The organism is Streptomyces sp. NPDC046876 (assembly GCF_040645035.1).
Classification (GTDB): Bacteria; Actinomycetota; Actinomycetes; order Streptomycetales; family Streptomycetaceae; genus Streptomyces.
This window is the reverse complement of the sequence record NZ_JBEYXK010000005.1, coordinates 1-50,791: the sequence shown is the minus strand read 5'-3', so window position 1 is coordinate 50,791 and position 50,791 is coordinate 1. Positions and strand designations below refer to the sequence as shown.

Annotated in this window: 41 protein-coding genes, 1 tRNA gene and 1 riboswitch; of the genes, 26 read left to right on the top strand and 16 right to left on the bottom strand. The window is 73.2% G+C overall.

Annotated elements, in window-relative coordinates; genetic code table 11:
• The coding region (locus ABZ924_RS04930) for an SUKH-4 family immunity protein (RefSeq protein WP_361904176.1) at positions 1 to 1,188 on the top strand (1,188 nt) is incomplete at its 5' end.
• 164 nt (positions 1,189 to 1,352) lie between these two features.
• Complete coding sequence (locus ABZ924_RS04925; protein ID WP_361904173.1) at positions 1,353 to 2,207, top strand: cellulose-binding protein; 855 nt, start codon at positions 1,353 to 1,355, stop codon at positions 2,205 to 2,207.
• Between the two features lie 149 nt (positions 2,208 to 2,356).
• Here ABZ924_RS04925 and ABZ924_RS04920 read toward each other — a convergent pair whose 3' ends face one another.
• Entirely contained in the window at positions 2,357 to 3,208 is an 852-nt protein-coding gene (locus ABZ924_RS04920; protein WP_361904170.1) for an alpha/beta hydrolase, read from the bottom strand.
• Positions 3,209 to 3,289: 81 nt separating this feature from the next.
• On the opposite strand from ABZ924_RS04920, the gene ABZ924_RS04915 reads away from it, so the two are divergent.
• Positions 3,290 to 3,826, top strand: coding sequence for an ABATE domain-containing protein (locus tag ABZ924_RS04915; protein ID WP_361904168.1), 537 nt, complete (start codon positions 3,290 to 3,292; stop codon positions 3,824 to 3,826).
• Positions 3,827 to 4,045: 219 nt separating this feature from the next.
• On the opposite strand, the gene ABZ924_RS04910 is transcribed toward ABZ924_RS04915, so the two are convergent.
• Both ABZ924_RS04910 and ABZ924_RS04905 read right to left on the bottom strand, forming a co-directional pair.
• Entirely contained in the window at positions 4,046 to 4,897 is an 852-nt protein-coding gene (locus tag ABZ924_RS04910; protein ID WP_361904165.1) for a hypothetical protein, read from the bottom strand.
• A gap of 123 nt (positions 4,898 to 5,020) precedes the next feature.
• Positions 5,021 to 6,802, bottom strand: coding sequence for an MDR family MFS transporter (locus ABZ924_RS04905; RefSeq protein ID WP_361904163.1), 1,782 nt, complete (start codon positions 6,800 to 6,802; stop codon positions 5,021 to 5,023).
• A gap of 257 nt (positions 6,803 to 7,059) precedes the next feature.
• Here ABZ924_RS04905 and ABZ924_RS04900 point away from each other — a divergent pair, with 257 nt between their 5' ends.
• The 3 genes from ABZ924_RS04900 to mfd all read left to right on the top strand — a co-directional run bounded on the left by ABZ924_RS04900 (position 7,060) and on the right by mfd (position 14,212).
• Complete coding sequence (locus ABZ924_RS04900) at positions 7,060 to 7,845, top strand: ABC transporter ATP-binding protein (RefSeq protein ID WP_361904160.1); 786 nt, start codon at positions 7,060 to 7,062, stop codon at positions 7,843 to 7,845.
• Between the two features lie 56 nt (positions 7,846 to 7,901).
• Entirely contained in the window at positions 7,902 to 10,427 is a 2,526-nt protein-coding gene (locus tag ABZ924_RS04895; RefSeq protein ID WP_361904529.1) for an FtsX-like permease family protein, read from the top strand.
• Positions 10,428 to 10,681: 254 nt separating this feature from the next.
• The gene (gene mfd, locus ABZ924_RS04890) at positions 10,682 to 14,212 is read left to right on the top strand and encodes a transcription-repair coupling factor (RefSeq protein WP_361904157.1); all 3,531 of its coding nucleotides are present in this window, start codon (positions 10,682 to 10,684) and stop codon (positions 14,210 to 14,212) included.
• 85 nt (positions 14,213 to 14,297) lie between these two features.
• Here the strand turns inward: mfd and ABZ924_RS04885 are convergent, their stop codons facing one another.
• The gene (locus tag ABZ924_RS04885) at positions 14,298 to 15,077 is read right to left on the bottom strand and encodes a hypothetical protein (protein WP_361904154.1); all 780 of its coding nucleotides are present in this window, start codon (positions 15,075 to 15,077) and stop codon (positions 14,298 to 14,300) included.
• A 254-nt stretch (positions 15,078 to 15,331) separates the two neighbouring features.
• On the opposite strand from ABZ924_RS04885, the gene ABZ924_RS04880 reads away from it, so the two are divergent.
• Together ABZ924_RS04880 and ABZ924_RS04875 are read left to right on the top strand one after the other, a co-directional pair.
• Positions 15,332 to 15,901 carry a hypothetical protein gene (locus ABZ924_RS04880; RefSeq protein ID WP_361904151.1) on the top strand — a complete coding sequence of 190 codons (570 nt, stop codon included), beginning with the start codon at positions 15,332 to 15,334 and terminating at the stop codon, positions 15,899 to 15,901.
• On the top strand, positions 15,898 to 17,406 hold the full coding sequence (locus ABZ924_RS04875) for a serine/threonine-protein kinase (RefSeq protein ID WP_361904149.1): 1,509 nt from the start codon (positions 15,898 to 15,900) through the stop codon (positions 17,404 to 17,406). The genes ABZ924_RS04880 and ABZ924_RS04875 overlap by 4 nt, the downstream gene beginning before the upstream one ends.
• Here the strand turns inward: ABZ924_RS04875 and ABZ924_RS04870 are convergent.
• A complete protein-coding gene (locus tag ABZ924_RS04870) occupies positions 17,295 to 19,889 on the bottom strand; it encodes a YfhO family protein (protein WP_361904146.1) in 2,595 nt (864 codons plus the stop codon). The two genes, ABZ924_RS04875 and ABZ924_RS04870, sit on opposite strands and share 112 nt — an antisense overlap.
• Positions 19,890 to 20,066: 177 nt before the next feature.
• Here ABZ924_RS04870 and ABZ924_RS04865 point away from each other — a divergent pair, with 177 nt between their 5' ends.
• Both ABZ924_RS04865 and ABZ924_RS04860 read left to right on the top strand, forming a co-directional pair.
• Positions 20,067 to 20,690 (top strand): SurA N-terminal domain-containing protein, encoded by a 624-nt coding sequence (locus tag ABZ924_RS04865; RefSeq protein ID WP_361904143.1) that lies wholly within the window; start codon positions 20,067 to 20,069, stop codon positions 20,688 to 20,690.
• Positions 20,691 to 20,718: 28 nt separating this feature from the next.
• A complete protein-coding gene (locus tag ABZ924_RS04860) occupies positions 20,719 to 21,726 on the top strand; it encodes a nucleoside triphosphate pyrophosphohydrolase (protein WP_361904140.1) in 1,008 nt (335 codons plus the stop codon).
• Between the two features lie 68 nt (positions 21,727 to 21,794).
• Here ABZ924_RS04860 and ABZ924_RS04855 read toward each other — a convergent pair whose 3' ends face one another.
• Entirely contained in the window at positions 21,795 to 23,021 is a 1,227-nt protein-coding gene (locus tag ABZ924_RS04855; protein WP_361904138.1) for a globin domain-containing protein, read from the bottom strand.
• A gap of 202 nt (positions 23,022 to 23,223) precedes the next feature.
• Between ABZ924_RS04855 and ABZ924_RS04850 the strand changes: the two genes are divergently transcribed.
• The 7 genes from ABZ924_RS04850 (at position 23,224) to ABZ924_RS04820 (ending at position 30,517) form a co-directional block, all read left to right on the top strand.
• A complete protein-coding gene (locus tag ABZ924_RS04850) occupies positions 23,224 to 24,441 on the top strand; it encodes a cytochrome P450 (RefSeq protein WP_361904526.1) in 1,218 nt (405 codons plus the stop codon).
• Positions 24,442 to 24,543: 102 nt separating this feature from the next.
• Positions 24,544 to 25,563 carry a transglycosylase family protein gene (locus tag ABZ924_RS04845; RefSeq protein ID WP_361904136.1) on the top strand — a complete coding sequence of 340 codons (1,020 nt, stop codon included), beginning with the start codon at positions 24,544 to 24,546 and terminating at the stop codon, positions 25,561 to 25,563.
• A 276-nt stretch (positions 25,564 to 25,839) separates the two neighbouring features.
• Positions 25,840 to 26,007, top strand: a riboswitch (cyclic di-AMP (ydaO/yuaA leader).
• A 2-nt stretch (positions 26,008 to 26,009) separates the two neighbouring features.
• Complete coding sequence (locus ABZ924_RS04840; protein WP_361904134.1) at positions 26,010 to 26,723, top strand: transglycosylase family protein; 714 nt, start codon at positions 26,010 to 26,012, stop codon at positions 26,721 to 26,723.
• 368 nt (positions 26,724 to 27,091) lie between these two features.
• The gene (gene eno, locus ABZ924_RS04835; protein ID WP_361904132.1) at positions 27,092 to 28,378 is read left to right on the top strand and encodes a phosphopyruvate hydratase; all 1,287 of its coding nucleotides are present in this window, start codon (positions 27,092 to 27,094) and stop codon (positions 28,376 to 28,378) included.
• Between the two features lie 91 nt (positions 28,379 to 28,469).
• Positions 28,470 to 28,958 (top strand): septum formation initiator family protein, encoded by a 489-nt coding sequence (locus ABZ924_RS04830; protein ID WP_361904130.1) that lies wholly within the window; start codon positions 28,470 to 28,472, stop codon positions 28,956 to 28,958.
• A 57-nt stretch (positions 28,959 to 29,015) separates the two neighbouring features.
• Positions 29,016 to 29,579, top strand: coding sequence for a DUF501 domain-containing protein (locus tag ABZ924_RS04825; protein ID WP_361904128.1), 564 nt, complete (start codon positions 29,016 to 29,018; stop codon positions 29,577 to 29,579).
• Positions 29,576 to 30,517, top strand: a complete 942-nt coding sequence (locus ABZ924_RS04820; RefSeq protein ID WP_361904126.1) for a Ppx/GppA phosphatase family protein — start codon at positions 29,576 to 29,578, stop codon at positions 30,515 to 30,517. The genes ABZ924_RS04825 and ABZ924_RS04820 overlap by 4 nt, the downstream gene beginning before the upstream one ends.
• Before the next feature lie 51 nt (positions 30,518 to 30,568).
• On the opposite strand, the gene ABZ924_RS04815 is transcribed toward ABZ924_RS04820, so the two are convergent.
• Both ABZ924_RS04815 and ABZ924_RS04810 read right to left on the bottom strand, forming a co-directional pair.
• Positions 30,569 to 30,838, bottom strand: a complete 270-nt coding sequence (locus tag ABZ924_RS04815; RefSeq protein ID WP_361904124.1) for a type II toxin-antitoxin system RelE/ParE family toxin — start codon at positions 30,836 to 30,838, stop codon at positions 30,569 to 30,571.
• Entirely contained in the window at positions 30,835 to 31,107 is a 273-nt protein-coding gene (locus ABZ924_RS04810) for a type II toxin-antitoxin system Phd/YefM family antitoxin (RefSeq protein ID WP_361904120.1), read from the bottom strand. The genes ABZ924_RS04815 and ABZ924_RS04810 overlap by 4 nt, the downstream gene beginning before the upstream one ends.
• 451 nt (positions 31,108 to 31,558) lie before the next feature.
• On the opposite strand from ABZ924_RS04810, the gene ABZ924_RS04805 reads away from it, so the two are divergent.
• The gene (locus ABZ924_RS04805) at positions 31,559 to 32,944 is read left to right on the top strand and encodes an NAD(P)/FAD-dependent oxidoreductase (RefSeq protein WP_361904118.1); all 1,386 of its coding nucleotides are present in this window, start codon (positions 31,559 to 31,561) and stop codon (positions 32,942 to 32,944) included.
• 195 nt (positions 32,945 to 33,139) lie between these two features.
• Positions 33,140 to 34,558: a cyclopropane-fatty-acyl-phospholipid synthase family protein gene (locus ABZ924_RS04800; RefSeq protein ID WP_361904115.1), complete on the top strand. Its 1,419-nt coding sequence runs from the start codon at positions 33,140 to 33,142 to the stop codon at positions 34,556 to 34,558.
• 92 nt (positions 34,559 to 34,650) lie between these two features.
• Here the strand turns inward: ABZ924_RS04800 and ABZ924_RS04795 are convergent, their stop codons facing one another.
• On the bottom strand, positions 34,651 to 37,203 hold the full coding sequence (locus tag ABZ924_RS04795) for an FtsX-like permease family protein (protein WP_361904112.1): 2,553 nt from the start codon (positions 37,201 to 37,203) through the stop codon (positions 34,651 to 34,653).
• A gap of 86 nt (positions 37,204 to 37,289) precedes the next feature.
• Positions 37,290 to 38,054 carry an ABC transporter ATP-binding protein gene (locus ABZ924_RS04790; RefSeq protein WP_361904523.1) on the bottom strand — a complete coding sequence of 255 codons (765 nt, stop codon included), beginning with the start codon at positions 38,052 to 38,054 and terminating at the stop codon, positions 37,290 to 37,292.
• A gap of 453 nt (positions 38,055 to 38,507) precedes the next feature.
• On the opposite strand from ABZ924_RS04790, the gene ABZ924_RS04785 reads away from it, so the two are divergent.
• The 3 genes from ABZ924_RS04785 (at position 38,508) to ABZ924_RS04775 (ending at position 40,230) form a co-directional block, all read left to right on the top strand.
• Positions 38,508 to 38,589: transfer RNA gene (locus tag ABZ924_RS04785), tRNA-Leu, on the top strand.
• Positions 38,590 to 38,774: 185 nt separating this feature from the next.
• Positions 38,775 to 39,233: a MarR family winged helix-turn-helix transcriptional regulator gene (locus ABZ924_RS04780; RefSeq protein WP_361904109.1), complete on the top strand. Its 459-nt coding sequence runs from the start codon at positions 38,775 to 38,777 to the stop codon at positions 39,231 to 39,233.
• Between the two features lie 148 nt (positions 39,234 to 39,381).
• Positions 39,382 to 40,230 carry a Bax inhibitor-1/YccA family protein gene (locus ABZ924_RS04775; RefSeq protein ID WP_361904106.1) on the top strand — a complete coding sequence of 283 codons (849 nt, stop codon included), beginning with the start codon at positions 39,382 to 39,384 and terminating at the stop codon, positions 40,228 to 40,230.
• A gap of 149 nt (positions 40,231 to 40,379) precedes the next feature.
• Here ABZ924_RS04775 and ABZ924_RS04770 read toward each other — a convergent pair whose 3' ends face one another.
• Positions 40,380 to 40,610, bottom strand: a complete 231-nt coding sequence (locus tag ABZ924_RS04770; RefSeq protein ID WP_361904103.1) for a DUF4287 domain-containing protein — start codon at positions 40,608 to 40,610, stop codon at positions 40,380 to 40,382.
• A 101-nt stretch (positions 40,611 to 40,711) separates the two neighbouring features.
• On the opposite strand from ABZ924_RS04770, the gene ABZ924_RS04765 reads away from it, so the two are divergent.
• Positions 40,712 to 41,089: a hypothetical protein gene (locus ABZ924_RS04765; protein WP_361904100.1), complete on the top strand. Its 378-nt coding sequence runs from the start codon at positions 40,712 to 40,714 to the stop codon at positions 41,087 to 41,089.
• Here the strand turns inward: ABZ924_RS04765 and ABZ924_RS04760 are convergent.
• The 3 genes from ABZ924_RS04760 to ABZ924_RS04750 all read right to left on the bottom strand — a co-directional run bounded on the left by ABZ924_RS04760 (position 41,073) and on the right by ABZ924_RS04750 (position 45,415).
• Positions 41,073 to 41,912: a hypothetical protein gene (locus ABZ924_RS04760; protein WP_361904520.1), complete on the bottom strand. Its 840-nt coding sequence runs from the start codon at positions 41,910 to 41,912 to the stop codon at positions 41,073 to 41,075. The genes ABZ924_RS04765 and ABZ924_RS04760 overlap by 17 nt on opposite strands.
• 318 nt (positions 41,913 to 42,230) lie before the next feature.
• Positions 42,231 to 43,451 carry an acetyl-CoA C-acetyltransferase gene (locus ABZ924_RS04755; protein WP_361904097.1) on the bottom strand — a complete coding sequence of 407 codons (1,221 nt, stop codon included), beginning with the start codon at positions 43,449 to 43,451 and terminating at the stop codon, positions 42,231 to 42,233.
• A gap of 935 nt (positions 43,452 to 44,386) precedes the next feature.
• Positions 44,387 to 45,415, bottom strand: coding sequence for an SGNH/GDSL hydrolase family protein (locus ABZ924_RS04750; RefSeq protein WP_361904094.1), 1,029 nt, complete (start codon positions 45,413 to 45,415; stop codon positions 44,387 to 44,389).
• A 125-nt stretch (positions 45,416 to 45,540) separates the two neighbouring features.
• On the opposite strand from ABZ924_RS04750, the gene ABZ924_RS04745 reads away from it, so the two are divergent.
• Positions 45,541 to 46,926, top strand: a complete 1,386-nt coding sequence (locus tag ABZ924_RS04745; RefSeq protein WP_361904517.1) for a cystathionine beta-synthase — start codon at positions 45,541 to 45,543, stop codon at positions 46,924 to 46,926.
• Between the two features lie 319 nt (positions 46,927 to 47,245).
• On the opposite strand, the gene ABZ924_RS04740 is transcribed toward ABZ924_RS04745, so the two are convergent.
• The gene (locus tag ABZ924_RS04740; RefSeq protein ID WP_361904091.1) at positions 47,246 to 47,620 is read right to left on the bottom strand and encodes a hypothetical protein; all 375 of its coding nucleotides are present in this window, start codon (positions 47,618 to 47,620) and stop codon (positions 47,246 to 47,248) included.
• Between the two features lie 147 nt (positions 47,621 to 47,767).
• Between ABZ924_RS04740 and ABZ924_RS04735 the strand changes: the two genes are divergently transcribed.
• A complete protein-coding gene (locus ABZ924_RS04735; RefSeq protein ID WP_361904088.1) occupies positions 47,768 to 48,613 on the top strand; it encodes a MurR/RpiR family transcriptional regulator in 846 nt (281 codons plus the stop codon).
• A 15-nt stretch (positions 48,614 to 48,628) separates the two neighbouring features.
• On the opposite strand, the gene ABZ924_RS04730 is transcribed toward ABZ924_RS04735, so the two are convergent.
• The gene (locus ABZ924_RS04730; RefSeq protein WP_361904085.1) at positions 48,629 to 49,780 is read right to left on the bottom strand and encodes an FAD-dependent oxidoreductase; all 1,152 of its coding nucleotides are present in this window, start codon (positions 49,778 to 49,780) and stop codon (positions 48,629 to 48,631) included.
• A 114-nt stretch (positions 49,781 to 49,894) separates the two neighbouring features.
• Here ABZ924_RS04730 and ABZ924_RS04725 point away from each other — a divergent pair, with 114 nt between their 5' ends.
• The gene (locus ABZ924_RS04725) at positions 49,895 to 50,437 is read left to right on the top strand and encodes a TetR family transcriptional regulator (RefSeq protein ID WP_361904082.1); all 543 of its coding nucleotides are present in this window, start codon (positions 49,895 to 49,897) and stop codon (positions 50,435 to 50,437) included.
• The last annotated feature ends 354 nt before the right edge of the window (positions 50,438 to 50,791 follow it).

The window sequence follows — 50,791 nt, the reverse complement described above, 5'->3', positions numbered from 1 at the left end:
ACGGGTCAGCCTCCGGCTCCTCCCGGTCCGCCCGGTGCTCCGGGTGCGGGTCAGCCGCCCGCGCCTCCCGGCCCGCCCGGGGGCCCCGGCACGCCGCCGCACGGGCTGGACCACGCCGCGACGATGCTGGCCGGTCCCGCCGTGGTCGGCGCCGCCCCCGCGCCTCCCGGCCCGCCGCCCGGCGGCCCGCAGCCCGCGGCGCCCGCCGGTGTGCCCACCGTCGGGCCCGGCTACCAGGCCGTCCTGCGCTACCGCGGCCACGACGGCTCCGAGCAGCAGATCATCCGCCGCTCGGCGCCCGGCACCCCGCACCCGGAGTGGCAGATCCTGCACGAGCTGCGCGCCATGAACGTGCCGCCGCAGCAGGTCCTGGAGCTGCACACCGAGCTGGAGTCCTGCGAGCTGCCCGGCGGCTACTGCGCCCGGATGATCCGGGAGACCTGGCCGCAGGTCCGGATCACCAGCGTGGCCCCGTACGGCAAGGACCACGCGGGCCGTCAGGCGGGCATGCAGCACCTGCTCACCCACCAGGGCGAGCTGCACCAGGTGGCGGATGCGCCGCCGCGCCCCGCCCCCGTACGGGCGCCGCTGCCGCAGGTTCCGCTGCAGCCGGCGATCCCGCTGGACGCGATCGGTGCGGAGCTGGCCGGGGCCTTCGGGCCGCAGGGCGTGTTCCGCTTCGACCAGCGGGCGGTCTCCCGGCAGGGCGTGCCGGAGATCGTGGCGCAGACGCTGGTGTGGGCGGGCCTGCCCGCGGACTTCGGGCCGTTCTTCTGGGCGCAGGCCGTGCCGGGCCAGCCCGTGCCGACGCTGGCCGAGCTGGCCGCGCAGCGGCAGGTGCAGCCGGCGTCCGACGCGGGCTCGTACCTCGTCATCGGCAGCGACTTCGGCAAGGCGCTGTGCGTGCAGTACGGGACGGCGCACATCGTGGCCGTGCCGGTGGAGGGCGGTCCCGGCGGGGCGCCCGTGCCGCCGCAGTTCGTGAACTCCAGCCTGCCGCAGTTCGCGCGGTCGATCGCGATGCTGGGTCACATGTGGCGGCTGCGCCAGCATTTGACGCCGGAGCAGGCGGGCCGGTGGACCGTCGATTTCCAGGCGAATCTGGCCGGTCTCGACAGTGCCGCGCTGGCCTCGCCGGAGAGCTGGTGGTCGGTGCTGTTGGAGCAGATGTGGGACGGACTGCTCTGATCGGATGATCGGATCATGGCCGGGTCGGGGCCCTCGCGGGGGGTCGCGGCCCGGCCATTGCCGCTTCTGACCGCACATCACGCATCCTTGACAGGAATCCCCGCGAGAGAGGCGCTCCCAGGATGGCTGCACGCATGTCACCTCACGGACAGGGTTTCGCGATCGTGCGAGGTCGCGCCTACCGGGTGGAAGAGGTCGACCGGTACCTCGCCCGGCTCTCCGGCAGCCGCGACGAGGCCTGGGAGCGGGTCGCGCGGCTGACCGTCCTGGCCAAGCAGATGGAGGCCGAGGCCGCCCGGCTCCGCGAGGTGGTGGCCTCGCTGGCCCCGCAGCAGTACGAGGAGCTCAGCGAGCGCGCCCGGCGGATCCTGCTGCTCGCCCAGGAGGAGGCCGAGGCGCTGCGCGGCGAGGCCCGGGCCGATGCGGCCGACGCCGTCGCCGCCGCCGAGGCGCACGCCGAGCGGGTCGCCGAACTCGCCCGGCAGGACGCGGAGGCCGTGCGCGAGCAGACCGAGGTCCGCGCCCGGCAGGGGCTGCTGCGGGCGGAGCGCGAGGCGGACGGGCTGCGGGCCGAGGCGCGCGCCGACGCCGACGGGTGGCGGGCCGAGGGTCAGGAAGCGCTCGCCGAGGCGCGGCGGCGGACGCGGGCGCTGCTGGCGGAGCACGAGCAGGACCGGGTGGAGCGGTGGGACGCCGCGGGGCGGGAGCTCGCGCAGCGCACCGCCGACCTGGAGGCGCGCCTCGCCGAGCAGGAGCGGCTCGCCGAGAGCCGTCTCGCGGAGGCGCGCCGCGGGTTCGCGGAGGCGGAGGAGGCCGCGCGGCACGGGCAGGAGGACGCGGAGGCGCAGGCCGCGGAGCTGCTGGCGCAGGCGCGGGTGCGGGAGGAGAGGGTGCGGCGGGAGACCGAGCGGGTGCTGCGGGAGCACGAGGCCGCGCAGGAGGAGATGCGGGCCCACATGGCCCACGTCCGCTCCAGCCTGGCCGCCCTGACGGGCCGCCCCGCTCCCGCGGAGGGGTAGCGGGGCCCTCGGCTCCGGCCGGGCTCCTTCCCCTGCGGCGCCATTGCGGGGGCGCTGCCCCGGGCTCCCGCGCCTCAAACGCCGGCGGGGCTGGGGGTGACCGACGGAAAGTGTCGGCCAGGGGTCCCTTCGTGCAGGGGGAGGCGGGCTCAGGGGAGCTTGGTCAGGAGGAACTTGGAGATCAGCGGGGCGATGGCCGGGAGGTGGGTTTCGAGGGCGAAGTGGCCTGCACCCTCGAAGACGTGGACCTCGGCGTCGGGGGCGTCGCGCCGGTACGCCTCGGCCCCGGCCGGGGTGAAGAAGGGGTCGCCGGCGCCCCAGACGACCAGGACGGGGACGCCGGAGGCGCGGAGCCAGGCCTGCCAGGCCGGGTAGTGGGCGAAGTTGGAGGCGTAGTCGAAGGCCAGGTCGGCCTGCGCGTCGGCGCGCCCCGGCAGGCCCAGGTAGTGCACGTCGAGCGTCCGGTTGGCGGGGTCGATCAGGGAGGGGTCCGCGACGCCCGTCTCGTACTGGAAGCGGGTGCCGGCTTCGGTGAAGAGGCCGCGGACCCTTTCCTCCGCGCCGGGCTCGCTGCGCCTCAGGCCGGCGAACTCGCGGGCGGCGTCGGAGAGGCCCTCCTCGTAGGCGTTGCCGTTCTGGACGATGAGGCCCGTGACGCGGTCGGGCCGGCGGGCGGCGAGCCGCAGCCCGATCGGGGCGCCGAAGTCGAAGACGTAGAGCGCGTACCGGTCCAGTCCGAGGGCGTCGGTGAAGCCCTCCAGGACGTCCGCGAGCCGGTCGAAGGAGTACGTGAACCCGGCCGGGGCCTGCGTGCGGCCGAAGCCGGGGTGGTCGGGGGCGATCAGGCGGTAGGGGGTGTCGCCGAGCGCGTCCATCAGGCGGGTGAACTGGTGGGAGGAGGTCGGGAAGCCGTGCAGGAGGAGCAGGACCGGCCCGTCGGCCGGGCCGCTCTCCCGGTAGGCGACCGAGACCCCGCCGACGTCGATGGTGAGGTGCTTCATCACATGCCTCCAGTCCCGTTGTTTCCATTAGTGTCGCCCGGCGTTCCTAACGGGTCAAGGGTCTGGAGTAGCATTAGAGATATGACAGTGACGTTTCCGCTTACCGGCGAGCCGCTGGCCCTGGACCTGCTCAACACCCGGCCGGCCGACGGGGATCTGATCGCGGATCCCGCGGGGCTCGCGGCCTGGCTGGAGCTGCAGGCCGGGCGGCTGGAGCCGGTGGCTGTGGGGGCGGCCGAGGTCGCGGCCGTGCGGGCCGTACGGGAGGCGGCCGGGGCCGCGCTCGCGGCCGTACGGGTCGGGGCGCGGCCCCCGGCGGATGCGCTGCGCGCGCTGAACCAGGCCGCGGCGGGCGCCCCCGCCCACCGCGAGCTCGACTCCGCGCTGACGGTGGCCGTCCGGCGGACGGGCGCCCCGGCCCGGCGGCTCGCCGCGCAGCTGGCCGAGGCCGCGATGGACCTGCTGGCGGACCCCCGGGTCGGGGAGGTCCGGGAGTGCGAGGGTGCGGACTGCGTCCTGCTGTTCCTCCCCGCCAACCCCCGCCGCCGCTGGTGCGTGGCCTCGGCCTGCGGCAACCGCGCCCGCGTGGCCCGCTACTACGCCCGCCACAAGTCCTGACCCGGCCCGCCTTCTGTCCTCTCCGGTCGGGCTCGGGAGGCAGGCCAGGCCCCGGCGTTTCCGCTCGGGCGGTGGAGGGATGCCCCCCCGGCACCGGCCCCCGCCGAAGCCCCCGGCCACCTCCAGCCCCGCCGGCGTTCGAGGCGCGGGGGCTCGGGGGCTCGGGGGCGGAGCCCCCGCAGCGGCGCCGCAGGTGAAGAGCCCCGGCCGGAGCCTCCGTCAGGCGGAGCCGGCCGGCTGGACCGGGGCCGCGCCCGGAGTCGGGGTGTAGTGGAACGGGTCGCTGCGCAGGCCGCGGGCGGTGACGACCACCGTGAAGGCGTCGGGCACCCCCGCCGGCAGGGCCGCGGTCAGGGCCCCCGACGCCGGATCCGACTGCGTCGGGACGGCGACGGCGTCGACCTCGACCCGCGCATCCGGCCCGAACCCCCCACCCCGCACGGTGGCGGCGCCGTCGGCCACGGTCACGCCGGTGACCACCGGATTGGCCCGGGTGGCCATCTTGTTCACCAGGTACGCGCCGGCCGGCGCCCCCGTCAGCGCCCAGATCTCCTCCGGCAGCCGCGGCAGCCCGCCGCCCACGTCCGAGAGGAAGAACAGCACCACGTACAGCATGGTGACCGCGCTCAGCGCGACGTACTGGAGGTCGACGAGGTCGGTGCGCCCGCTGTCGTTCGCGATGAGCTCCCGCAGCGGCCGCTGCCCGGAGCCGGTCGGCGGGGCGGCCGGCTTGGCGAGGCTGCCGTGCTCGAGCCGGATCCCGACCACCGCCTTGGCGGCGATCAGGGCGACGTACGGGCCGCCGAGCAGCGGCAGGTACACGGTGGTGAGGGAGGACAGCGGTCCGGGGTCGGCGGTGAAGTACCGGGTGCCGCCGCCCGCGGTGAGCCCGTAGAGCAGGATCGTGGTCAGGAGCCACACCAGGATCACGGTCCAGGCCAGCGCGAGCGTGGTGGAGGTGGACAGGCGGCCGTCGCGGCCGGTGACCAGGCCCGGTCGGCGGCGCAGCCGTGCGCCGATCGGTCCGGCCATGGCGGCCAGCAGGGCCAGTGCTAAGAGTGCGGAAGCCATCTCGTCCCCCCGGAGCGGTTCCTGATCCCGATGCGGATCCGGACCCAAGAGGTGTACTCCGCTGGCGGGGGCCATGACAAGCTGCCGCCCCCGCGGACCCGCCCCCGGCGACCCGCCCCCGGCCTACCCCTCCCGCTGCTCGGGCAGGACGGGGAACCGCCGCGGCGCCACCACCAGCAGCACCAGGAGTGCCACGACCGCCGCGGCCCCGGCGCACAGGAAGATGTGGTCGACGGCGGCGGCCACGGCCTCCCGCAGCCGGTCGGCGGCGGCCTGCGGCAGCAGCCCGGGCCGGTCGAGGGCCTCGGAGACCTCGTCGAGGCCGGCCGGCAGCCCGGGCACGGGGGAGTGTTCCAGCCGGGCGGCGACGGTGGCGTTGGCGACGGCTCCCAGCAGGGCTGCGCCCAGGCTCTGCCCGACCTGCCGGCAGAACAGCACCGAGGCGGTGGTCGTACCCCGCTCCGCCCAGCCCACGGTGGACTGCACCCCGACGATCAGCGGCAGCTGGAACAGGCCGAGGGCCGCGCCGAGCAGCAGCATGACCAGCGTCGGCTGCCAGGCCCGGCCGGGGTACGGCAGGAAGGCGAAGGAGAACAGGACCAGGGCGGCGAGGCCGATGCCGAGGACGGCGCAGTCGCGGAAGCCGATGCGCCGGTAGACGTGCTGGCTCAGGGCGGCGGAGACCGGCCAGCTCAGCGTCATCGCGGACATGACGAGCCCGGCGCTGACGGGGCCGAGCCCGAGCACCGACTGCGCGTACGTCGGCACGAACACCATCGGGGCGACCATGAGCAGCCCGAGCGCGCCAAGGGCGAGGTTGACGGCGGCGATGGTGCGCCGGCGCCACACCCAGCCGGGCAGGATCGGCTCCGCAGCGCGGCGTTCGATGCGGACGACGGCGGCGGCGAGGGCGGCCCCGGCGGCGAACAGCCCGAGGGAGGGCGCGGACAGCCAGGGCCAGGCGACGCCGCCTTGGACGAGGGCGAAGAGCAGGACGCCGCCGCAGGCGAAGATGGCGAGGGCGCCCGTCCAGTCGACGGGCCCGAGGCGGCCGGGGGAGCGCACGGGCTCGACGAGGTGGCGGCCGACGAGCCAGAGGGCGAGGGCGGCGGGCGGCAGGTTGACGAGGAAGATCCAGCGCCAGTCGGCGTAGGCGGCGAGCAGTCCGCCGAGGGCGGGGCCGGCGACGGCGGAGGCGGCCCAGACGGAGGACATCCGGGCCTGGATCCTGGGGCGGTCCTTCAGCGGGTAGAGGTCGGCGGCCAGGGTCTGGACGGTGCTCTGCAGGGCGCCGCCGCCGAGGCCCTGGACGATCCGGAAGGCGATCAGTGCGGCCATGTTCCAGGCGACGGTGCACAGGAGCGAGCCGGCGAGGAAGAGGGCGATGCCGAAGAGGAGGACGGGCTTGCGGCCGAGGGTGTCGGACAGCTTGCCGTAGACGGGGAGGGTGACGGTGACGGCGAGGAGGTAGCCGGCAAAGAGCCAGGAGAAGACGGAGAAGCCGCCGAGGTCGCCGACGATCTGCGGGACGGCGGTGGAGACGATGGATCCGTCGAGGGCGACGAGTGCCATGCTCAGCATGAGCGCGGCGACCACTGCGGTACGGGGCCGACCGCCCCCGGCGGCGCCCTGCGCCCCGGCGGTGCCGCGGGCCGGCCGGGCCCCGCCGCGCCCCGCCCCGCCGTCGCGGCCTGCGGATCCGTCCGCCCGGCCCGCGGCACCCTCGGCCCCGCTCGCCCCGCTCGCCCCGCTCGCCCCGCCGTCGCGGCCCGCGGCGTCCTCCGCCGCGCCCGCCGCGCCGTCCGCCCGGCCGGGATTGGCGGAAACCCTGCTCGCGGGTGTGCCGGCGCCGCCGTCGGCGGCGGTGTCCCCGGAGTGGTCGTCGGTGCTCTCCTCCGTACCCACCAAGATCCTTTCACCGTGCACGCATCTCCGCGGAACACCTTCTCACCACGGCCTATCCGGCGGTACCCCCATCTCATATCCCCCAAAGGGTGGAGAACCCCTAGGGGTTGCTCCTCACAAGGGCCCAGGGTCCATTCGTCCCGGCGGAGGAGGAGAGCGGCCCGGAGTTGTCCTTAACTGGTTCCTACGTACGGGGGAGGGGTTGGCCCCCGGAGGACACCACTTACGGCACCACGCACACGAACGAGGGGAAGCACGTGACAACGGCTATGACCGAAACCAGGCACGGGGGTACTGGAGGCGCAGCCGTCGCGGCCCGGGCACGTCAGGTCGTCAAGGCCTACGGCTCCGGCGAGACGCGCGTGGTGGCCCTCGACCACGTGGACGTGGACATCATGCGGGGCCAGTTCACCGCGATCATGGGGCCCTCGGGCTCCGGCAAGTCCACGCTGATGCACTGCCTGGCCGGCCTGGACACGGTGACCGGCGGCACGATCCACCTGGAGGACACCGAGATCACGGGGCTGAAGGACAAGAAGCTCACCCAGCTGCGCCGCGACCGGATCGGCTTCATCTTCCAGGCGTTCAACCTGCTGCCCACGCTGAACGCCCTGGAGAACATCACGCTCCCGATGGACATAGCCGGGCGCAAGGCCGACCCGGAGTGGCTGAACCGGGTCGTGGAGACCGTCGGCCTCGCCGGCCGCCTCAAGCACCGGCCGACCCAGCTCTCCGGCGGCCAGCAGCAGCGCGTGGCCGTGGCCCGCGCCCTCGCGGCCCGCCCGCAGATCATCTTCGGCGACGAGCCGACCGGAAACCTGGACTCCCGCGCGGGCGCCGAGGTCCTCGGCTTCCTGCGCCGCTCGGTCGACGAGCTGGGCCAGACCATCGTGATGGTCACGCACGACCCGGTGGCGGCCTCGTACGCGGACCGCGTGATCTTCCTGGCCGACGGCCGGATCGTCGACGAGATGCGCGCGCCCAGTGCCGATCAGGTGCTGGACCGGATGAAGGACTTCGACGCGCGCGGGCGGACCTCGTGAGCGCCAACACCGTACTGAAGACCTCGCGGCGCAACTTCGTTGCGCACAAGGGGCGGATGGTCCTCTCCGCCATCGCCGTCATGCTGTCGGTGGCCTTCGTCTGCGGCACCCTCGTGTTCACGGACACGATGAACACGACGTTCGACAAGCTGTTCGCCGTCACCGGCTCCGACGTCACGGTCAGCCCCAAGCAGGCCGGGGAGGACGGGGAGAACCCCGACCGCGGCCGGCCCGAGGTGCTCCAGGCCTCGGTCGTCGAGCAGGTCAAGAACGCCCGGGGCGTCAAGTCCGCCGAGGGCGGCGTCGTCTCCCTGTCCGTCACGGTGGTCAACGCCAAGAACGAGAACATGGGCTCGAGCACGGGCGCCCCGACGATCGCGGGCAACTGGAACGACAACGAGCTCAAGTCGATGAAGATCACCTCGGGTGCGGCCCCGCACGGCCCGGCCGAGATCATGGTCGACGCCGACACCGCCGCCAAGCACCACCTGAAGCTGGGCGACGAGCTGCGCACGATCGCCGCCACCGGCGACATCCGCGCGAAGATCAGCGGTATCGCCACCTTCACCGTCACCAACCCCGGCGCGGCGATCGTCTACTTCGACACGCCCACCGCGCAGGAGAAGCTGCTCGGCGGCCCGAACCTGTTCACGCACGTCAGCGTCACCGCCCAGGACGGCGTCAGCAACGACCAGCTGAAGCAGAACATCGCCACCGCGGTCGGCGCGGACACCTACAAGCTGCAGACCGCCAAGGAGTCCGCGGACTCCAACCGCAAGGACGTCGGCTCCTTCCTGAAGGTCATGAAGTGGGTGATGCTCGGCTTCGCCGGGATCGCCTTCCTGGTCGGCATCTTCCTCATCTTCAACACGTTCTCCATGCTGGTCGCCCAGCGCACCCGCGAGATCGGCCTGATGCGCGCCATCGGCGCCGACCGCGGCCAGATCCTGAACTCCGTGATCGTCGAGGCCCTGCTGCTGGGCGCCGTCGGCTCGGTCCTCGGCATCGGTGCGGGCATCGGCCTGGCCGTCGGGCTGATGGAGCTCATGGGCCAGATGGGCATGCACCTGTCCACCGATGACCTGACCGTCGTGTGGACCACGCCCGTCGTCGGCCTCGTCCTCGGCATCGCCGTCACCCTCGTCTCCGCGTACGTACCGGCGCGCCGGGCCGGCAAGGTCTCCCCGATGGCCGCCCTGCGCGAGTCCGGCACCCCGGGCGACAAGAAGGCCGGCCGGGTCCGGGCCGTCATCGGCCTGGTCCTCACCGCGATCGGCGGCGCCGCGCTGTTCCTGGCCGCGGGCGCCGACCAGGCCGGACCGGGCGCGGGCCTGCTGGGCCTGGGCGTGCTGTTCACCCTCATCGGCTTCGTGGTGATCGGCCCGCTGCTCGCCGCCGTCGTGGTCCGGGTGCTCTCCGGCGTGGTGCTGCGGCCCTTCGGGTCCGTCGGCCGCCTCGCCGAGCGCAACGCGCTGCGCAACCCGCGCCGTACCGGCGCCACAGCCGCCGCGCTGATGATCGGCCTCGCGCTGGTCGCCTGCCTGTCGGTGGTCGGCTCCTCGATGGTGGCCTCCGCCACCGACGAGCTCGACAAGTCGGTCGGCGCGGACTACATCGTCCAGTCCCAGACCGGCCAGCCGATCGTGCCGCAGGCCGAGCAGGCGATGCGCGCCTCCAAGGGCCTGGACCACGTCACCGCCTACCGCATCCTGGGTGCGAAGGTCACCGCCCCCGACGGCTCGGTCAAGGAAGGGCGGATCAGCGCCACCGACCCGGGCTACGTCCAGGACGTGCGGCGCAAGACCACCGCCGGCGACTACGCGGCGGCGTACGGCAGCGGCGCCATGTCGGTCGGCTCCGACTACGCCAAGGAGCACAACGTCAAGGTCGGCGACGAGCTGACGGTCGCCTTCACCGAGGGCAAGCCGGCGAAGCTGAAGGTCGCCGCCATCACCTCCGACGAGGGCGGCATCGACAAGGGCGCCATGTACGTGGCGGTCAAGACGGCCGAGCAGTACGTGCCCGCCGACCGGATGTCGCAGCCGATCATGCTGCTGGGCAAGGCCGCGAACGGGCAGTCCGAGGCCGCGTACACCGCGCTGAAGTCGGCGCTGGCCGAGTACCCGCAGTACCAGGTGCGCAACCAGACCGACTACAAGAAGGCCCTCAAGGACCAGGTCGGCCAGCTGCTGAACATGGTCTACGGCCTCCTCGGCCTCGCGATCATCGTGGCGGTCCTGGGCGTCGTGAACACCCTGGCCCTCTCGGTGGTCGAGCGGACCCGCGAGATCGGCCTGATGCGCGCCATCGGCCTCTCCCGACGCCAGCTGCGCCGCATGATCCGCCTGGAGTCGGTGGTCATCGCCCTCTTCGGCGCCCTCCTCGGCCTCGGCCTGGGCATGGGCTGGGGGGCCACCGCCCACCAGCTGCTCGCCCTGCAGGGGATGAAGGTGCTGGAGATCCCGTGGTCCACGATCGTCTCGGTCTTCATCGGATCGGCCTTCGTGGGTCTGTTCGCCGCACTGGTCCCGGCCTTCCGGGCGGGGCGGATGAACGTACTGAACGCGATCGCGAGCGAGTAGGGGCCACTGGCCCCGGCGGTCGCGACGGGGGAGCGCAGGCCCCGGCAGCCCTCACGGGCGGCCGGGGCCTGCGCCGCGTCGTCGTACACGTCCTGCCGGGGCCTGCCGGGGCCCGCAGTGCCGCGGCGCGCGCGTTGCGCTGCGGCCCGTACGGGAGGTGGCGGGCGCGGGTGCGGGCGTAGGGTGGGAACCCCCGGCCCGCACGCGTGTCGGGCCCTTCGCGTTGCCCCCTCACCGGACGGAAAGCCTCCTTCATGAGCCTGCACGGACTGCTCGACGCCGTCACCCGGGACCCCGCCCTCGCCGAGGCGGTCACCGCGGCCGGGGACGGCAACCGCATGCACGTGGACCTCGTCGGCCCGCCCGCCGCCCGCCCCTTCGCGATCGCCGCGCTGGCCGCCCGTACCGGCCGGACCGTCCTCGCGGTCACCGCGACCGGGCGGGAGGCCGAGGACCTGGCGGCCGCGCTGAGGTCGTTCCTGCCGCCGGACGAGGTGGCGGAGTTCCCCTCCTGGGAGACGCTGCCGCACGAGCGGCTCTCGCCGCGCAGCGACACCGTGGGCCGCCGCCTGGCCGTACTGCGCCGGCTCGTCCACCCGAGCAAGGACGACCCGGCCGCAGGCCCGGTCTCCGTCGTGGTCGCGCCGATCCGCTCCGTGCTCCAGCCGCAGGTCAAGGGGCTCGCCGACCTGGTGCCCGTGAGCTTGCGCCAGGGCGGCAGCGCCGACCTCGGCGAGGTCGTCGAGGCCCTCTCGGCCGCCGCCTACGCCCGGGTGGAGCTGGTGGAGAAGCGCGGGGAGTTCGCCGTGCGCGGCGGCATCCTCGACGTGTTCCCGCCGACCGAGGAGCACCCGCTGCGCATCGAGTTCTGGGGCGACGAGGTCGAGGAGATCCGCTACTTCAAGGTCGCCGACCAGCGCTCCCTGGAGGTCGCCGAGCACGGCCTGTGGGCGCCGCCCTGCCGCGAGCTGCTGCTGACGCCCGAGGTCCGCGAGCGGGCCGCCGCCCTGGCCGAGGTCCACCCCGAGCTCGGCGAACTCCTCGGGAAGATCGCCGAGGGGATCGCGGTGGAGGGCATGGAGTCCCTCGCCCCGGTCCTGGTCGACGACATGGAACTGCTGATCGACGTCCTGCCGGCCCGGTCCATGGCCGTGGTGTGCGACCCGGAGCGCGTCCGCACCCGGGCCGCCGACCTGGTGGCCACCAGCCAGGAGTTCCTGATGGCCTCCTGGGCCGCCACCGCGGGCGGCGGCGAGGCCCCCATCGACGTCGGCGCGGCCTCCCTGCGCGGTATCGCCGACGTCCGCGACCGGGCGCGCGAGCTCGGCATGATGTGGTGGTCGGTGTCCCCGTTCGCCGCCGACGAGGAGGTGGGCGCGGACACGCTGAAGCTCGGCATGCACGCCCCGGAGGCCTACCGCGGCGACACCGCCCGCGCGCTGGCCGACACCAAGGGCTGGCTCGCCGACGGCTGGCGCACCGTCTACCTCACCGAGGGCCACGGCCCGGCCGCCCGCACCGTCGAGGTGCTCGGCGGCGAGGGCATCGCCGCCCGCCTGGAGGCCGACCTCGCCACCCTGGAGCCCCACGTCGTCCACGTGGCCTGCGGCTCCCTCGGCAACGGCTTCGTCGACCCGGCCCTGCGCATCGCCGTCCTGACCGAGACCGACCTGACCGGCCAGCGCACCGCCACCAAGGACCTGGGCCGGATGCCGACCCGGCGCCGCAAGTCCATCGACCCCCTCACCCTGGAGGTCGGCGACTACATCGTCCACGAGCAGCACGGCGTCGGCCGCTACATCGAGATGGTGCAGCGCACCGTGCAGGGCGCGACCCGCGAGTACCTCCTCGTCGAGTACGCCCCCGCCAAGCGCGGCCAGCCCGGCGACCGGCTCTACATCCCCACCGACCAGCTGGAGCAGGTCACCAAGTACGTGGGCGGCGAGGCCCCGACGCTGCACCGGCTCGGCGGCGCCGACTGGACCAAGACCAAGGCCCGCGCCAAGAAGGCGGTGAAGGAGATCGCCGCCGACCTGATCAAGCTGTACAGCGCGCGCATGGCGGCGCCCGGCCACTCCTTCGGCCCGGACACGCCCTGGCAGCGCGAACTGGAGGACGCCTTCCCGTACGCGGAGACGCCCGACCAGCTCACCACGATCGCCGAGGTCAAGGAGGACATGGAGAAGACCGTCCCCATGGACCGCCTGATCTGCGGCGATGTTGGATACGGTAAGACTGAAATCGCTGTGAGAGCGGCGTTTAAAGCGGTGCAGGACGGCAAGCAGGTGGCCGTCCTGGTCCCCACCACCCTCCTCGTGCAGCAGCACTTCGGGACCTTCTCCGAGCGCTACAGCCAGTTCCCGGTGAACGTGAAGGCGCTGTCGCGCTTCCAGAGCGACACCGAGGCCAAGGCCACCCTGGAGGGGCTGAGGGAGGGCGCGGTCGACGTGGTCATCGGCACGCACCGGCTCTTCTCGCAGGAGACCAAGTTCAAGGACCTGGGCCTGGTCATCGTCGACGAGGAGCAGCGGTTCGGCGTCGAGCACAAGGAGCAGCTGAAGAAGCTGCGGGCCAACGTCGACGTGCTGACCATGTCCGCGACCCCGATCCCGCGCACCCTGGAGATGGCGGTGACCGGCATCCGCGAGATGTCGACCATCACCACCCCGCCGGAGGAGCGCCATCCGGTGCTCACCTTCGTCGGCCCGTACGAGGAGAAGCAGATCGGCGCTGCCATCCGGCGCGAGCTGCTGCGCGAGGGCCAGTGCTTCTACATCCACAACCGGGTCGAGTCCATCGACCGGGCGGCTGCGCGGCTGCGTGAGATCGTGCCCGAGGCGCGGATCGCGACGGCCCACGGCCAGATGTCGGAACAGGCCCTGGAGCAGGTGGTCGTGGACTTCTGGGAGAAGAAGTTCGACGTCCTGGTCTCCACCACGATCGTGGAGTCCGGCATCGACATCTCCAACGCCAACACCCTCATCGTGGAGCGCGGCGACAACTTCGGCCTCTCCCAGCTGCACCAGCTGCGCGGCCGCGTCGGGCGCGGCCGCGAGCGCGGGTACGCGTACTTCCTGTACCCGCCGGAGAAGCCGCTGACCGAGACCGCCCACGAGCGCCTGGCCACCATCGCCCAGCACACCGAGATGGGCGCCGGCATGTACGTGGCGATGAAGGACCTGGAGATCCGCGGCGCGGGCAACCTGCTCGGCGGCGAGCAGTCCGGGCACATCGCGGGCGTCGGCTTCGACCTGTACATCCGGATGGTCGGCGAGGCGGTGGCGGACTACCGGGCGGCCGTCGAAGGCGGGGTGGAGGAGGAGCCGCCGCTGGAGGTGAAGATCGAGCTGCCGGTCGACGCGCACGTCCCGCACGACTACGCGCCCGGCGAGCGGCTGCGCCTGCAGGCGTACCGGTCGATCGCGTCGGCGAACTCCGAGGAGGACGTCAAGGCCGTACGAGAGGAGCTCACCGACCGCTACGGCAAGCTGCCGGAGCCGGTGGAGAACCTGCTGCTGGTGGCGGGCCTGCGGATGCTGGCGCGCGCGTGCGGGGTCGGCGACATCACCCTGCAGGGGCCGAACGTCCGCTTCGGGCCCGTGGAGTTGCGCGAGTCGCAGGAGCTGCGCCTGAAGCGCCTGTACCCGGGTTCGGTGCTCAAGCCGGCCACCTCCCAGGTGCTGATCCCGCGGCCGAAGACGGCCCGGGTGGGCGGCAAGCCGCTGGTCGGCCGGGAACTGCTGGCCTGGACCGGCGAGTTCCTGACCACGATCCTCGGCTCTTGAGTTCGTGAGCTCGTGAGTTCGTGAGCTCGTGAACGTGTGAACGCCCGGCCGGGACCGTTCCAGCGGATCCCGGCCGGGGTGCCGGTCAGAGCGGCGTCGCCAGCTCCGGGGGCTTCGGGAGCCTGTTGAAGGGCTCAGGGCGACCCGCGGTGTACAGGACCCAGTCGTCGGTCTGCTGCCGCCGCTGGAGGCTGGGGCCGGCCCCGGTCAGGAGCACGTGGTCGGTGATCCTGGAGCCGTTCGCGTCGGTGGAGGTGAAGACGGCCACCGGCCGGCCGTCGGACCAGGTGTCCGGCTCCCGCCGGATGTCGGTGCGGTCCATGGAGTACGCCTTCGCCGGGGCGCCGCCCGCCGTGCACAGCCCGATCAGGCGAGCGGTCGACGGCTCGTCGTCGGGCAGGGTGACCCACCGGTCCGCCGCCCGGGCCACCGCCTGCTTCGCGGCGTCGGCGGGCCGGTCCTTGAAGTGGTCCTCCAGGAAGCCCTTGTCGCCCTTGACCAGCAGGACCCCGTTCCTGTGCAGGTAGATCTCCGCCGCGCCGGCCAGGACGGTCGTGACGCTGCCCGAGCAGGTTCCGTCGCTGCCGACGGTCACGGAGGCCTGGAACTTCCGCTCGCCGACCGTCGCGAACACCAAGGCCTCCTTGGTGCCGGCCCGTTCGATCTGCTCGTACGCGCGGCGCAGGACCGCCCCGGGGTCCTGACCCGCGAGCGGGTCGGCGGTCGCGGCGGGGGACGGCGTGGCGGACGCCGAGCGGGAGGCCGGTGCGGATGCCGTCCTTCCGGACAACGGCGCGCAGGCCGCGGTGGAGAGGAGGACCGCGCCGGCGAGTGCGGCAGCGGCGGTGGACGTGGTGGTGCGCATGCGAAAGGCCCCCGGGAACTGGTGTTCCCGGGAGCCTAGCGGCCGGTGCGCAGGGGCGCGCACGGGATTGCGGGCGCTGGTGGGACGCGCCTGTGTGCCGAGGGGGCAACGGTTGCGCGTATCCCCTCGATGGCGGCCGGAAACGCTGTATACCCTCAGACCCTGAACTTCTTCGACACGGTCCGTCAGGAGCAGCGATGCACGGCCCCGGCCTTCCGCCGCAGCATGGCCCCCAGCCCAGTTCCGGGGGTGTGGTGGCACTGCGCGTGCTGTTCGCCCTGCTGCCCGTCCTGAGCTGCGGCTTCCTGGGGTGGGCCACGATGCTGCGGCTCGCGGTCGTCACCCGCAAGTCCGCCGACTGGATCCTGCTGGGGGTCAACTTCGCGCTGACCGTCGGCTGGATCGCGCTGATCGGCGCCGACCCGACCCCGAACACCGACGGCTGGCAGGGCAACACCGGCGCCTTCGGCACCATCCTGACCGGCGTGGCGACCTGCGTGTACTTCCTGGTGGCCGATATCCGCCACTACGAGCGGAAGGCCGCGGTCCGGACCGCGGGCTGGTACCCGGGGCAGCCCGCCCCGTACGTGCCGCCGCAGGCGCAGGTCGCCGGCCCGGCGTACGGCTACCCGCAGCCGCAGGTCCAGCCGCAGCCCCAGCCGCAGACGCCCGCCCCGGGCCCGGTCACCCCGCCGCGGATCGGCCAGGTCCGCGCCGAGCTCGACGAACTGAGCGAGCTGCTGCGCCAGCAGACCCCGCCCCAGAACCCGAGCCCGAACCAGAACCCGAACCAGAACCCCAACGGTGAGGGCACGGGCCGGTGACCGACGACGGCCGGATCATCGGCGAGCGCTACCGGCTGGCCTCGCTGCTGGGCCAGGGCGGCATGGGCCAGGTGTGGACCGCGTACGACCAGCGCCTGGACCGCCGGGTCGCCGTCAAGCTGCTGCGCCCCGACAAGGTGGCCGGCCCCGGCTCCGTCGCCGACGAGCTGCGCCGCCGCTTCGTGCGCGAGTGCCGGGTCACCGCACAGGTGGACCACCCGGGCCTGGTCACCGTGCACGACGCGGGCAGCGACGGCGACGAGCTGTTCCTCGTCATGGGCTACGTCGAGGGCACCAACCTCGCCGACCACCTCGCCGCCCACGACCCCTACCCGTGGCCGTGGGCCGTCTCGGTGGTGGCGCAGCTGTGCGGGGTGCTGTCGGCCGTGCACGCGGTGCCGATCGTGCACCGCGACCTCAAGCCGCGGAACGTGATGGTCCGCCCCGACGGCACCGTCCTGGTCCTCGACCTCGGCGTCGCCTCGGTGATGGACACCGACACCACCCGCCTCACCAGCACCGGTTCCCCGATCGGCAGCCCCGCGTACATGGCGCCCGAGCAGGCCATGGGCGGCGCGGTGGGCCCGTACACCGACCTGTACGCGCTCGGCGTGCTGCTGTACGAACTGCTCTCCGGCAACGTGCCCTTCGCCGGGTCCACCGCGCTCGGCGTGCTCCACCGCCACCTGTACGAGCCGCCGGTGCCCGTGCGCCGGGTCCGCCCGGAGATCCCGCACCAGCTCGAGGCGACCCTGCTCCACCTGCTGGCCAAGGACCCGCAGGACCGGCCCTCCTCCGCCCAGCAGGTGTACGAGGCCCTCGTCCCGCTGCTGCCCAAGCAGGGCTCGGGCACCCCGGCGGCCTCCCTCGACCCCACCCGCCCGTTCCTGCGGCCGCACGCGCCCTGGCCGGACCGGGCCGCCGCCATCCCGCCGCAGCCGACCGCGCCGCCGTCCCGGCCGGACATCCCGGCCGCCGTGGACGAGGCCCGCAAGCTCCTCGACCAGGGCCGCCTGACCCAGGCCGTGGACATCCTCGGCGGCATCCTGCCCGCCGCGGCCGCCCAGCACGGCGAGCACTCCACCATCGTCCGCAGCCTGCGCAAGCAGTACGCCGCCACGCTCATGGACGACGGCCAGTACCGCCGCGCCCTGCCCGAACTGCACCGCCTCGCCGAGGAGTTCCCGGCCGGCGACCCGCAGTCCCTGCGGTTCCGCTACGACGCGGCGCAGTGCCTGGAGCAGCTCGGCGAGCCGGCCGCGGCCCTGGCCGAGTACCGGGCGCTGCTGCCGCTCTTCGAGAACCACTACGCGAACCCGGACCCGGGCCTGCCGCTGGAGGTCCGCCGCCGGATCGCGCAGCTGCTGCTCTCCCTCGGCGACCGGCCGGCGGCTCACGACACGCTGGCGCGCCTGCTCTTCGACGCCGAGCGCATCCACGGCCCCGGCCACCCGTTCTCCGCGGAGGTGCGCCGCACCCTCCAGTGGCTCAGCCGCGTCCACTGACGCCGCAGCCCCAGTACCGCCACCACCAGCAGCGCGCCCGCCGCGGCCGCCGCGCCCGGCCGCAGGCCCGGCGGGCGGAACGTGCAGGCCACGGTGCGGGTGCCCGGGGTCACCGGGGTGGCGACCAGGCCCAGGTAGGCCGTGGCGGGGCGGCCGTTGCAGCTCCAGCCGGCGATCGCGGGCGCGGCGAGGACCGCGGTGCCCGAGCTGCCCGGCGGGAGGACGGCGCTGACCGACGCGCTCCCGACCCGCACCGAGGCCGGGTCCGGTGCCGCCGCGCGCAGGGCCGCCACCGCCGCGTCGAGGCGGCCGCGGTCGAGGCAGGACAGTGCCCAGTGGGGCGGCGCGGGGGCGTCGAGGACCAGGGCGGAGGAGACGCCGCGGGAGGGGCCGAGCGGCTGGAGGGCGGCCCGGTTGCGCGGGGCGTTGCCGTTCAGCCGGAAGGCGGGCCCGTCGGCGAGGCGGGCGGTCGCGTTGTACTCGGGGGCCCACAGGAAGGCCTCCGTGCCGGCGCGGCAGACCCCGGGCGCGACGGGGTCCTCGTAGACCCGCGCGCCGAGCAGGAGTTCCTGGTTGGCGAAGGGCGGGCCGTCGCCGTAGGAGGGGGCGGGACCTGAGATGCCTGCGGGGCCCGCGGGGCTCGCGGGGCGGAGGGTGAGCAAGGGCAGGGGGCGGCTGCGGGCGACGGTGCCGTCCGGCTGCAGGCGGGCGCCGACCGCGAAGAGGGCGTCGGTGACCGGGTTGTCGATGCTCTGCACGTTGCGGCCGCGCGAGGTCCAGCCGGCGCCGAGGGCGACCATCGTCCGCGTGTACACGTCCGGGGTGTGGCTGCTGTAGTACGCGCCGCCCTCCCCGCCCAGCAGCAGCGGATCGTTGCCCGACAGGGCCGGGCGGCTCGGGTCGGTGCGGTACGCCGGCCAGCCCTCGGCCCCCGCCAGGGCGGCGGCCCGCGCGGTGTGGGCGGGCCCCCAGGACGGGTAGTCGTCCAGGCCGCCCAGCTTGCCGCGGTGGCCGAAGGCCGTGGTCGCCGCCGCCTGCCCGGCCAGGACCACGGCCAGCAGGGCCGCCGCCGGGAACGCGAGCCGGCGCCGGGCCGCCCTCCGGCCCAGCGCCCACCAGGCCGCGCCGGCCAGGGCGAGCCCGCCGCCGAACAGTACGAACCCCCAGGAGGTGGCCAGCGGGCTGCCGCTCGCCGCGAGGCCCGCCGCGCCCAGCAGGGCCGCGCTCGCCACGAGGGCCCGCGGGCCGGGCACACCGTGGGCGAGGGCGGCCCACGCCGCGATGACGGCCACGCCCGCCAGGACGAAGGTCTGCCGGTACGGGCTGCCGTTCGGGGTCGCGAAGAGGTGCCAGGCCAGATGGGCCGGCGTCCACTGGAAGGACAGCAGCACGGCCGCGGTCAGCCCGCTCCACGCCAGCCGGGTGCGCAGCGGCACGGCCCGGTGGAACGGCAGCGCGGCCACCAGCAGCAGGGTCCCGGTCCCGACGAACAGCGCCGGGGAGGAGAAGGAGTACGTGCCGGGCAGCATCCGCGCGAACACGTCCGCCCAGGGCGCCGGCCGGAACTCCCGGGTCCACCCCGGGTAGGCCTGCCGGGAGCTGAGGAAGAGCGGCACCAGCACCGGCGCGGACACGGCGATGCCCAGCAGCACCGCCCCGGCCGCCCGGGCAGCCGCGCCCACCCGCTGCCGTACCGGCCGCCGCTGGAGCAGCAGCCGTACCAGCAGCACCAGCGCCGCCCCCAGGGTGGCCATGTACGCGGTGTAGAAGTTCGCCGTCCAGCACACCGCCGCCACCAGGACGGCGGCGGTGAACCGGCGCCCGCGCAGCGCCCATTCGCCGGTCAGGCACAGCAGCGGGAAGGCGATCAGCCCGTCCAGCCACATCGGGTTGTACGAGGCCTCGATCACCGACCAGCCGCACAGCGCGTACGAGGCCCCCAGCAGCCCCGCCGCCCACCACCGCCCGCGGGCCTGCGTGCGCAGCAGCCAGGCCATCGCCGCCGCGGCGGCGGCGGTCTTGAGCACGGTGACCACGTACACCGCGAGGTCGATGTCCTGACGCGGGAACAGGGCGACGAGCGGGGCGAACGGGCTGGTCAGGTAGGTGCCGAGGTCGGGCAGGAAGCTGGTGCCGTAGCCGGACTGCCAGTTGAGCAGCAGCCCGCCGCGGGCCCGCCCGTGCAGCAGGTCCCACAGGTGGGCGTGGAAGGGGACGAACTGGTTGCCGAGGTCGTTGACGCTGCGGTGCCGGTGGCCGTACGGGAAGACGCGGGCGGCCGCGTCCCCGGCGCAGACGGCCGCGGCCGTGACCAGGGCGGCGAGGAGAGAGCCCGCCAGGCTCGCGCGGCGCGGGGAACGGCGCCGCAGGCCGCCCGTGACACGGCGCGGCGGACGGGGCGCGGCGGGCCGCGGCGACGGGGCAGATGGGGTGCGCGCCGGGAGGGGCGGCAGCGCGGCCGGCGACGGGTGCGGTGTCGACATGGTGGGCCGACCTTGGCAGCACCGGTGGACCGGGCGGTGGCCGCCGGGTGAACACGCACCCCAACACCCCGGGAATCGTTGGTCGAACCGGTGGCCCGTACCACCCTGACTGCATACCATCGATCACCGCACGGCCTTTGTGCACCGACGCACAATCTCCCGGCCCTGGAGGCTCCTTTGCACCGTCGCACAGCGCTCTCCGTCTCCGCCGCCCTGCTCGTGGCGGCCCCCCTGCTGTCCGCCTGCTCGGGCCAGGCCCGCCCGGGCACCGCGGCCGTCGTCGGCGGCGAGCGGATCACCACCTCCGCCCTCCAGGCCCAGGTGGGCGACGTCCGCACCGCGCAGAACCGCACCGGGCAGTCCGCCCAGCTCATCCAGGCGTCGCCCGGCCTGGAGCGGGTCAAGCTCAACAAGATGATCCAGACCGCCGTGCTGGAGCGCGCCGCCAAGGACGCGGGCGTGGTCGTCAGCCCGCGCGAGGTCGAGGAGTTCCGCAAGGCCCAGCTGGAGAAGGCCGGCGGCCCCGACAAGCTGGAGGCCGCCGCTCTGGAGCAGGCCCACCTCGCCCCCGGCCAGCTGGAGGCCGACGCCCGCTTCAAGCTGCTGCGTGACAAGCTCTTCGAGCACTACGGCAGCCAGGACAAGGCCCTGGAGAAGCTCGCGGCCGCGGCGAAGGCCCTGCACATCCAGGTCAACCCGCGCTACGGGGCCTGGGACGCGCAGCAGATCGTCCTCGGGGACCAGCAGACGCCGTGGATCACCCAGCGGACCCGGTCCGAGCAGGCACCCGCCGGAGCCTGAGGCGCGCCGCCGGAGGTAGGTTCGGAGGGTGAACGCCCACGCCGCCGAACCCGCCCGCCCCTCCGGCCCCGTCTCCGACCCCGCCGTCGGCCGGATCGTCCTGCTCACCGCCAGCCACCGGGTCGCCCCCGGCCTGCTGTCCTGGCCGGCCTGGCAGACCCTGCACGCCGCGGACCGGGTGCTGTGCGCCGCCCCCGGCCACCCGCAGCTGCCGTACCTGCGGGAGGCGGGCGTCGAGGTGGCCCTCGAGGCCCCGGACGCGCACGCCCTCGTCGACGCCTGCGCGGGCGGGCGCACCGTCGTGGTCATCCCGGCCGGCGAGGGCGACCAGCGGCTCACCGACGGCCTGGCCCGGCTCGCCGGCTCCGGCCGCGTCGCCATGCCCGACCTGGAGCTGCTGCCCGGCTCGTACGACCTGCCCGGCGCCCGGCTGCTCGACCTGGTCCAGGTGATGGACCGGGTGCGCCGGGAATGCCCGTGGACCTCCCGCCAGACCCACCGCGGGCTGGTGAAGTACGCCATCGAGGAGGCGTACGAGCTGGTCGAGGCCATCGAGGACGGCGACCGGGAGGAGTTGCGCGAGGAGCTGGGCGACGTGCTGCTCCAGGTGGTCTTCCACGCGCGGATCGCCGAGGAGGACACCGACGAGCCGTTCTCCGTCGACGACGTGGCCGGCAGCCTCGTCGAGAAGCTGATCCGCCGCCACCCGCACGTCTTCGGCGACGCCGAGGCGCAGACCGCGGAGGACGTCAGCGCGCACTGGCAGCGCACCAAGGCGGTGGAGAAGCAGCGCGCCTCGGTCACCGACGGGATCCCGCTGGGCCAGCCCGGCCTCGCGCTCGCGGCCAAGCTCGCCGGCCGGGCCCGCGCGGGCGGCCTCGCCGTGGAGCTGCCGGGCGGTGAGGGCATCGGGTACGAGCTGCTGCGGCTGGCGGCGCGCGCGGAGGCCGAGGGCGTCGACCCGGAGACCGCCCTGCGCGCCGCGGCCCGCACCTACCGCGACGCGATCCGCGCCGCGGAGGGCGTCGAGGAGTAGCCGCCGCGCGGACTGCGCCGCGCGGACTGCGCCGCGCGGACGGTGTCCCGCGCTCGGCCGGTCCGCGTTCAGCCGCCCCGCGTCCAGTCGTCCCGTGGTGCGCGGCCGGACGGGTTGAGCCAGTGCGGGTCCGGGCGGTGCAGGAACCACTCGCCGAAGCCCAGCGGCCGTCCGTCCGGGCCGTGGCCGGTGCCGCCGGCGGGTATGGAGTCGTGGAAGATCCGGGCGGGGCGGGCGCCGAGCTCCTGCAGGACCTGCGCGGTCTCGCCGATGAACGCCGGCGGCCCGCTGAGGTAGACGTCCTGGTCGGGCCACAGGCCCCGGTTGCCCATCGCGGTCGCGAGCCGGGCGGTGGCCTCGTTGCGGTGCTGCCCGGGTGCGGGCGTGATGTAGGTGACGGCGAGCCGGCGGAAGGCGGCCGCGTACTCCTCGATCAGCGGCCGGTCGTACAGGTGCGCGGCGTCGCGGGCGACGACGAAGAGCCGCACGTCCAGGTCGGGCGGGTGCGCGGCGAGCTGCTCCAGCAGGGCCCGGATCGGCGCCCAGCCGGTGCCGGCCGCTATGAGGCTGACCGGGCGGTCGGCGCGGCGCAGCGTCAGCGCGCCGCCGGCGGCGCCGAGCCGCAGGACCTCGCCGGGCCCGGCCTCGCGGACCAGGGCGGTGCTGAGGCGGCCGCGCTCGATGCGGCTGACGTGCAGGTCGAGGGTGCCGTCGGGGCGGGGGGCGTTGCCGATGGAGTACGTGCGCCAGGTCCGCGGGACCCGCTCGCTGCTCACGCTCGTGTACTGGCCCGGTAGATAGGGGAAGGGGGCGTGGGGCCGCAGGGTCAGCACGCCTATGTCCTGCCCGTACCGCAGGTGGCGCACGATTTCCGCGTCCCACCAGGGCGGGTCCTGGCTCGCGGCGGCGCCGGCCGTCATCGCGTCGGCTATCGCCTGGTACGCCTCCGACCAGGCCTTTTCCACCTCGGGGGTCCAGGCGCCGCCGGAGGCCTCGGCGAGGGCGGCGAGCAGGCTGGTGCCGACGGCGGCATAGTGCTCGGGGGCGGCGAGGAACTTGCGGTGGTCGCGGCCGAGGTCGTGGAGGTAGGAGGCCAGGCCCTCGTGCTCGAGGTGGGCGATCACGTGCGTCAGGGCGGCGAAGAGCCGGTCCCGCTGGCGCTGCATGTCCTCGGCGGAGGTCGGGAAGAGCGCGCGGATCGCGGGGTTGTGCCAGAAGAGGTGGGAGTAGAAGTACTTGACCGCGTGCTCGGCCCGTCTCTCCACCACCGCGAAACTGCTTTTCAAGATCCTCACATCCACAGGACCGAAAGTAGGAGCGGCGGCCACCGCGGCGTCAAGTGACGGCCGATCTGCGGACAGCCGTGGCGAACCCCCCATAAGGGGTGGAGTCCGCCGCCCGGGATACGGTCGACCCGTGCACGAGCCGACCCCCGCCGCCCCCGAAGACCCCGCTGCCGCAGAGGCCGCAGACGCCTCGGCCGCCCCGGCCCCTACCCTGTTCGACTGGGAGTTCGCGACCGACCCGTACCCCGCGTACGCGTGGCTGCGCGAGCACGCGCCGGTGCACCGCACCCGGCTCCCCAGCGGGGTCGAGGCCTGGCTGGTGACCCGGTACGCCGACGCCCGCCAGGCCCTCGCCGACCAGCGGCTCAGCAAGAACCCGGCGCACCACGCGGAGCCGGCGCACGCCAAGGGCAAGACCGGGATCCCGGGGGAGCGCAAGGCGGAGCTGATGACGCATCTGCTGAACATCGACCCGCCGGACCACACCCGGCTGCGGCGCCTGGTGTCGAAGGCGTTCACGCCGCGCAGGGTGGCGGAGTTCACACCGCGGGTGCAGGAGCTGACCGACCACCTCATCGACGGGTTCGCCGGGCGGGGCGAGGCGGACCTCATCCACGAGTTCGCCTTTCCGCTCCCCATCTACGCCATCTGCGAGATGCTCGGCGTACCGCGCGAGGACCAGGACGACTTCCGCGACTGGGCCGGGATGATGATCCGGCACGGCGGCGGCCCGCGCGGCGGAGTGGCCCGTTCCGTCAAGCAGATGCGGACGTACCTCGGTGAACTCATCCACCGCAAAAGGGATGATCTGGGCAATGATCTGATCTCGGACCTGATCCGGGCGAGCGACCACGGCGACCACCTCACCGAGGCCGAGGCCACCGCCATGGCGTTCATCCTGCTCTTCGCGGGTTTCGAGACCACCGTGAACCTCATCGGCAACGGCGTCCACTCCCTCTTCATGAACCCCGGGCAGCGCGCGCGGCTCCAGGACTCCCTCGCCGCCGGCGAGCGCGGGCTGCTGCAGACCGGAGTGGAGGAGCTGCTGCGCTACGACGGCCCGGTCGAGCTCGCCACCTGGCGCTTCGCCACCCGGCCGCTGACGCTCGGCGGGCAGGACATCGCGGTCGGGGACCCGGTGCTGGTGGTCCTCGCCGCCGCCGACCGGGACCCGGAGCGGTTCGCCGACCCCGACACCCTGGACCTCTCGCGCGCCGACAACCAGCACCTCGGCTACGGCCACGGGATCCACTACTGCCTGGGCGCTCCGCTCGCCCGACTCGAAGGACAGACGGCGCTTGCGACTTTGCTGACGCGTCTGCCGGATCTGGAACTCGCCGTTCCGTCAACTGACCTGCGGTGGCGCGGAGGTCTGATCATGCGTGGCCTGCGCACGCTTCCCGTGCGCTTCACACCCCGAAACAACTGAACGTTTTCTGAGACAAAGTCAACTGCTTGCTCAACTTGTGACAATCGTTCGAAGGCCGCTAGGTTCTGCCGTTACCCAGCCGTTATGCGAAAGGTGCAGCACATGCGTTCCGGGAACGGCCGCCACAGACGCCCCCGCCAGGTACCCGCGATTGTCGTCACCGCCGGAGTCACGGGCTCCGCACTGGCCCTGCCACTGCTCGCCGCCACCGGCGCGAGCGCGGCCGACGCCTCGACGTGGGACAAGGTCGCCGAGTGCGAGAGCGGAGGCACCTGGAGCGCCAACACCGGCAGCGGTGCGTACGGCGGGCTGGCCTTCACCCAGGAGCAGTGGCAGAACGCGGGCGGCCTGGAGTTCGCCGAGCGGCCCGACCTCGCCAGCCGGTCCCAGCAGATCGCCGTCGCCGAACGCGTGCTCGGCGCCCAGGGCCCCGAGGCCTGGCAGAACTGCGCGACCTCGGCCGGGCTGACCAAGGACGCCCCCGCGGCGGACGTGGACCCGGGCGCCACCGGCAAGCACCGCGCCGTCGGCGCCACCCCGAGCCGCCCGGACGACAAGGTCCCGGCCGGCCGCAACGGCGAGCGGGCCACCGACTTCGGCGCCCCGACGCCCGGACCCACCTTCACCATCCCGGCCGCGCCGCAGGCACCCGTCAGCGGCCTGCCCGTCATGCCCGACCCGGACCTGCCGTCCCAGACGCCGCTGCCGGGCACCCCGAGCACCGACCCGGGCGCCCCGACGGCCCCGACGGCGCCCACCGCGCCCGGTACGGCGCCCACCGCCCCGGTGAACCCGGCTGACCCCACCGCCCCGGTGAACCCGGCCGCCCCGGGGGCGCCCACCGCCCCGTCCGCCCCGTCGGCCGCGCCCACCCCGGGCGCCTCCACCGACCCGGCCGCCATACCGGACACCACTGCCACCGGCAAGCACCGTGGTGCCCCCGCCGCGGAGGGCGCGGCCCCCGCCTACACCGTGAAGGAGGGCGACAGCCTCGCCACCATCGCGGACGCCAAGGGGGTCAAGGGCGGCTGGAGCGCCCTGTACCACGCCAACGAGCAGGTCATCGGCGGTGACGCCAACCTGATCAAGCCGGGTCAGAACCTGGATCTAAGCCAGAAATAACGGCACTTCGGACACCCGGAAGGCCTTGAATGTCCGGTTCGTTCAAATGAGACATGTGTCTCTTCCGGTCAACTGGCGTGTCCTGTCCGTAACCTTGGGCAAACCCCGCCCTCACCTGCGCAAACACCCTTGCGGGGAGCGCAAGTAGGGGCCGTCCCCCGCCGAAGTTCCTCGTTGAACATCGGCGGGGGACCTGTCTACCTTCTGAATCGCCCGCCACCGCGGGCCCCTTCGACCGCATCGCCGAATCCTGCCGGCGGCCGGGGGGAACACACGTCGCGTCAAGCGCCGAAGGCAGGAGCGGGGGAACCAACGAAGGCGCCGGGAAGGCCCGTCGGAAGACGGTCACGAACGGCTAGGGGTGAAGACGCGCCACGTGCGCGGCCGGGCAACTCATCCGCCCGAACCCGACAGCTCACCTCGCAGGCGTCGGTGAGGAGAAATCCATGCTGCGTTCCGGCAAGGGCAAGCACCGTCGCGCCACCGCCATCGAGCGGACCACCCGCATCGTCACGCTCGCCGGCGTCGCCGGTGTCGCCGTCGCCGCCCCGCTGATGACCGCGGGCTCCGCGTCCGCCGCCACCGCCTCCGAGTGGGACCGCGTCGCGGCGTGCGAGTCCGGCGGCAACTGGTCCATCAACACGGGCAACGGCTACTACGGCGGCCTGCAGTTCTCGGCCTCCACCTGGGCCGCGTACGGCGGCAAGGCCTATGCCGCGCAGGCCAACCAGGCCTCCAAGTCGCAGCAGATAGCCATCGCCGAGAAGGTCCTCAAGGGCCAGGGCAAGGGCGCCTGGCCGGTCTGCGGCAAGGGCCTGTCGAACTCCTCGTACTCCGGCGGCGGCTCGAGCGACACCCCGAAGCAGACGCCGAAGACCGAGACGAAGAAGACCGAGACCAAGAAGACCGAGACGCCGAAGGCACAGCCGAAGAAGGAGACGCCGCGCGCCGAGGCGCCGGTGACCCGCTCCGAGCGCGGCGACTCCTCGGTCATCAAGACCGGCAACGGCTCCTACGAGGTCAAGTCCGGCGACACCCTGGGCTCCATCGCCGAGGCCAACGGCGTCAAGGGCGGCTGGGAGAAGCTGTTCGAGCTGAACAAGGACATCGTCTCGGACGCCGACCTGATCTACCCGGGCCAGATGCTGAAGCTCAGCTGAATTCCCCGGCAACACTCGCGCGTGCCGTGACCGCACGCGCACACCCCACCGCCCGGCGCGTACCCCCCACGCGCCGGGCGGCGGTGCGTCCGCCCGCGCAGCACCCGTACGGCAGGTGACCGGTGGCGGCAGACGGCGGTCGACAGGGGACCGACAGAGCCCAACAGAGCCCAACAGAGCCCGACAGGGCCCGACAGTCCCGGAATCAAGGGCCCTATGTCCCGGAAGCGGGGTATTCGGGCCCTTTTTCGTCCCAGGACGCGGGCGGTCGGCTGGCCGACTGCCCGGAGCCGGTTAGGCTCTAGGCGGCAAGGCCATCCCACGGCCGTACCCGCCACCGCACACCCAGCGTCACATCCCAGAAGGAGATGCTCGTGCCGTCCATCGACGTCGTCGTAGCCCGGGAAATCCTGGACTCCCGAGGCAACCCCACGGTCGAGGTCGAGGTGGGCCTCGACGACGGCAGCACCGGCCGTGCTGCCGTTCCGTCCGGCGCCTCCACCGGTGCCTTCGAGGCCATTGAGCTCCGCGACGGCGACCCCAACCGCTACATGGGCAAGGGCGTGGAGAAGGCCGTCCTCGCGGTCATCGAGCAGATCGGCCCGGAGCTCGTCGGCTACGACGCCACCGAGCAGCGCCTGATCGACCAGGCCATGTTCGACCTGGACGCCACCGACAACAAGGGCTCGCTCGGCGCCAACGCCATCCTCGGCGTCTCCCTGGCCGTGGCGCACGCCGCCTCCGAGGCCTCGGACCTGCCGCTCTTCCGCTACCTCGGCGGCCCGAACGCGCACCTGCTGCCCGTTCCGATGATGAACATCCTCAACGGCGGCTCGCACGCCGACTCCAACGTGGACATCCAGGAGTTCATGATCGCGCCGATCGGCGCGGAGTCCTTCTCCGAGGCCCTGCGCTGGGGCACCGAGGTCTACCACACCCTCAAGTCCGTGCTGAAGGGCAAGGGCCTGTCCACCGGTCTGGGCGACGAGGGCGGCTTCGCCCCGAACCTCGGCTCCAACCGCGAGGCGCTGGACCTCATCCTCGAGGCCATCAAGCAGGCCGGCTACACCCCGGGCAAGGACATCGCGCTCGCGCTCGACGTCGCCGCGTCCGAGTTCTACAAGGACGGCAAGTACAACTTCGAGGGCCAGGCCCGCTCCGCCGCCGAGATGACCGAGTACTACGAGGAGCTCGTCTCCGCGTACCCGCTGGTCTCCATCGAGGACCCGCTGTTCGAGGACGACTGGGCCGGCTGGAAGGTCATCACCGAGAAGCTCGGCGCCAAGGTCCAGCTCGTCGGTGACGACCTGTTCGTCACCAACCCCGAGCGCCTGGCCCGCGGCATCGAGGAGGGCACCGCCAACGCCCTGCTCGTCAAGGTCAACCAGATCGGCTCGCTGACCGAGACCCTGGACGCCGTCGAGCTCGCCCAGCGCAACGGCTTCAAGTGCATGATGTCGCACCGCTCCGGCGAGACCGAGGACGTCACCATCGCCGACCTTGCCGTCGCCACCAACTGCGGCCAGATCAAGACCGGCGCCCCGGCCCGCTCCGAGCGCGTCGCCAAGTACAACCAGCTGCTGCGCATCGAGGAGATCCTCGACGACGCCGCGGTGTACGCGGGCCGCAGCGCGTTCCCGCGCTTCAAGGGCTGACGGTCCCTGAGCCTCCGTACGTCCCCGCACTCGGTCCCGTACCGTGTGCGGGGACGTATTGCGTAGTACGGACAGAGGGGAGGCGGGAGCAATGGCCGGGAACCGGGATCGGTTCTCCACCTTCTCCACCGCGACCAGGCTCAAGCAGCTCGGCGAGCGGACCGCCGCCCACGTCTACCGCTCGCAGAGCCGCCGTCAGGTCCGCCGCAGCCGGCTCACCGGCCGGGCCGCCCTGCTCGTGCTCGTCCTCTGTACGCTGGTCGTCGCCCTGGCGTACCCGATGCGCCAATACGTCTCCCAGCGCTCGGAGATCGCGGAGCAGCAGCGGGCCGCCGCGGCGGCGAGCAAGCGCCTCGAACGCCTGCGCGACGAGAAGGCCCGCTGGCAGGACAACGCCTACGCGGAGCAGCAGGCGCGCAAACACCTGCACTTCGTGCGGCCGGGCGAGATCGGCTACATCATGAACGACCCCGGCGCCGAGGCGGCGGAGCACCGCCGCACCGGCCGGGCCGGGTCCGACCGGCCCTGGTACTCCAACGTCTGGGACGGCGTGGACAAGGCCGACCGCCCCGGCGACTGAGCCGCGACCGACCAGCAGCAGCACCCATCCACGAGAACGAAGAGACTCCTTCCAGGCATGCAGACGCCCCCGCCCCAGACCGAACGGACCGAGCCGACCGACGCGGACATCGAGGCGTTCGAGCAGCAGCTCGGACGCCCGCCGCGCGGGCTGCGCGCCATCGCCCACCGCTGCCCGTGCGGTCAGCCGGACGTGGTGGAGACCGCCCCCCGCCTCCCCGACGGCACGCCGTTCCCCACCCTCTACTACCTGACCTGCCCGCGCGCGGCCTCCGCGATCGGCACGCTCGAGGCCAACGGCGTGATGAAGGAGATGCAGGCCCGGCTCGCCGAGGACCCCGAGCTCGCCGCCGCCTACCGGGCCGCGCACGAGGACTACATCCGGCGCCGCGATGCCATCGAGGTGCTCCAGGGCTTCCCGAGCGCCGGCGGCATGCCGGACCGGGTCAAGTGCCTGCACGTGCTGGTCGGCCACTCGCTGGCCGCCGGCCCGGGCGTGAACCCGTTCGGCGACGAGGCCCTGGCCATGCTGCCCGAGTGGTGGGCCAAGGGCCCGTGCGTCACCCCGTGCGGGGAGAAGAAGGACGCGGAACCGGAGAAGGAAGCGGAGGGCGACGCATGACCCGGGTCGCCGGCATCGACTGCGGTACGAACTCCATCCGCCTCCTCGTCGCGGACTGCGACCCCGCCACCGGCGAGCTGGTCGAGCTGGACCGGCGGATGACGATCGTCCGCCTCGGCCAGGGCGTGGACAAGACCGGCCGGCTGGCCCCGGAGGCGCTGGAGCGCACCTTCGCGGCCTGCCGCGAGTACGCGGAGGTCATCAAGGAGCTCGGCGCCGAGCGGCTGCGCTTCGTGGCCACCTCGGCCTCCCGCGACGCCGAGAACCGCGACGAGTTCGTCCGCGGTGTCGTCGACATCCTGGGCGTCGAGCCCGAGGTGATCTCCGGCGACCAGGAGGCCGAGTTCTCCTTCACCGGCGCCACCAAGGAGCTGGCGGGCACGGACCACATGGACAAGCCGTTCCTGGTGGTGGACATCGGCGGCGGCTCCACCGAGTTCGTCGTCGGCGAGGAGCACGTGCGCGCCGCCCGCTCGGTCGACGTGGGCTGCGTCCGGATGACCGAGCGCCACCTGGTCGTCGACGGCGTGGTCACCGACCCGCCGACCGAGGCGCAGATCGCCGCCATAAGGGCCGACATCGAGGCGGCCCTGGACCTGGCCGAGCAGACGGTGCCGCTGCGCGAGGCCCGCACCCTGGTCGGCCTGGCCGGCTCGGTGACCACCGTCGCCGGGATCGCGCTCGACCTGCCGGAGTACCTGTCCTCGGAGATCCACCACTCCCGGATCCCGTACGCGCAGGTCCGCGAGATCACCGAGCGGATGTTGACCACGACCCACGCCGAGCGCGCCGCGATCCCGGTCCTGCACCCGGGCCGTGTCGACGTGATCGGCGCCGGCGCCCTGGTCCTCCTCGCGATCATGGACCGCATCGGCGCCGAGGAGGTCGTGGTCTCGGAGCACGACATCCTGGACGGCATCGCCTGGTCCATCGCCTGACCGGCGGGTGACCTGCCCGGGGGCCGCGGGGCTTCCCGGGCAGGTCCGCCCTCAGCGGCTGCGGTGGACGTCCCGCCTGTCGCCGACCTTCACGACGGGGATGACGAGCTCGCCGTCCAGGACCTGGTAGGCCACCCGGTAGCTGCCGACCCGCAGCCGGTAGAGGCCGGAGGGGCCGGTGAGCTTCTTGATGTCCGCGTCCTCGCGGAACGGGTCGTCGCCGAGCGCGGTCAGGGCCGCAAGGATGCGCATGGCCGCAGCCCGGTCGATCGCCCGGAGCTGGCGCTGTGCAGCAGAGGTGAACCGGAACGCGTACTTCACGCGGCGCCGTCACCTCGTTCGCTGAACAGGTCGGCGAGCAGCTCGGCCATGGTCACGGTGGGGCCGCCCTCTGCGAGGACCGCTTCCGCCTCGCGTGCGAGCAGTTCGTCGGCGGCTTCTTCGAGGGCGTTGAAGTCGGCGATGGGCACCAGCGCGGCCACCGGAGCGCCATTGCGCGTGATTATGGTTGCTGTGCCCTGTTCTGCGCGGTTGATGTGATCCGCGAGGTGGGCGCGGGCTTCGCGGACGGTCACGGCGCTCTGGTCCATGCCTGAAGTGTACGCAAGGCCGTGTACACGCACCCGTCACCGGAGGGTTGTGGGGGTCGGGGAGGGGCTGGAGGAACCTTTCTGGGGGTCTTTCGGCCCTCTCCCCGAAGAAAGTTCGTGAAGTTCTTCACAAGGAAAAGAGGCCTGCGGGGTCAAGTCGAAGGCCCTTCGGGGTCTTTCGGAGGTCCGCAGGCCCGTTTTGTGCGTGCGTTCGTGTGAATCGCGGACGGGTCGGGGCCGGGTCGGTAGGTATCGACGAACCCGGTGGTCTACTCCGGTTTCAGGCCTGGAGGCCAGTTCAGAGCGGGTGAACAACGAGTCCCGTTACACCGTGGTTCCCGTTCGGTGCCATGACCTCCGTCACGTGGGCCGCGCAGTGTAGCAGAGGCCTTCAAGGTTCTTGTGAAGGGGCTCACGAGCATCACCCCTGAGGGTGCTGGATACTCGTTCCATGAGCACCACGGAGCGTCCCAGGATCCTCGTTGTAGGAGGTGGGTACGTAGGCCTGTACGCAGCCAAGCGCATCATGAAGAAGATGCGCTACGGCGAGGCGACCGTCACGGTCGTCGACCCGCGCTCGTACATGACCTACCAGCCCTTCCTCCCCGAAGTGGCCGCAGGCAGCATCTCGCCGCGGCACGTCGTCGTCCCGCTGCGACGCGTGCTGCCCAAGGCTGAGGTTCTCACCGGCCGGGTCACCACCATCGACCAGGACCGTAAGGTCGCCGTCGTCACGCCGCTCGTCGGCGAGGCGTACGAGCTGCCCTTCGACTACCTGGTGATCGCGCTCGGCGCCATCTCCCGCACCTTCCCGATCCCCGGCCTCGCCGAACAGGGCATCGGCATGAAGGGCGTCGAGGAGGGCATCGGCCTGCGCAACCACGTCCTCGAGCAGCTCGACAAGGCCGAGTCCACGACGGACGAGAACGTCCGCCGCAAGGCCCTCACCTTCGTCTTCATCGGCGGCGGTTTCGCCGGCGCCGAGACGATCGGCGAGGTCGAGGACATGGCCCGCGACGCCGCGAAGTACTACTCCACGATCAAGCGCGAGGACATGCGCTTCATCCTGGTCGACGCGGCCGACAAGATCCTCCCCGAGGTCGGGCCCAAGCTCGGCACCTGGGGCAAGGAGCACCTCGAGTCCCGCGGTATCGAGATCTACCTCGGCACCTCGATGGACTCCTGCGTCGACGGCCACGTCGTGCTGAAGAACGGCCTCGAGGTCGACTCCAACACGATCGTGTGGACCGCGGGCGTCAAGCCCAACCCGGCGCTGGCCCGCTACGGCCTGCCGCTCGGCCCGCGCGGCCACGTCGACACCGCCCCGACCCTCCAGGTCCAGGGCACCGACTACATCTGGGCCGCCGGCGACAACGCCCAGGTCCCGGACGTCGCCGCCCGCAAGGCCGGCGTCGAGAACGCCTGGTGCCCGCCGAACGCCCAGCACGCGCTGCGCCAGGCCAAGGTCCTCGGCGACAACGTGGTCTCCGGCATGCGGGGCTTCCCGCAGAAGGAGTACTCGCACGCCAACAAGGGTGCGGTGGCGGGCCTCGGCCTCCACAAGGGCGTGGCGATGATCGTCATGGGCAAGATGAAGATCAAGCTCAAGGGCCGCCTCGCCTGGTACATGCACCGTGGCTACCACGGCATGGCCATGCCGACCTGGAACCGCAAGATCCGCGTCTTCGCGGACTGGACCCTCGGCATGTTCCTCAAGCGTGAGGTCGTCTCCCTCGGTGCTCTGGAGACCCCGCGCGAGGAGTTCTACGAGGCCGCCAAGCCGGCCCCGGCTCCGGCCGCCGCGGCCGCGCCCGCCGAGAAGGCCAAGGCCTCCTGACCCGGGCCTGACCGACCGGCACGCAGTACGCCCCGAAGGGGCCGCCCGCCATCCGTGGTGCGGGCGGCCCCTTCGGCGTTCCCGGGCGGAGGGCGACGGTTGCCCCGCCCCGGGGCGGCGGCTCCTCCTCCCGCCGATTGGCCGGGGACGGATCTGGGTAGTCCGTTGCGCCGGATCGTTTCAGGAGGTGCCGAGATGACCGACGCCGCGCCGCGGCTGGCCGCTGTGGCCGAGACCCTGCTGGGCGCCCCGCTGCCCGTCCGGATCCGGGCCTGGGACGGCAGTGAGGCCGGGCCGCCCGACGGCCCCGTGCTGGTGCTGGCCCACCGGCGCGCCCTGCGCCGGATGCTGTGGCGGCCGGGTGAACTGGGCCTGGCCCGCGCCTGGGTGGCGGGGGAGCTCACCGTCGACGGAGACCTGTACGCCCTGCTGGACCGCGTCTCCGGCCTGCTCTGGGACCGCGGGTCCGACGGCCGCGGCCACGCCCCCCACCCCGGCCCCGACGCCGGGCCCGCCGGAGGGCAACCGACCCCTCCCACCGGACTCGCCAAACTCGCCGCCTTGCGCCCGCACCTGCCCGCGCGCGCCCCCGGCGCCGCCGGCGGGACCGCCGCGCTGCTGCGCGACCCCGCCGCGCGGGCCGCCGTACGCGAGCTCGTCGCGCTGGCCCGGCCGCTGCCGCCGCCCGCGCCGCCCGCCGAGGAGGCCGTCCGCCACGGCGGGCCGATGCACACGCGCAGCCGCGACAAACACGCGATCAGCCACCACTACGACGTGGGCAACGAGTTCTACGAACGCGTCCTCGGCCCGTCGATGGTGTACTCCTGCGCCTACTGGAGCCCCGGCGGCACCCTGGAGGAGGCCCAGCGCGACAAACTCGACCTGGTCTGCCGCAAACTGGGCCTCGCACCCGGCGCCCGGCTCCTCGACGTCGGCTGCGGCTGGGGCTCCATGGCGCTGCACGCCGCCCGGGAGTACGGGGCGAAGGTCACCGGCATCACGCTCTCGCGCGAGCAGGCGGCGTACGCCCTCAAGCAGGCCGCGGAGGAGGGGCTGGCCGACCGGGTCGAGATCCGTGTCCAGGACTACCGGGACGTCAAGGACGCCCCGTACGACGCGATTTCTTCCATCGGAATGGCCGAACACGTCGGCGCGGACCGCTACCGCGAGTACGCCCGCCTCCTGTACGGGCTGCTGCGGCCCGGCGGCCGCCTGCTGAACCACCAGATCGCCCGCCGGCCAGAGCCCGACGAAGCGGCCTACCGCATCGACGAGTTCATCGACGCCTACGTCTTCCCCGACGGCGAGCTCTCCCCGCTCGGCACGACGGTCGGCGAGCTGGAGCGGGCCGGATTCGAGGTCCGCGACGTGGAGGCGCTGCGCGAGCACTACGCGCTGACCCTGCGGGCCTGGGTGGCGCGGCTGGAGGAGCACTGGCAGGACGCCGTACGGCTGACCTCGCCCGGGCGGGCCCGGGTGTGGCTGCTGTACATGGCCGCCTCGGCGCTGGGCTTCGAGCACGGCCGCCTCGGCGTCAACCAGGTCCTCGCCGTCCGGCCCGGTGAGGGCGGGTCGTCGGACCTGCCGCTGCGGCTGCGCACCTGGGGCGCGTAGCCCGCGGACGCCCGTACGCGAGCGGCGCGCCCGTACGCGCACGGGAAGGGCCCGGGGCGGCTGCCCCGGGCCCTTCCTCGCGTCCCGCCGTCCTACTCGGTCTTGATGGCCGTCAGCATGTTCAGCTTCGCCGCGCTGCGCGCCGGCCACAGGGCGGCCAGGACGCCGACCACGGCGGCCAGCAGCAGGAAGACGCCGATCCGGTCGAACGGGATCACCAGCTCGTAGTTCGGGATCGAGGCCTTGAGGGTGCGGCCCAGCGCCCACGCGAGGAAGGTGCCGAGGCCGACGCCGAGCACCGCGCCGAAGAGGGAGATGACCACGGCCTCCAGGCGGATCATGTTCTTGACCCGGCCCCGGTCGAGGCCGACCGCACGGAGCATGCCGATCTCCTGGGTCCGCTCGAAGACCGACATCGCGAGGGTGTTGACGACGCCGAGGACCGAGATGACCAGGGCCATGCCGAGCAGGCCGTACATCACGTTCAGCATCGTGTTGATGATGCCGCCCATCTCGTTGCGGATGTCCTGCTTGTCCGCGATCTTGATGGCGGGGTTGTCGCCGAGGGCGTCGATGACCTTCTGCTCGTTGGCCCGGGACTCGCCGCCGGCCATCTTCACGAAGACCTGGCGGATCTGCGGCTTCTCACCGGTCTCGACCGGGATCTGCTTCGCGTCCAGGACGTACGGGGAGACCAGCTCGCTCTCCTCGAAGATCGCGGCGACCTTCAGGGACTTCTTGGCGCCGCCGTCGAAGGCGGCCTCGACGGTGCTGCCGACCGACAGGCCGGCCTTCTTCGCGGTCTTGTCGGCGACGGCGACCTGGCCCTGGGCGAGGCCGGCGACGGAGCCGCTGACCACCTTGAAGTTGACGACCTTGTCGAGGGCGGCCGGGTTCACGCCGGAGGCGGAGTGGAAGGTGCCGTCGGTGCCCTTGAAGTACGCCGACTGCTGGCCGGAGACGGCCGCGACGCCGGGGGTCTTCTCCAACGCGGTCAGGACCGAGGGGTCCAGGTCGCCGCCGCCGGCCATGGAGAGCATGTAGTCGGCGCGGATCTGGTCCGTGGTGGAGCGGTCGACGGCCTTGCCGACGGTCACGCCGAGCACCGTCAGGCCGGTGACCAGGGTGAGTCCGATGGTCAGCATGCCGGCGGTGACACCGGTGCGGCGCGGGTTGCGGACCGCGTTGCGGGCGGCCAGGTTGCCGGCGACGCCGAAGACGCGGGTCAGCAGCGGCCGTACGACGGCGATCAGCGGGCGCGACAGCATCGGAATCAGCACGGCCACGCCGATCAGGGTGAAGAACGCGCCGCCGCCGATGATCCAGCGGCCGGTCTCGCCGCCCTTCGAGGAGCCCGTCAGGATCAGGCCGAAGCCGATCGCGGTCAGGACGCCGCCGAAGCTGTTCAGCACCACCAGGGACTTGGCGCTCTGCGGAAGGTGCGCGCTGCCCATGGCCGCGACCGGCGGGATCTTGGAGGTGCGCCGGGCGGGCAGCCAGGCGGCGAGCACGGTGACGACCAGGCCCACGACGAGCGCGGTGATCACGGCGGCGGGGGAGACGACCAGCGGGCCGGCCGGGATCTTGGCGCCGAAGCCGTCCATGGCGGAGCGCAGGGCGACGGCGAGGCCCACGCCGAGACCGAGGCCGAGGACGGAGGCGATGACGCCGACGAGCAGGGACTCGCTCAGGACCGACCGGCGGACCTGGCTGCGGGTGGCGCCGACGGCGCGCAGCAGGGCCAGTTCCTTGGTGCGCTGGGCGACCAGCATGGTGAAGGTGTTGTAGATGAGGAAGACGCTGACGAAGAGCGCGATGAAGCCGAAGCCGAGCAGGCCGGTCTTCATGCCGTCCATGCCCTTCTCGATGTCCTTGGCGTTGCGCTCGGCCAGGGCGGCGCCGGTCTCGGCCTTGGCGTGCTTGCCGACGACCGGGGTGACCTCGGCGAGCAGCTTCGCGGCGTCGGCGCCGGGCTTGGCGGCGACGGCGAGCTCGGAGTAGTAGCCGGGGGCGAGGTAGAGCTCCTGGGCGACCTTGGCCTCGAAGAGCACGAGGGAGCCGCCGGCGTTGACCGCGCCGTCCTCGGTGGTGAAGACACCGGTGAGGGTGTACTCCTTGACCGGGCCGTTGGTGGCCACGCGGACCTTGTCGCCGACGGAGTAGCCGCCGGTCTTGGCGGAGGCCTTGTCCAGGGCGATCTCGTCGGCCTTGGCCGGGCCCTGGCCCGCGGTGAAGGCGTAGCGGGGGTCCTTGCCGTCCTTGAGGGGGGCGAAGTTGGCGCCCTGGTTGGCCCAGCCGGTGCCGATCAGCTTGCCGCGCCGGTCGGGGACGCCGGCGAAGCCGGAGACCCGGCCGGCGACGGACTCGACCCCGTTCAGCCGGGCGACCTTGTCGAGGGTCTGCTGGCTGATGCCGGGCTCGCCCTCCTCCTTCGTCCCGTCCTCGGTGCGGCCGGGGCCGAACTGGGTGACGGAGACGGCGACCCCGTCGTAGCTCTTGCGGGACTGGTCGGACAGCGCCTTGCTGACGGTGTCGGTGAAGACGAACGTGCCGGAGACGAAGGCGACGCCGAGCATGACGGCGAGGACCGTCATCAGCAGCCTGGCCTTGTGCGCGAGCACGTTGCGCAGGGCGGTACGGAACATGGGAATCCAGAAGTCGTGGTGGTCCGCCGGTGCGGCGGTGCGGCGGGGCGCGGGGGCGGTCGTACGGCGCGGCCGAGGTCAGGGCCTCAGCTGGTGCGGCCCTTGGCGTCGAAGGCCTTCATGCGGTCGAGCACCCCGTCGGCGCTGGGGCGGAGCATCTCGTCGACGATGCGGCCGTCGGCGAGGAAGATGACGCGGTCGGCGTAGGAGGCGGCCACGGGGTCGTGGGTGACCATGACGACGGTCTGGCCGAGCTCGCGCACGGAGTTGCGCAGGAAGCCGAGGACCTCCGCGCCCGAGCGGGAGTCGAGGTTTCCGGTGGGCTCGTCACCGAAGATGATCTCGGGGCGGGAGGCCAGGGCGCGGGCAACGGCCACGCGCTGCTGCTGGCCGCCGGAGAGCTGGGTGGGGCGGTGGCCGAGGCGGCCGGAGAGGCCGACCATCTCGATGACGGTGTCGAGCCACTGCCGGTCGGGCTTGCGGCCGGCGATGTCCATCGGGAGGGTGATGTTCTCCAGTGCCGTGAGGGTCGGCAGCAGGTTGAACGCCTGGAAGATGAAGCCGATCTTGTCGCGGCGCAGCTGGGTCAGCTGCTTGTCCTTCAGGCTGCCGAGCTCGGTGTCGCCGATGCGGACCGAGCCGGAGGAGAAGGTGTCCAGGCCGGCGACGCAGTGCATGAGCGTGGACTTGCCGGAACCGGAGGGGCCCATGATCGCGGTGAACTGGCCCTGGCCGAAGTCCACGGACACGTTGTCGAGCGCGACCACCTGGGTCTCGCCCTGGCCGTACACCTTGGAGAGGCCGGTGGCCCGGGCGGCCACGGCCTGGGTGGTGTGCGGGGCGTAGTTCATGGTGGTCACGGGGGGACTCCTCGGGCTGCGGACGGCCACTGCGGTCTGCGGATCGGCGGGACCCTTCCATCGTCACCGCGCCCACCGGGGCGGGGGATCAGCCGAGGTGCCCGTTCGTCGGCCCACTGGAGTCTGACCGCGGGGCGGCGCGCATACGCCTCTGGTATGACACCGCCCCGGAGACGGGGTCGGGCCGGGCGGTGCGGAGCCGGGGTGGCCCGGGGTGGCGGACAGGGTGGCGGTCGGGGTGGCGCGGGCCATCGAAATCCCGTCATTCCCGTTTCGGGGGTGATCGCCGCCGTCATGGTGCCGACCGTGCCTTCTCGTCCCTGACGGTCCCTCAATCGCCAATAAAATCAGACAACATCGGATCCAGGACCCGCCCCCGACCTGGGCATTCCCGATAGGCTCGACATAGCGTCCAGTGCTTTTCCACGGGAGCCGCTACGCCCTGCCCGGATGGTGGAATGCAGACACGGCGAGCTTAAACCTCGCTGGCCTTCAGGTCGTGCCGGTTCAAGTCCGGCTCCGGGCACTCTTCACCACGGCCGATCTGCCTGGGGACCCAGGGAGTTCGGCCTTCTCCATGTCTGGTGGACGTTGTCTGCCCGATGTCTGCCCCCCGAACGGCCTTGACCTCGAGCGCGGTTGAGTTCCTAACGTCGCTCCTGTCGCCCCGAACGGCAGCGGGCGCACCGGAACGGACGAAAGGCACCGGTCATGGAGTACACGCACGACGACGCCGGACTGCTCCGGCAGCCCATCGGCTACTGGAGCTGGGCCGCCTACAAGGCCGTCGTCGGCCGCACGCGCACCGCCCTCGCCGGGATCGGCACCACCCAGCCGCAGTGGTGGGTCCTCGCCCAGCTCGCCGGCGCCGGCGCCGTCCGCCCGCGCGCCGAGGTGTCCCGGATGCTGCACAACTACCTCGACACCGGCGCGGAGGCCATGGAGGAGGAGATCGACACGGCGGTCTCCCGCGGCTGGATCACCGAGGACGCCGCCGGGAACCTTGCCCTCACCGCCGAGGGCCGGGCCTTCTTCGACGAGGCCGCCGCCCTCCAGCGCGACCTGTGGACCGAGCGGCACGAGGGCATCTCCGACGAGGAGTACCTGACCACCCTCAAAGTGCTCCAGCGCTTCATCCACAACACCGGCGGACAGGCCTGGCACCACTAGGGTCGCCCGGTGCCCCGGCGCGCCCCTCGATTACCCCCTGCGCTTCCGCCGGGGTTCTCCTAAGATCCTCCTCCAGCAGTAGGGTGCTTTTTTTGCTAACGCATTACCCTTGACGCAAGGCCGCGCCCGGTGGCCATGGAGGAGTGAGATGAGGAGCAGTAACCCGGTCTTCTCGCGACGGGGGTTCAGCCGCGACAACGGTGCCTACGCGGGCTTCGACGCGCAGTACCAGCAGGCCGGGGCCAACCCGTACGCGACGAATCCTTACGCCACCACCCCGGACACCGGGATGCCGCAGGCTCCGGCGCGCGCCGGCGCGATGACGATCGACGACGTCGTGAGCCGTACGGCCATGACGCTCGGCACCGTCGTCCTGACCGCGACGCTCGCCTGGATCGCCCTGCCCGTCGACCCGGCGAACATCAACAAGTCGTACGGCATCGCGATCGCCGCCGCGCTCGTCGCGATGGTCCTGGGCCTCGTCCAGACCTTCAAGCGCAAGGCCTCCCCGGCGATCATCCTCGCCTACGCGGCCTTCGAGGGCCTCTTCCTCGGCGTCATCAGCTCGGCGACCAGCACCTACATCGGCGCCGGCGTGGTCGTCCAGGCCGTGCTCGGCACCATGTGCGTCTTCGCCGCGGTGCTCTTCGCGTACAAGATGCGCTGGATCCGCGTCACGCGCCGCTTCTACGGCTTCGTGATGGCCGCCGCCATGGGCTTCATGCTGCTCATGGTCGCGAACCTGCTGTTCTCGCTCTTCGCGGGCGGTGACGGCCTCGGCTTCCGCAGCGGCGGCCTCGGCATCCTGTTCGGCGTCATCGGCGTGGTCCTCGGCGCCGCCTTCCTCGCCCTGGACTTCAAGCAGGTCGAGGACGGCGTCACCTACGGCGCCCCGCGCGAGGAGGCCTGGCTGGCGGCCTTCGGCCTCACGATGACCCTGGTCTGGATCTACCTGGAGCTGCTGCGCCTGTTCCAGATCCTCTCCGGCGACGACTAGTCCCCGGCTGCATCAGGGGAAGGCCCCGCGAGCACACCGCTCGCGGGGCCTTCCCGCGTTCGTGGACGGGTACGGATCGGGGGCAGGTGTCGGGAGCAGGGGTCGGGGTCGGAACAGGGCGCGCAGGGTGGGCGCGTGTGGGGGCGGGCTCAGCCGAACTTGCGGGCGGCCCTGCGCAGGTCGTACTCGTGGATGATCGCCTTGGCCTGGCCGTACGACAGCTCGTGCGCGCCGCGCAGCCAGCTGACCTTCTCCTCGAACCGGATGAGGGAGGGGCCCTCGTCCACGGTGCGGAGCCAGTCGGCGAGGTCACGACCGGTGGTCAGGGGGATTCTGTCGATCATGTTGCGGTGCGTCTGCTCCGAGAACTCTACGGACATGGGCGCCTCCGGAGGTATCGCCGTGCTGTTCTCTTCACGTCACCGTGCCGGAGAGTTCGCCCGTTGGCAATGGTGCCGAGGCGGCGCGTAAGGTCGGCCGGGTGCTCGATACCTCACCCCTGACCGCCGTCGTGGAACGTTTCGCCGACCGGCTGCGGGCCATGCCGCAGAGCCGCCTCCAGCAGGGTGCCGCCGCCGAGGCGCTCCAGCTGGCCCGGGAGCTGTCGGCGCGGGCGCAGCGGCTGGAATCGCCCTCGGGGGCGGCTCCGGCGCGCACGATGCCCGACGCCGGGGTCTTCGTGGTCGGGGACCAGGTCGCGGTCGCCGGAGCCGACCTCGCCGAGGCGCTGCGCGCCGCGGACGCCGCGGACGCCCCGGCCCCCGACCGGGCCGCCCCGGACACGGCGACGGCCCCGTCCGAGATGCTGGACGAGGCCGTGGCGCTGGTGGAGCAGGCGGAAGTCAGAGCGACGCGATGACGCGGTCCGCGAGGATGTAGACGTTGTTGTCGGGGTCCTGGGCGTCGCCGCCGCAGGAGAACGTCAGCGCGTACGCACCCGAGATGCCCGAGCCGCCCAGCAGGACCGGCGCGGTGCCCGAGCGCAGGGCCTCGGCGAGGCGCTCCGCGGTCTCCCGGTGGCCGGGGGTCATGCACAGCGTGGTGCCGTCGGTGAAGACGTACACGTCGAGCGTGCCCAGCGGGCCCGGGCGGACGTCGGCGAGGGCCGTACGGGCCTCCGCGAGCTCCTCCAGCCGGCTCACCGTGCGCTCGTGGTCCACGCCGGCGGGGGCGGGCTGGGCCGGAACGAAGTCGGGGTGCGAGGGGTGGCGGCGGCGGGCCGCGGCCAGCTCGGGGGAGTCCTCGGGGTACTCTCCCCCGGCCTCCGGCCGGGAGGTGCCCCCAGCGGCGTCGTCACCGAGCACCGGCTCCAGGCCCACCAGGTCCGCCTGCCGGGGCAGGAAGACGGCCGGGCCGTCCTCGCCCAGGCCGGGCAGCCCGCCCAGCAGGGACGGGGCGTCGGCGGCGTCGCGGGCCTCCTGCGCGGCCCAGAACGCCCGCGCCTCGGCCAGCTCGCGCTCACGCTCCTCGGCGAGGGCCTCGGCCACGGCGGCCCGTATCTCGGCGGCGGGGGACTCGACCGCGTGGCGGGCGTGCGGGACGCTCGCACCGCGGAACTGGGCCGGCACGGCCAGCTCGCCGCGCAGGGCCGTGACCTGCTTGCGGAGGCCGTGGACGGCGTGCAGCGCAGCAGCGCCCACGGCCGCGGCGACGGCCGTGGTCAGCAGCAGGACTAGAGACATGGCGCTCACTGACTAACTCCTGATTTGACTCGATCCCCCGACTTCCTACATCAGAGTGTCCTGACCTGGGAATGGCGTGCAGTGCATTACGTCACGAAATGGACAGGGCTTTCGTCACACAGGGGCCCGGTGGAACGGGCCTGACCTGGGGAAACAACAATCCCCCAGGAGAAAGGTCACATCCTGGGGGAGATTCGGTCACAGGTCGGCCGCGAGGGGATTGGATCCGGCGCCGGCAGAGCCGCAAGGGATCCCACGGATCCCTTGCGGCACACGGCTCCCGAGCCCCTGGCGGACCCGGCGCGGACCCGCCGCGGGTCAGCTCAGGCGCTCGATGACCATCGCCATGCCCTGGCCGCCGCCGACGCACATCGTCTCGAGGCCGAACTGCTTGTCGTGGAACTGGAGGCTGTTGATCAGGGTGCCGGTGATGCGGGCACCGGTCATCCCGAACGGGTGACCGACGGCGATGGCCCCGCCGTTGACGTTCAGCTTGTCCAGCGGGATCTCCAGGTCCCGGTACGACGGGATGACCTGGGCCGCGAAGGCCTCGTTGATCTCGAACAGGTCGATGTCGCCGACGGTCAGGCCCGCGCGCTTCAGGGCCTGCTTGGACGCCTCGACCGGGCCGAGGCCCATGATCTCGGGGGACAGGGCGGTCACGCCCGTGGAGACGATCCGGGCCAGCGGGGTCAGGCCCAGCTCCCGCGCCTTGGTGTCGCTCATGATGACCAGCGCGGCGGCGCCGTCGTTCAGCGGGCAGCAGTTGCCGGCCGTGACCAGGCCGTCGGGGCGGAAGACCGGCTTGAGGCCCGAGACGCCCTCGAGCGTGACGCCGGCGCGCGGGCCGTCGTCGGTGGAGACGACCGTGCCGTCCGGGGTGGTGATCGGGGTGATCTCGCGGGCCCAGAAGCCGTTCTTGATGGCCTGCTCGGCCAGGTTCTGGGAGCGCACGCCGAACTCGTCCATGTCCTGGCGGGTCACGCCCTTCAGGCGGGCCAGGTTCTCGGCGGTCTGGCCCATCGCGATGTACGCGTCCGGGATCAGGCCGTCCTCGCGCGGGTCGTGCCAGGTGGAGCCCTCGGACTGCGCCACCTCGGCGGTGCGGGCCTCGGCGTCGGCGAACAGCGGGTTGTGCGTCTCGGGCAGGCCGTCCGAGGTGCCCTTGACGGAGCGGGAGACGGTCTCGACACCCGCGGAGATGAACACGTCGCCCTCGCCCGCCTTGATGGCGTGCAGCGCCATGCGGGAGGTCTGGAGGGAGGAGGAACAGTAGCGGGTGATGGTGGTGCCGGGCAGGTAGTCCATGCCCATCTGCACCGCGACGATACGGGCCAGGTTGTGGCCCTGCTCGCCGCCGGGCAGGCCGCAGCCGAGCATCAGGTCGTCGATCTCGCGGGGGTCCAGCCCGGGGACCTTCGCCAGGGCGGCCTGGATGACCGTGGCGGTCAGGTCGTCGGGGCGGACGTCCTTGAGGGACCCCTTGAAGGCGCGCCCGATGGGGGACCGGGCGGCGGAAACGATGACGGCTTCGGGCATCGGGGCTCCAAGGATGAGGCGTTACGGACCGCAAGCGAAGTTACCGGCCCGTACGGTCGAGGTCACCGCCTGAGCAATGTGACCCCGATCGCTCCTCCCCCCAGCCTGCCACCGCCTCCGCCGCCTGACCCGAGCGCCTGGCCAATCCGGCCCCGCCGCCCCCTGAAGCAGGGGCCCTGCCAAACCGGCTCCACCGACGCCTGTGGCGGCGCTGCCCATCCGCCTCCGCCGAGGCCTGAGGCGGGGGTCCGGCATTTCCAGCCCCCTCGGCGTTTGAGTGGGGGTCCCCCCGGACGGAGTCTGGGGGAGGGTCCGGGCGGAGCCCGGTGCCCGGCGGAGCCGGGTTCCTGGGGCGCCGCCGCCGGACCCCGCGCCTCAAGCGCCGGCGGGGCTGGGATGGGGCGGCCCTGGCCTCGGCCCCCTGGGGGGTGTGGCTGGGCACTGGTGCCCGGCGCGGCCGGATCCCTGGGGCTCCGCCCCAGACCCCGCGCCTCAAACGCCGGCGAGGCTGCATTTGCCGGGCCCTCGCCACAGGCGTCGGCGGAGCTGGTCGGGCTTCCGGGGTGGCGCCCCAGACCCGCGCCTCAAGCGCCGGCGGGGCTGGAAGTGCCGGACCCCTGCCACAGGCGTCGGCGGAGCTGGTCGGGCTTCCGGGGTGGCGCCCCAGACCCGCGCCTCAAGCGCCGGCGGGGCTGGAAGTGCCGGACCCCCGCCACAGGCGTCGGCGGAGCTGGTCGGGCTTCCGGGGTGCCGCCCCAGACCCCGCGCCTCAAACGCCGGCGAGGCTGCATTTGTCGGGCCCCCGCCACAGGCGTCGGCGGGGCTGGATTTGCCGGGCCTCCGCTTCGAAAGCGTGGGGGTGCTGGGCGCAGTTGGCGGTGGCGGGCGGGCAGCCGGAGGCGGGACGGGCGCCGGCCTCCGGCTCGGGGGAGGGGTCAGGGGCCCGGGACTCGGGATTCTGCGATCGGGTCGGGGGCCGGGTGGTGGTCCGTCGGGACCCGCCGGCGGCGGCGGTGCTTCAGCAGGGCCCACGGCCCACGGGCGGCGGAGACCTCGGTACCCGCCTGCCCGGCGGCGGCCGACGCGGCCTTGGCCACCGGCAGCACGTCCTCGTTCCGGGCCACCTCCAGCCGGTCCGATTCCGGCCACAGGGCAAGGGCCGCGCACACCGTGGGCAGGATGGCCATGGCCGCCGTCGCGTACCCCTCCGCCGAGGGGTGGTACGAGTCCGGCCCGAACATCTCCCGCGGGTTCGCCGCGAACTCCGGCCCCAGCAGGTCGCCCATCGAGATGGTCCGCGCCCCCAGGGCGACGACCCCTATCGTCTGGGCGGCGGCCAGCTGCCGCGACACCCGCCGCGCCAGCCACCGCAGCGGCTGGTACACCGGCTCGATCGTGCCCAGGTCCGGGCAGGTCCCGACCACCACCTCGCACCCCGCCAGCCGGAGCCTGCGTACCGCCGAGGTCAGGTGCCGCACCGACTGCGTGGGCGGCATCCGCCGCGTCACGTCGTTCGCCCCGATCATGATCACGCACACGTCCGGCGGCGGCCCGGAGCCGTCCAGCAGCAGCCCGGTCTGCCGGTCGAGGTCGTCCGACATGGCCCCGGACAGCGCCACGTTCCGCAGCTCCACCGGCCGCTCCGCCACCGCCGCCAGCCCGGAGGCCAGCAGCGCGGCCGGAGTCTGTCTCGCCCGGCGCACGCCGAGCCCCGCGGCCGTGGAGTCGCCCATCATGGCGAGCCGCAGCGGCCCCGGCCCAGGATTCGGCTCCAGACCGCCGAACTCACTCCCGTACAGCCCGTCGGCGCGCGGCGGGTCTCCCAGCCCGGTGCCGACCGTCCGCTTCGCGAACTGGACCTCGGCCAGCACCAGCCCGACGGCGGCGACCCCGACCAGTCCGAGCCCGCCTCCGCCGTACGCCGCCCCCGCCGCGATCCGGCGGGCCGTCCTTGCCCTGGACACCGTGCAAGCCACCTCCTGGTCTTGTTGACCTTCCTGCCCCGTACTGCCCGTCGGTCAATCCCTTTCCCGCTTACTCTGGCGGTGCCTCCCGGAGAACCCGTGGAGTCCTGTCCCTGGAGAACATGGTGCAATTCCACGACTCGATGATCAGCCTCGTCGGCAACACCCCGCTGGTGAAGCTCAACCGTGTGACCGAAGGCCTGCAGGCCACCGTCCTTGCCAAGGTCGAGTACTTCAACCCCGGCGGCTCCGTGAAGGACCGGATCGCCGTCCGGATGATCGAGGCCGCCGAGCAGAGCGGTGCCCTCAAGCCCGGTGGCACCATCGTGGAGCCGACCAGCGGCAACACGGGCGTAGGACTCGCCATCGTGGCCCAGCAGAAGGGCTACAAGTGCATCTTCGTGTGCCCCGACAAGGTGTCGCTCGACAAGATCAACGTGCTCCGTGCCTACGGCGCCGAGGTCGTGGTCTGCCCGACCGCCGTCGACCCGGAGCACCCCGACTCGTACTACAACGTGTCCGACCGCCTCGTCCGCGAGACGCCGGGCGCGTGGAAGCCCGACCAGTACAGCAACCCCAACAACCCGCGTTCGCACTACGAGACGACCGGTCCCGAGCTGTGGGAACAGACTGAGGGGAAGATCACCCACTTCGTCGCCGGCGTCGGCACCGGCGGCACCATTTCGGGCACCGGCAACTACCTGAAGGAGGTGTCCGGCGGCAAGGTCAAGGTCATCGGCGCCGACCCCGAGGGCTCGGTCTACTCCGGCGGCTCCGGCCGCCCGTACCTCGTCGAGGGCGTCGGCGAGGACTTCTGGCCGACCGCGTACGACCAGAACGTCGCCGACGAGATCATCGCGGTGTCCGACAAGGACTCCTTCCAGATGACCCGCCGGCTGGCCAAGGAGGAGGGCCTCCTCGTCGGCGGCTCCTGCGGCATGGCGGTCGTCGCCGCGCTGCGCGCCGCGAAGGACCTCGGTCCCGACGACGTGGTCGTCGTCCTCCTCCCGGACAGCGGCCGCGGCTACATGAGCAAGATCTTCTCCGACGAGTGGATGGCCGGCCACGGCTTCCTGGAGGAGGCGGGCCCCTCGGCGCGCATCGGCGACGTCCTCGCCGACAAGGAGGGCGACATGCCCTCCCTGGTGCACATGCACCCCGAGGAGACCGTCGGCGAGGCCATCGAGGTGCTGCGCGAGTACGGCGTCTCGCAGATGCCGGTCGTCAAGCCCGGCGCCGGCCACCCGGACGTGATGGCTGCCGAGGTCGTCGGCTCCGTGGTGGAGAAGGAGCTGCTGGCGGCGCTGTTCGCGCAGCGGGCCGCGCTGAGCGACCCGCTGGAGAAGCACATGAGCGCGCCGCTGCCGCAGGTCGGCTCCGGTGAGCCGGTCTCCGACCTGATGGCCGCGCTCGGCGAGGCCGACGCGGCGATCGTCCTGGTCGAGGGCAAGCCGACCGGTGTGGTGAGCCGTCAGGACCTGCTGGCGTTCCTCGCGAAGAACGCCAAGTAGCCGAGTAGCCCGCCGGGGAGGGCCGGGAGCCGCGCACGGGCGCCGGCTCCCGGCCCTTCGCGCAATCGGTACGGGCCCGACACGTGGCGGCAGCACCGGCTTAACACGCGTGCGGAACAGTGGTGGTCGTCGGCAGGGGCGAGGGCCCCGGCCGGCACCACCGAACGGCGTTGGCGTACCTCCGGAGCGGCTCCCGGACCGCGTGAACGCCCGTGGACGCGGACGGCCCTGACCCGGCCCGTGTCCCTCGCGGGGACCGCCGTCGTCCCGCCCCTCGCGCACCCGAGGGTGCGGCGGTCCCCGCGCCCACTCCTTCGCGCTATCGGTTCCGGTCCCGGTCCCGGAAGGGCAGGCCCTTGCGCGCCTGGACGAAGTTCACGCCGAGGATCCCCGCCCAGGCCACCAGCAGGCCCTCCAGACCCGCCTGCGCGGCCCCGATCGCCGAGAGCGGGATCGCGAGCACCAGCGTGACCACCGCGAACCCGAACCGCTCGCCGAAGCCCGCTTCGAACGCCGGGGCGCCGCCCCGGCCCCCGCGGGCGGCGGCCAGCCGCTCCTCGGCCAGCCGGCGCCGGACCTGGGTGTCCACCTTGTCGACGAACGAGTCCACGAGCGCCGCCTCGTACTCCGGCCCGAGCTCGCGCCGGGCTTCGAGGGTCGCGTCGAGTTCCTTCTTCAGCTCACGGGCCTCCATGCGGCCACGGTAGGAAGCGGCGGGCGGGGAGGCACTGGGGCTAGCCCCCGTGTCTGCGTCTCGAAGACCGGGCCGCCGCTTGCCGTCCTGCATAACCGCATGCAGAGTGCTCGGTGTCTGAATACGTACGGGGACGGAGGGGTCGGGATGAGCGACAGCCCGGCAGCGCGGCTGCAGAAGCTGTTCGAGGGGCACCGGCTGACGCCCACCCAGCGGCGGATCGCCCACTGCATGGTGCGGGGGGCGACGGAGGTGCCCTTCCTGTCGAGCGTGGAGCTCGCCGAGCTGGCGGGGGTGAGCCAGCCGTCGGTGACCCGGTTCGCGGTGGCGCTGGGCTTCGACGGGTACCCGGCGCTGCGCCGGCACCTGCGCGAGGTGGCGCCGGCCGAGCGGGCCGAGGCCCCGCGGGAGGCCGCGGCGTACAACGAGTACCAGCAGGCCGTCCAGGGCGAGATCGAGAACCTGCGGCAGCTGGCCGAGATGCTCGCCGACCCCGCGCCGGTGGAGGAGGCGGGCCGGCTGCTGGCCGGGTCGCGCCCGCTGCCCGTGCTCGGTCTGCGGGCGGCGTCCTCGCAGGCGCGCGGGTTCGCGTACTTCGCCGCCAAGGTGCATCCGGACGTACGGCTGCTCGACGAGGGCGGCTCGATGCTCGCCGACCGGATCGACGCGGCCGTCGGGGCCGGTGCCTCGGCGCTGCTGTGCTTCGCGCTGCCGCGGCATCCGCGGGAGGTGGCGGAGGCGCTGGAGCACGCCAAGGGGGCGGGGCTGAGGGTGGTGACGGTCGCCGAGTCGCCGTTCGCGCCGGTCGCGCGGTACTCGGACCTGCTGATCCCGGCGCCGGTCGGGACCGGGCTGGCCTTCGACACGGCGTGCGCGCCGATGCTGCTGGGGCGGGTGCTGCTGGAGGCGATGGCCGATGCGCTGCCGGACGCGCAGGCCCGCCTGGAGGCCTTCGACGCCCGGGCCGCGGCCCGCGGGCTGTTCGTGGAGTGACGGCGGCCCGGCCCCTCAGCGGTAGTTGAGCTCGGCCAGCTCGGCCGCGACCCGGTTGCACAGCAGGGGCACGCGGGAGAGCAGGCGCAGCCCGGTGTTGCGGGCGAGGCGCAGGGCGGGGTTGCGGGTGGTGGAGGCGCGGGTCATCCGGTCGGTCAGGGCCACCACGCGCAGGGCGACGGGCCGGCGGGCGCCCTCGTACGCGGCGGGGTCGCCGTCGGCGAGGGCGCGGCCCAGCGCGTACCCGTCCTGGATGCCGGTGTTCATGCCCTGGCCGCCGGCCGGGCTGTGGACGTGCGCGGCGTCCCCGGCGAGCAGCAGCCGGCCCGCGCGGTAGCGGTCCGCCACACGGTGGTGGATGCGGAAGCGGGACGACCAGACGACCTCGCGGACGGCGGCCTGGCCGGGGGCGAGCCGGTCCAGCAGGGCCTGTACGAAGGCGAGGTCCGGCTCGGCGGGGGCCGGCCCGGCGACGCTCGAGACGATGCGGTAGCGGCCGCCGGGCAGCGGAGCCACGACGGTGGGGCCGGCCGGGCCGAAGGACATCGAGACCTCGCCGCGGCCGGGTGCCCAGTCCATGGCCACGTCGGCGAGGACGAACGAGGCGTCGTAGGAGCCGCCGCTGAACGGGATCCCGGCGGCCTCGCGGACCACGCTGTGCATGCCGTCGGCGCCGACCGCGCGGGTGGCGCGCAGGGTCTCGCCGGTGGAGGTCGCGAGGGTGACCCCGTCGGTGTCCTGGACGACGCCGGTGACCTCGTACGGCCGGTGCACGTCCTTGCCGAGGGCCCGCAGGCGGGCCAGGAGCACGGCCTCGGTCTCGTACTGGGGGACCATCAGCGCGTACGGGTGGGCGGTGCGCCTGCGCAGGCCGTCGAAGGAGAAGGCGGCGACCGGGCGGGCCCCGTCGCGGACCCGGAACCGGGAGACGGGGATGCCGCGCGAGACGAGCTCCGCGGACAGGGCGCCGGTGGGGTCGAGCTCGTCGAGGACCTCGAGGGTGCGGGCGTGGACGACGGCGGCGCGGGAGGTGTTGGCGCCCTCGGCCTGGCGGTCGAGCAGGACGAAGTCGACGCCGGCCTCGGCGAGCGTGACGGCGAGGGCGAGGCCGGTGGGTCCGGCGCCGACGACGGCCACGTCGGTGCGGGTGGGGAGCGGGCTGGACATCGTGCCTCCCGGGTCTGCGGCCGGCTGGGCCAACGGTTGTGGGCCAACGCTTGTTGACCAGCTTGGCGGCTTGCGGTCTGGTGTGTCAACAGTTGTTGGCCTACATTTGTTGGCATGAGCAGCCAGACCAAGGCGGCGATCCTGCGGGCCGCGCGGGAGCGCTTCGCCGCGCAGGGGTACGAACGCACGACGATCCGCGCCGTCGCGGCCGACGCGGGCATCGACCCGTCGATGGTCATGCGGTACTTCGGCAGCAAGGAGAAGTTGTTCGACGCGGCGCTCGAGGTGGACCTGCGGCTGCCGGACCTGGCGGCCGTGGCGGAGCCGGAGCTGCCGGGGGCGCTGGTGCGGCACTTCGTGGAGCGGTGGGAGGGCGATCCGGCGGACGATGCGCTGCTGGTGCTGCTGCGGTCGGCGGTGACGAACGAGCGGGCGGCGGAGCGGATGCGGGCCGTGTTCGCGGAGCAGGTCGCGCCGGCGCTGGCCGCCGCGGTGGGGGTGGAGCGGGCCGCGCGGGCGGCCGGGCCGGTCGCCGCCCAGCTGCTCGGTCTGGCCCTGACCCGCTACCTCCTGCGCCTCCCGCCGGTGGCGGCCCTGACCCCGGACGCGGTGGTCGCCGCCCTGACCCCACCCCTCCGGGCCACCTTGACCGCGTAACGGTTCCCACTCCAGCCCCGCCGGCGTTTGGGGGGCCGGGCGGAGCCGGGTTTCCTGGGGCGCCGCCCCAGACCCCGCGCCTCAATCGCCGGCGAGGCTGGAACATGCCGGGCCCCGGCTTCGAAGGTCACAGCGTCCCGGCCCGCCCGCTTCGACGCCGAGGGTCGGCGAATCCAGCCTCGCCGGCGTTTGAGGCGCGGGGTGTGGGGCGGAGCCCCATGAGCCCCGCCGGCTCCGCCGACGCCTGTGGCGGGGGCCGGCATCTTCAGCCCCGCCGGCGTTTGAGTGGGGGTCCCCCCGGACGGAGTCCGGGGGAGGGTCCGGGCGGAGCCCGGTGCCCGGCGGAGCCGGGGT

Excerpts from the sequence above, each read along its gene's own strand:
- ABZ924_RS04920 (WP_361904170.1), bottom strand. The coding sequence starts at position 3,208 with ATGAAGCACCTCACCATCGACGTCGGCGGGGTCTCGGTCGCCTACCGG.
- ABZ924_RS04915 (WP_361904168.1), top strand. The coding sequence starts at position 3,290 with ATGACAGTGACGTTTCCGCTTACCGGCGAGCCGCTGGCCCTGGACCTG.
- ABZ924_RS04910 (WP_361904165.1), bottom strand. The coding sequence starts at position 4,897 with ATGGCTTCCGCACTCTTAGCACTGGCCCTGCTGGCCGCCATGGCCGGA.
- ABZ924_RS04895 (WP_361904529.1), top strand. The coding sequence starts at position 7,902 with ATGGTCCTCTCCGCCATCGCCGTCATGCTGTCGGTGGCCTTCGTCTGC.
- mfd (WP_361904157.1), top strand. The coding sequence starts at position 10,682 with ATGAGCCTGCACGGACTGCTCGACGCCGTCACCCGGGACCCCGCCCTC.
- ABZ924_RS04885 (WP_361904154.1), bottom strand. The coding sequence starts at position 15,077 with ATGCGCACCACCACGTCCACCGCCGCTGCCGCACTCGCCGGCGCGGTC.
- ABZ924_RS04870 (WP_361904146.1), bottom strand. The coding sequence starts at position 19,889 with ATGTCGACACCGCACCCGTCGCCGGCCGCGCTGCCGCCCCTCCCGGCG.
- ABZ924_RS04845 (WP_361904136.1), top strand. The coding sequence starts at position 24,544 with ATGCGTTCCGGGAACGGCCGCCACAGACGCCCCCGCCAGGTACCCGCG.
- ABZ924_RS04840 (WP_361904134.1), top strand. The coding sequence starts at position 26,010 with ATGCTGCGTTCCGGCAAGGGCAAGCACCGTCGCGCCACCGCCATCGAG.
- eno (WP_361904132.1), top strand. The coding sequence starts at position 27,092 with ATGCTCGTGCCGTCCATCGACGTCGTCGTAGCCCGGGAAATCCTGGAC.
- ABZ924_RS04830 (WP_361904130.1), top strand. The coding sequence starts at position 28,470 with ATGGCCGGGAACCGGGATCGGTTCTCCACCTTCTCCACCGCGACCAGG.
- ABZ924_RS04825 (WP_361904128.1), top strand. The coding sequence starts at position 29,016 with ATGCAGACGCCCCCGCCCCAGACCGAACGGACCGAGCCGACCGACGCG.
- ABZ924_RS04820 (WP_361904126.1), top strand. The coding sequence starts at position 29,576 with ATGACCCGGGTCGCCGGCATCGACTGCGGTACGAACTCCATCCGCCTC.
- ABZ924_RS04810 (WP_361904120.1), bottom strand. The coding sequence starts at position 31,107 with ATGGACCAGAGCGCCGTGACCGTCCGCGAAGCCCGCGCCCACCTCGCG.
- ABZ924_RS04805 (WP_361904118.1), top strand. The coding sequence starts at position 31,559 with ATGAGCACCACGGAGCGTCCCAGGATCCTCGTTGTAGGAGGTGGGTAC.
- ABZ924_RS04800 (WP_361904115.1), top strand. The coding sequence starts at position 33,140 with ATGACCGACGCCGCGCCGCGGCTGGCCGCTGTGGCCGAGACCCTGCTG.
- ABZ924_RS04795 (WP_361904112.1), bottom strand. The coding sequence starts at position 37,203 with ATGTTCCGTACCGCCCTGCGCAACGTGCTCGCGCACAAGGCCAGGCTG.
- ABZ924_RS04790 (WP_361904523.1), bottom strand. The coding sequence starts at position 38,054 with ATGAACTACGCCCCGCACACCACCCAGGCCGTGGCCGCCCGGGCCACC.
- ABZ924_RS04780 (WP_361904109.1), top strand. The coding sequence starts at position 38,775 with ATGGAGTACACGCACGACGACGCCGGACTGCTCCGGCAGCCCATCGGC.
- ABZ924_RS04775 (WP_361904106.1), top strand. The coding sequence starts at position 39,382 with ATGAGGAGCAGTAACCCGGTCTTCTCGCGACGGGGGTTCAGCCGCGAC.
- ABZ924_RS04770 (WP_361904103.1), bottom strand. The coding sequence starts at position 40,610 with ATGTCCGTAGAGTTCTCGGAGCAGACGCACCGCAACATGATCGACAGA.
- ABZ924_RS04760 (WP_361904520.1), bottom strand. The coding sequence starts at position 41,912 with ATGTCTCTAGTCCTGCTGCTGACCACGGCCGTCGCCGCGGCCGTGGGC.
- ABZ924_RS04755 (WP_361904097.1), bottom strand. The coding sequence starts at position 43,451 with ATGCCCGAAGCCGTCATCGTTTCCGCCGCCCGGTCCCCCATCGGGCGC.
- ABZ924_RS04740 (WP_361904091.1), bottom strand. The coding sequence starts at position 47,620 with ATGGAGGCCCGTGAGCTGAAGAAGGAACTCGACGCGACCCTCGAAGCC.
- ABZ924_RS04735 (WP_361904088.1), top strand. The coding sequence starts at position 47,768 with ATGAGCGACAGCCCGGCAGCGCGGCTGCAGAAGCTGTTCGAGGGGCAC.
- ABZ924_RS04730 (WP_361904085.1), bottom strand. The coding sequence starts at position 49,780 with ATGTCCAGCCCGCTCCCCACCCGCACCGACGTGGCCGTCGTCGGCGCC.
- ABZ924_RS04725 (WP_361904082.1), top strand. The coding sequence starts at position 49,895 with ATGAGCAGCCAGACCAAGGCGGCGATCCTGCGGGCCGCGCGGGAGCGC.